60 protein-coding genes, 1 tRNA gene, 1 pseudogene and 1 riboswitch (2 of these 63 only partly in view) are annotated in these 55,422 nt (G+C 57.1%); of the genes and pseudogenes, 38 read left to right on the top strand and 24 right to left on the bottom strand.

The genetic code is table 11. The annotated features are described in order from the left end of the window. From Q1B21_RS05850 to Q1B21_RS05840, 3 genes are all read left to right on the top strand, one after another. A protein-coding gene (locus Q1B21_RS05850; protein ID WP_299076330.1) for a glutamine synthetase family protein crosses the window boundary here: on the top strand, positions 1-265 show its final stretch. It extends 1,094 nt beyond the left edge of the window; the window shows 265 of its 1,359 coding nt (coding positions 1,095-1,359); its start codon lies off the left edge, out of view; its stop codon occupies positions 263-265. Positions 266-274: 9 nt separating this feature from the next. Further along, positions 275-1,579, top strand: coding sequence for an FAD-binding oxidoreductase (locus tag Q1B21_RS05845; protein ID WP_299887052.1), 1,305 nt, complete (start codon positions 275-277; stop codon positions 1,577-1,579). A gap of 115 nt (positions 1,580-1,694) precedes the next feature. Further along, positions 1,695-2,909 (top strand): aminotransferase class I/II-fold pyridoxal phosphate-dependent enzyme, encoded by a 1,215-nt coding sequence (locus Q1B21_RS05840; RefSeq protein ID WP_299887049.1) that lies wholly within the window; start codon positions 1,695-1,697, stop codon positions 2,907-2,909. 58 nt (positions 2,910-2,967) lie between these two features. Here Q1B21_RS05840 and phaR read toward each other — a convergent pair whose 3' ends face one another. From phaR to Q1B21_RS05825, 3 genes are all read right to left on the bottom strand, one after another. Then, on the bottom strand, positions 2,968-3,522 hold the full coding sequence (gene phaR, locus Q1B21_RS05835) for a polyhydroxyalkanoate synthesis repressor PhaR (protein ID WP_299887046.1): 555 nt from the start codon (positions 3,520-3,522) through the stop codon (positions 2,968-2,970). Between the two features lie 134 nt (positions 3,523-3,656). After that, complete coding sequence (locus tag Q1B21_RS05830) at positions 3,657-4,103, bottom strand: phasin, PhaP (RefSeq protein ID WP_298936687.1); 447 nt, start codon at positions 4,101-4,103, stop codon at positions 3,657-3,659. A gap of 132 nt (positions 4,104-4,235) precedes the next feature. Further along, positions 4,236-6,038: a class I poly(R)-hydroxyalkanoic acid synthase gene (locus Q1B21_RS05825; protein ID WP_298936688.1), complete on the bottom strand. Its 1,803-nt coding sequence runs from the start codon at positions 6,036-6,038 to the stop codon at positions 4,236-4,238. Positions 6,039-6,149: 111 nt separating this feature from the next. Between Q1B21_RS05825 and phaZ the strand changes: the two genes are divergently transcribed. Together phaZ and Q1B21_RS05815 are read left to right on the top strand one after the other, a co-directional pair. Further along, positions 6,150-7,421, top strand: a complete 1,272-nt coding sequence (gene phaZ / locus Q1B21_RS05820; protein WP_298936689.1) for a polyhydroxyalkanoate depolymerase — start codon at positions 6,150-6,152, stop codon at positions 7,419-7,421. 5 nt (positions 7,422-7,426) lie between these two features. After that, positions 7,427-8,011 carry a DUF6151 family protein gene (locus Q1B21_RS05815; protein ID WP_299887041.1) on the top strand — a complete coding sequence of 195 codons (585 nt, stop codon included), beginning with the start codon at positions 7,427-7,429 and terminating at the stop codon, positions 8,009-8,011. On the opposite strand, the gene Q1B21_RS05810 is transcribed toward Q1B21_RS05815, so the two are convergent. From Q1B21_RS05810 to Q1B21_RS05790, 5 genes are all read right to left on the bottom strand, one after another. Continuing rightward, entirely contained in the window at positions 8,002-8,718 is a 717-nt protein-coding gene (locus tag Q1B21_RS05810; RefSeq protein WP_299887038.1) for an alpha/beta fold hydrolase, read from the bottom strand. The genes Q1B21_RS05815 and Q1B21_RS05810 overlap by 10 nt on opposite strands. 84 nt (positions 8,719-8,802) lie before the next feature. Beyond that, on the bottom strand, positions 8,803-9,417 hold the full coding sequence (locus tag Q1B21_RS05805; protein WP_299076656.1) for a hypothetical protein: 615 nt from the start codon (positions 9,415-9,417) through the stop codon (positions 8,803-8,805). Positions 9,418-9,437: 20 nt separating this feature from the next. Then, positions 9,438-9,863, bottom strand: coding sequence for a VOC family protein (locus Q1B21_RS05800; RefSeq protein ID WP_299887035.1), 426 nt, complete (start codon positions 9,861-9,863; stop codon positions 9,438-9,440). A 49-nt stretch (positions 9,864-9,912) separates the two neighbouring features. Further along, positions 9,913-10,914 carry an alpha/beta fold hydrolase gene (locus Q1B21_RS05795; RefSeq protein ID WP_299887032.1) on the bottom strand — a complete coding sequence of 334 codons (1,002 nt, stop codon included), beginning with the start codon at positions 10,912-10,914 and terminating at the stop codon, positions 9,913-9,915. Continuing rightward, positions 10,902-11,657 (bottom strand): alpha/beta hydrolase, encoded by a 756-nt coding sequence (locus Q1B21_RS05790; RefSeq protein ID WP_299887029.1) that lies wholly within the window; start codon positions 11,655-11,657, stop codon positions 10,902-10,904. The genes Q1B21_RS05795 and Q1B21_RS05790 overlap by 13 nt, the downstream gene beginning before the upstream one ends. A gap of 125 nt (positions 11,658-11,782) precedes the next feature. On the opposite strand from Q1B21_RS05790, the gene Q1B21_RS05785 reads away from it, so the two are divergent. From Q1B21_RS05785 to Q1B21_RS05755, 7 genes are all read left to right on the top strand, one after another. Next, the gene (locus Q1B21_RS05785) at positions 11,783-12,526 is read left to right on the top strand and encodes a metalloregulator ArsR/SmtB family transcription factor (protein WP_299887026.1); all 744 of its coding nucleotides are present in this window, start codon (positions 11,783-11,785) and stop codon (positions 12,524-12,526) included. Beyond that, positions 12,526-12,936 carry an MAPEG family protein gene (locus Q1B21_RS05780; protein WP_298936696.1) on the top strand — a complete coding sequence of 137 codons (411 nt, stop codon included), beginning with the start codon at positions 12,526-12,528 and terminating at the stop codon, positions 12,934-12,936. The genes Q1B21_RS05785 and Q1B21_RS05780 overlap by 1 nt, the downstream gene beginning before the upstream one ends. Positions 12,937-13,094: 158 nt before the next feature. Beyond that, positions 13,095-15,053, top strand: coding sequence for a threonine--tRNA ligase (gene thrS / locus Q1B21_RS05775; protein ID WP_299887023.1), 1,959 nt, complete (start codon positions 13,095-13,097; stop codon positions 15,051-15,053). 221 nt (positions 15,054-15,274) lie between these two features. After that, positions 15,275-15,577 (top strand): DUF2282 domain-containing protein, encoded by a 303-nt coding sequence (locus Q1B21_RS05770; protein ID WP_120633216.1) that lies wholly within the window; start codon positions 15,275-15,277, stop codon positions 15,575-15,577. 71 nt (positions 15,578-15,648) lie between these two features. Beyond that, positions 15,649-16,506: a DUF692 domain-containing protein gene (locus Q1B21_RS05765; RefSeq protein ID WP_299887020.1), complete on the top strand. Its 858-nt coding sequence runs from the start codon at positions 15,649-15,651 to the stop codon at positions 16,504-16,506. After that, the gene (locus tag Q1B21_RS05760; protein ID WP_299887017.1) at positions 16,503-17,264 is read left to right on the top strand and encodes a DNA-binding domain-containing protein; all 762 of its coding nucleotides are present in this window, start codon (positions 16,503-16,505) and stop codon (positions 17,262-17,264) included. The genes Q1B21_RS05765 and Q1B21_RS05760 overlap by 4 nt, the downstream gene beginning before the upstream one ends. Then, positions 17,261-17,779, top strand: a complete 519-nt coding sequence (locus tag Q1B21_RS05755; protein WP_299076372.1) for a DoxX family membrane protein — start codon at positions 17,261-17,263, stop codon at positions 17,777-17,779. The genes Q1B21_RS05760 and Q1B21_RS05755 overlap by 4 nt, the downstream gene beginning before the upstream one ends. Position 17,780: 1 nt before the next feature. On the opposite strand, the gene Q1B21_RS05750 is transcribed toward Q1B21_RS05755, so the two are convergent. After that, positions 17,781-18,149: a hypothetical protein gene (locus tag Q1B21_RS05750; RefSeq protein WP_299887014.1), complete on the bottom strand. Its 369-nt coding sequence runs from the start codon at positions 18,147-18,149 to the stop codon at positions 17,781-17,783. Positions 18,150-18,190: 41 nt separating this feature from the next. Beyond that, positions 18,191-18,508, bottom strand: a complete 318-nt coding sequence (locus Q1B21_RS05745) for an ArsC/Spx/MgsR family protein (protein WP_299887010.1) — start codon at positions 18,506-18,508, stop codon at positions 18,191-18,193. Between the two features lie 215 nt (positions 18,509-18,723). On the opposite strand from Q1B21_RS05745, the gene Q1B21_RS05740 reads away from it, so the two are divergent. After that, on the top strand, positions 18,724-18,930 hold the full coding sequence (locus tag Q1B21_RS05740; RefSeq protein ID WP_010439113.1) for a cold-shock protein: 207 nt from the start codon (positions 18,724-18,726) through the stop codon (positions 18,928-18,930). Between the two features lie 453 nt (positions 18,931-19,383). Here Q1B21_RS05740 and thyX read toward each other — a convergent pair whose 3' ends face one another. Next, positions 19,384-20,289: an FAD-dependent thymidylate synthase gene (gene thyX, locus Q1B21_RS05735; protein WP_299887007.1), complete on the bottom strand. Its 906-nt coding sequence runs from the start codon at positions 20,287-20,289 to the stop codon at positions 19,384-19,386. 175 nt (positions 20,290-20,464) lie between these two features. Here thyX and Q1B21_RS05730 point away from each other — a divergent pair, with 175 nt between their 5' ends. The 3 genes from Q1B21_RS05730 to Q1B21_RS05720 are packed head-to-tail and all read left to right on the top strand — an operon-like array spanning position 20,465 to position 22,301. After that, on the top strand, positions 20,465-20,893 hold the full coding sequence (locus Q1B21_RS05730) for a VOC family protein (protein ID WP_299887004.1): 429 nt from the start codon (positions 20,465-20,467) through the stop codon (positions 20,891-20,893). Further along, complete coding sequence (locus tag Q1B21_RS05725) at positions 20,890-21,591, top strand: DUF1194 domain-containing protein (protein ID WP_298936705.1); 702 nt, start codon at positions 20,890-20,892, stop codon at positions 21,589-21,591. Before Q1B21_RS05730 ends, Q1B21_RS05725 begins: the two co-directional genes overlap by 4 nt. Continuing rightward, on the top strand, positions 21,588-22,301 hold the full coding sequence (locus Q1B21_RS05720) for a DUF1194 domain-containing protein (protein WP_299887000.1): 714 nt from the start codon (positions 21,588-21,590) through the stop codon (positions 22,299-22,301). The genes Q1B21_RS05725 and Q1B21_RS05720 overlap by 4 nt, the downstream gene beginning before the upstream one ends. On the opposite strand, the gene Q1B21_RS05715 is transcribed toward Q1B21_RS05720, so the two are convergent. The 3 genes from Q1B21_RS05715 to Q1B21_RS05705 form a co-directional block, all read right to left on the bottom strand. Then, positions 22,302-22,799 carry a winged helix DNA-binding protein gene (locus Q1B21_RS05715; RefSeq protein ID WP_298936708.1) on the bottom strand — a complete coding sequence of 166 codons (498 nt, stop codon included), beginning with the start codon at positions 22,797-22,799 and terminating at the stop codon, positions 22,302-22,304. A gap of 78 nt (positions 22,800-22,877) precedes the next feature. Then, complete coding sequence (locus tag Q1B21_RS05710) at positions 22,878-23,135, bottom strand: succinate dehydrogenase assembly factor 2 (RefSeq protein ID WP_298936709.1); 258 nt, start codon at positions 23,133-23,135, stop codon at positions 22,878-22,880. Beyond that, positions 23,132-23,524 carry a helix-turn-helix transcriptional regulator gene (locus tag Q1B21_RS05705; RefSeq protein WP_299076396.1) on the bottom strand — a complete coding sequence of 131 codons (393 nt, stop codon included), beginning with the start codon at positions 23,522-23,524 and terminating at the stop codon, positions 23,132-23,134. The genes Q1B21_RS05710 and Q1B21_RS05705 overlap by 4 nt, the downstream gene beginning before the upstream one ends. A 92-nt stretch (positions 23,525-23,616) precedes the next feature. Between Q1B21_RS05705 and Q1B21_RS05700 the strand changes: the two genes are divergently transcribed. Both Q1B21_RS05700 and Q1B21_RS05695 read left to right on the top strand, forming a co-directional pair. Next, positions 23,617-24,822 (top strand): pyridoxal phosphate-dependent aminotransferase, encoded by a 1,206-nt coding sequence (locus Q1B21_RS05700; protein WP_299886996.1) that lies wholly within the window; start codon positions 23,617-23,619, stop codon positions 24,820-24,822. A gap of 191 nt (positions 24,823-25,013) precedes the next feature. Further along, positions 25,014-25,415 (top strand): hypothetical protein, encoded by a 402-nt coding sequence (locus tag Q1B21_RS05695; protein WP_299886993.1) that lies wholly within the window; start codon positions 25,014-25,016, stop codon positions 25,413-25,415. 1 nt (position 25,416) lies between these two features. Here the strand turns inward: Q1B21_RS05695 and Q1B21_RS05690 are convergent, their stop codons facing one another. Then, positions 25,417-26,769, bottom strand: coding sequence for an MATE family efflux transporter (locus tag Q1B21_RS05690; RefSeq protein WP_299886991.1), 1,353 nt, complete (start codon positions 26,767-26,769; stop codon positions 25,417-25,419). Positions 26,770-27,003: 234 nt separating this feature from the next. Here Q1B21_RS05690 and Q1B21_RS05685 point away from each other — a divergent pair, with 234 nt between their 5' ends. Continuing rightward, the gene (locus Q1B21_RS05685) at positions 27,004-27,882 is read left to right on the top strand and encodes an alpha/beta hydrolase (protein ID WP_299886989.1); all 879 of its coding nucleotides are present in this window, start codon (positions 27,004-27,006) and stop codon (positions 27,880-27,882) included. Positions 27,883-27,925: 43 nt separating this feature from the next. Here Q1B21_RS05685 and Q1B21_RS05680 read toward each other — a convergent pair whose 3' ends face one another. Continuing rightward, positions 27,926-28,534, bottom strand: a complete 609-nt coding sequence (locus Q1B21_RS05680; RefSeq protein WP_299886987.1) for a carboxymuconolactone decarboxylase family protein — start codon at positions 28,532-28,534, stop codon at positions 27,926-27,928. A gap of 127 nt (positions 28,535-28,661) precedes the next feature. Between Q1B21_RS05680 and Q1B21_RS05675 the strand changes: the two genes are divergently transcribed. The 3 genes from Q1B21_RS05675 to Q1B21_RS05665 all read left to right on the top strand — a co-directional run bounded on the left by Q1B21_RS05675 (position 28,662) and on the right by Q1B21_RS05665 (position 32,648). Continuing rightward, the gene (locus tag Q1B21_RS05675; protein ID WP_299886984.1) at positions 28,662-29,546 is read left to right on the top strand and encodes an isocitrate lyase/phosphoenolpyruvate mutase family protein; all 885 of its coding nucleotides are present in this window, start codon (positions 28,662-28,664) and stop codon (positions 29,544-29,546) included. A gap of 203 nt (positions 29,547-29,749) precedes the next feature. Continuing rightward, entirely contained in the window at positions 29,750-31,708 is a 1,959-nt protein-coding gene (gene parE / locus Q1B21_RS05670) for a DNA topoisomerase IV subunit B (protein WP_299886981.1), read from the top strand. Positions 31,709-31,955: 247 nt separating this feature from the next. Next, the gene (locus Q1B21_RS05665) at positions 31,956-32,648 is read left to right on the top strand and encodes an STM4504/CBY_0614 family protein (protein WP_299886978.1); all 693 of its coding nucleotides are present in this window, start codon (positions 31,956-31,958) and stop codon (positions 32,646-32,648) included. A 202-nt stretch (positions 32,649-32,850) separates the two neighbouring features. Here Q1B21_RS05665 and Q1B21_RS05660 read toward each other — a convergent pair whose 3' ends face one another. Then, positions 32,851-33,690 carry a DMT family transporter gene (locus Q1B21_RS05660; RefSeq protein WP_299886975.1) on the bottom strand — a complete coding sequence of 280 codons (840 nt, stop codon included), beginning with the start codon at positions 33,688-33,690 and terminating at the stop codon, positions 32,851-32,853. A 199-nt stretch (positions 33,691-33,889) separates the two neighbouring features. Here Q1B21_RS05660 and Q1B21_RS05655 point away from each other — a divergent pair. Continuing rightward, a pseudogene (locus Q1B21_RS05655) lies at positions 33,890-34,645 on the top strand (hypothetical protein); the annotation flags it as partial. A gap of 7 nt (positions 34,646-34,652) precedes the next feature. Here the strand turns inward: Q1B21_RS05655 and Q1B21_RS05650 are convergent. Next, positions 34,653-35,327 (bottom strand): TIGR04283 family arsenosugar biosynthesis glycosyltransferase, encoded by a 675-nt coding sequence (locus tag Q1B21_RS05650; protein WP_299886972.1) that lies wholly within the window; start codon positions 35,325-35,327, stop codon positions 34,653-34,655. Positions 35,328-35,400: 73 nt separating this feature from the next. On the opposite strand from Q1B21_RS05650, the gene Q1B21_RS05645 reads away from it, so the two are divergent. Both Q1B21_RS05645 and Q1B21_RS05640 read left to right on the top strand, forming a co-directional pair. After that, positions 35,401-36,138, top strand: coding sequence for a folate-binding protein (locus tag Q1B21_RS05645; protein ID WP_299886969.1), 738 nt, complete (start codon positions 35,401-35,403; stop codon positions 36,136-36,138). Between the two features lie 111 nt (positions 36,139-36,249). Further along, positions 36,250-37,191 (top strand): ABC transporter transmembrane domain-containing protein, encoded by a 942-nt coding sequence (locus tag Q1B21_RS05640; protein WP_299886965.1) that lies wholly within the window; start codon positions 36,250-36,252, stop codon positions 37,189-37,191. A 64-nt stretch (positions 37,192-37,255) separates the two neighbouring features. Here Q1B21_RS05640 and efp read toward each other — a convergent pair whose 3' ends face one another. Next, positions 37,256-37,819: an elongation factor P gene (efp, locus tag Q1B21_RS05635; protein WP_298936722.1), complete on the bottom strand. Its 564-nt coding sequence runs from the start codon at positions 37,817-37,819 to the stop codon at positions 37,256-37,258. A 218-nt stretch (positions 37,820-38,037) separates the two neighbouring features. Between efp and Q1B21_RS05630 the strand changes: the two genes are divergently transcribed. Beyond that, positions 38,038-38,358, top strand: coding sequence for a DUF6280 family protein (locus Q1B21_RS05630; protein ID WP_120633238.1), 321 nt, complete (start codon positions 38,038-38,040; stop codon positions 38,356-38,358). A gap of 72 nt (positions 38,359-38,430) precedes the next feature. On the opposite strand, the gene Q1B21_RS05625 is transcribed toward Q1B21_RS05630, so the two are convergent. Next, a complete protein-coding gene (locus Q1B21_RS05625; RefSeq protein ID WP_299886960.1) occupies positions 38,431-39,000 on the bottom strand; it encodes a cobalamin biosynthesis protein CobQ in 570 nt (189 codons plus the stop codon). 60 nt (positions 39,001-39,060) lie between these two features. Between Q1B21_RS05625 and Q1B21_RS05620 the strand changes: the two genes are divergently transcribed. Then, positions 39,061-40,518 carry a cobyric acid synthase gene (locus tag Q1B21_RS05620; protein WP_299886957.1) on the top strand — a complete coding sequence of 486 codons (1,458 nt, stop codon included), beginning with the start codon at positions 39,061-39,063 and terminating at the stop codon, positions 40,516-40,518. Between the two features lie 3 nt (positions 40,519-40,521). Here Q1B21_RS05620 and Q1B21_RS05615 read toward each other — a convergent pair whose 3' ends face one another. From Q1B21_RS05615 to Q1B21_RS05605, 3 genes are all read right to left on the bottom strand, one after another. Beyond that, entirely contained in the window at positions 40,522-41,307 is a 786-nt protein-coding gene (locus Q1B21_RS05615) for a hypothetical protein (RefSeq protein WP_299886954.1), read from the bottom strand. A gap of 75 nt (positions 41,308-41,382) precedes the next feature. Beyond that, a complete protein-coding gene (locus Q1B21_RS05610) occupies positions 41,383-42,801 on the bottom strand; it encodes a TolC family outer membrane protein (RefSeq protein ID WP_299886951.1) in 1,419 nt (472 codons plus the stop codon). A 95-nt stretch (positions 42,802-42,896) separates the two neighbouring features. Beyond that, on the bottom strand, positions 42,897-43,550 hold the full coding sequence (locus Q1B21_RS05605; RefSeq protein ID WP_299886948.1) for a protein-L-isoaspartate O-methyltransferase: 654 nt from the start codon (positions 43,548-43,550) through the stop codon (positions 42,897-42,899). A gap of 226 nt (positions 43,551-43,776) precedes the next feature. Between Q1B21_RS05605 and Q1B21_RS05600 the strand changes: the two genes are divergently transcribed. The 8 genes from Q1B21_RS05600 to cobJ all read left to right on the top strand — a co-directional run bounded on the left by Q1B21_RS05600 (position 43,777) and on the right by cobJ (position 52,411). Then, positions 43,777-43,850 (top strand) — tRNA-Cys (locus tag Q1B21_RS05600). A gap of 304 nt (positions 43,851-44,154) precedes the next feature. Continuing rightward, positions 44,155-44,362: riboswitch (cobalamin riboswitch) on the top strand. Between the two features lie 83 nt (positions 44,363-44,445). Then, positions 44,446-44,835 (top strand): DUF1636 domain-containing protein, encoded by a 390-nt coding sequence (locus Q1B21_RS05595; RefSeq protein ID WP_298936731.1) that lies wholly within the window; start codon positions 44,446-44,448, stop codon positions 44,833-44,835. Next, a complete protein-coding gene (cobW, locus tag Q1B21_RS05590; protein WP_299886945.1) occupies positions 44,832-45,887 on the top strand; it encodes a cobalamin biosynthesis protein CobW in 1,056 nt (351 codons plus the stop codon). Before Q1B21_RS05595 ends, cobW begins: the two co-directional genes overlap by 4 nt. Positions 45,888-45,890: 3 nt before the next feature. Continuing rightward, entirely contained in the window at positions 45,891-49,184 is a 3,294-nt protein-coding gene (gene cobN / locus Q1B21_RS05585) for a cobaltochelatase subunit CobN (protein WP_299886942.1), read from the top strand. Beyond that, positions 49,181-50,308, top strand: coding sequence for a precorrin-3B synthase (cobG, locus tag Q1B21_RS05580; RefSeq protein ID WP_299886939.1), 1,128 nt, complete (start codon positions 49,181-49,183; stop codon positions 50,306-50,308). Before cobN ends, cobG begins: the two co-directional genes overlap by 4 nt. Next, positions 50,308-50,937, top strand: a complete 630-nt coding sequence (locus tag Q1B21_RS05575; RefSeq protein ID WP_299886936.1) for a precorrin-8X methylmutase — start codon at positions 50,308-50,310, stop codon at positions 50,935-50,937. The genes cobG and Q1B21_RS05575 overlap by 1 nt, the downstream gene beginning before the upstream one ends. Then, positions 50,934-51,662: a precorrin-2 C(20)-methyltransferase gene (locus Q1B21_RS05570; RefSeq protein ID WP_299886933.1), complete on the top strand. Its 729-nt coding sequence runs from the start codon at positions 50,934-50,936 to the stop codon at positions 51,660-51,662. The genes Q1B21_RS05575 and Q1B21_RS05570 overlap by 4 nt, the downstream gene beginning before the upstream one ends. Continuing rightward, positions 51,659-52,411, top strand: a complete 753-nt coding sequence (cobJ, locus tag Q1B21_RS05565) for a precorrin-3B C(17)-methyltransferase (RefSeq protein ID WP_298936737.1) — start codon at positions 51,659-51,661, stop codon at positions 52,409-52,411. Before Q1B21_RS05570 ends, cobJ begins: the two co-directional genes overlap by 4 nt. On the opposite strand, the gene Q1B21_RS05560 is transcribed toward cobJ, so the two are convergent. Next, on the bottom strand, positions 52,384-53,133 hold the full coding sequence (locus tag Q1B21_RS05560) for a cobalt-precorrin-6A reductase (protein WP_299886930.1): 750 nt from the start codon (positions 53,131-53,133) through the stop codon (positions 52,384-52,386). The genes cobJ and Q1B21_RS05560 overlap by 28 nt on opposite strands. Between Q1B21_RS05560 and cbiE the strand changes: the two genes are divergently transcribed. The 3 genes in view from cbiE to cobM are tightly spaced (each overlapping or abutting the next) and all read left to right on the top strand, a layout consistent with a single transcriptional unit that may run on beyond the window. After that, positions 53,132-54,331 (top strand): precorrin-6y C5,15-methyltransferase (decarboxylating) subunit CbiE, encoded by a 1,200-nt coding sequence (gene cbiE, locus Q1B21_RS05555; RefSeq protein WP_299886927.1) that lies wholly within the window; start codon positions 53,132-53,134, stop codon positions 54,329-54,331. The genes Q1B21_RS05560 and cbiE overlap by 2 nt on opposite strands. After that, positions 54,328-54,696 (top strand): cobalamin biosynthesis protein, encoded by a 369-nt coding sequence (locus Q1B21_RS05550; protein WP_299887565.1) that lies wholly within the window; start codon positions 54,328-54,330, stop codon positions 54,694-54,696. The genes cbiE and Q1B21_RS05550 overlap by 4 nt, the downstream gene beginning before the upstream one ends. Continuing rightward, on the top strand, positions 54,693-55,422 hold the 5' portion of the coding sequence (cobM, locus tag Q1B21_RS05545) for a precorrin-4 C(11)-methyltransferase (RefSeq protein ID WP_299076480.1). It continues 65 nt past the right edge of the window; the window shows 730 of its 795 coding nt (coding positions 1-730); it begins with the start codon at positions 54,693-54,695; its stop codon lies off the right edge, out of view. Before Q1B21_RS05550 ends, cobM begins: the two co-directional genes overlap by 4 nt.

Raw genomic sequence — 55,422 nt, 5'->3', positions numbered from 1 at the left:
GCTGTCGCTGGCCTGCGGTTATCTGGGCCTGACCCAGCAGGAACGCCCCCGCCGCCAGTTCCACGGCGATGCCTACGAAGGTGAAGGGGACATTCCTCAGGTGATGGGCAACGCGTTGGACTTATTTGATGAAGCCACCGCCTTACACGAAATCCTTGGCCCGGAATTCGCACGGGTATACGGCATCGTGAAGCGGGCAGAGTACGAAGAGTTCCTGCAAGTGATCTCTCCATGGGAGCGTGAGCATCTGCTGATGAACGTCTGAGGCGACGCGATGAACCTGCTCTATTCAAACGACCGCAAGGCCGAGTATCCGCCAAGCTGGTATGCTGCAACGGCGCATCCGATGGACCGGTTTCCAGCGTTGGAAGGCGATACCAGCGCAGATGTCTGCGTCGTCGGCGGCGGGTATACCGGCCTTTCAGCGGCGTTACATCTGACCGAGGCAGGGCTTCGCGTGGTGGTGCTAGAGGCGCATCGCGTCGGCTTTGGCGCCTCAGGCCGCAATGGCGGTCAATTGGGCAGCGCGCAGCGGATGGCGCAGGAGGATCTGGAGCGTCTGGTGGGCGACGCAGATGCCGCCAAGCTTTGGGATTTGGCCGAAGATGCCAAGGATCTGGTTAAATCCTTGATTTCAGAACACCAGATTGACTGCGACCTCAAGCCCGGCGTGGCCGAGATGGCGCTGAGCGACTCTGACCGAGACGAATTGCATGAGCATGCCGCGCATCTTTCGGGCAAATACGGCTATGACCAGATCAAGGTTTTGGATGCTGAGGCCGGGCATGCGCTATGCCCGTCTCCGACTTACAAGGGCGGTCTTTTGGATATGGGGGCGGGTCATTTGCACCCGCTCAACTACGCCTTGGGTCTTGCCACAGCGGCTGCAAAGTCAGGCGCCCGCATTCACGAAAGCACCGAAGTGCTGAACATCAAACAAGGCCCGCACGTTTGCGTTCAGACCGTGCAGGGGCAGGTCACAGCCGATCACGTCATTTTGGCCTGCAATGGATATCTTGGCGATCTGAACCGGCAGGTGGCTTCTCGCGTTATGCCCATCAACAACTTCATCGCCGCGACTGAGCCACTCGGGGCCGACACAGCGCGGGTTCTGACGCAGGACGTGGCGATTGCCGATACAAAGTTCGTCGTGAACTACTTTCGCCTCAGCGCCGATGGTCGTCTGCTGTTTGGTGGAGGTGAAAGCTATGGGTATCAGTTTCCGTCAGATATCGCCGGCACAGTTCGCAAACCGATGGCTCAGATTTTCCCTCATCTTCAAGACGTTAAAATCGACTACGCCTGGGGCGGGACCCTAGGCATCACGATGCGTCGGATGCCCTATCTGACGCGGGTCGCCCCCAACATCCTGTCCGCATCGGGCTATTCCGGCCACGGGGTCGGAACGGCCACCCATGCCGGTCAATTGATGGCTCTGGCCATACAAGGTCAGGCCGAAGGGTTTGACACCATGTCTCGCGTGCCTGCTCTGCCCTTTCCCGGTGGTTCGGCCTTGCGCAGCCCGCTTCTGGTGCTGGCAATGACCTGGTATGCGCTGCGGGACCGATTGGGGATCTGACCCGCTTTTCATTGCGACAGTTTGGTGAAATTTCGCCGAAGAGGCGAAAGGGGTCTTGGCATTGGCAGGTCATTTAATTTAAATAAACGAAAGTTAGAATTCGGGAAAACCAAATATGACGCTGCCACCCAACGTCCATGACGCCGAAGCCATCCCCGCACCCGCACGGGACGCCATTGATGCCCTGCTGCAATCAGGGGACCTGTTCCGCTACACTGCGCCGCAAGACGCGCCAGTTGCCCTGCTTGAGGCGGAATTCGCCGAATTGTTGGGAACAAAATATGCGCTGGCGGTGTCTTCCTGCTCAGCCGCGCTGTTCCTGTCGTTAAAGGCATTGGGCCTGCCGCGCGATGCAAGGGTTCTGATCCCGGGCTTTACTTTCGCAGCGGTTCCTTCTTCGATTGTGCACGCCGACTGTATCCCGGTTTTGTGCGAAGTAGGCGAAAACTATCGCATCGACATGGTGGATTTTGCAGCCAAGCTCGACAGCGTTCAGGCCGTGATCATCAGCCACATGCGCGGCCATACCTCGGATATGGACGCCATCATGGAACTGTGCGATGCGCGCGACATTCCGGTGATCGAGGACGCAGCCCATTCGTTGGGTACTACATGGCATGGCCACAACATCGGCACCATCGGCAAAATCGGGTGCTTCTCATTCCAGTCGTACAAGATGATTAACGCGGGCGAAGGTGGCATCCTGATCACCGACGATGCCGATCTGGTGGCACGGGCTGTGATCATGTCCGGCGCGTATGAACACAACTGGAAAAAGCACAAAGCCCCACATGGCGACAATACACCTGAATTGGAACAGGCGTTTGCAAAGTGGCAGAACCAGTTGCCGCTTTATAATCTGCGGATGAGCAACCTCAGCGCAGCTGTGATCCGCCCTCAGATCCCCGAGTTGGGGCGGCGGGTGCATGATGGTTTGGAAAACCACGACTATGTGGCGGATCGCCTGAACACATCACCTTACATCGACGTCCCTGCCCCGTTGGCTCCCGAACGCCGCGCGCCGGATTCGATCCAGTTCAATCTGGTCGGGATGGACGACAGTGACATTCGCGCCTTTGCTGCAGCGTCCGAGGCGCGCGGCGTCAAGGTTCAGGTTTTCGGCCTAAGCGAGGACAATGCGCGGGCGTTCTGGAACTGGCAGTTCCTACCCGAGACATTCGATCTGCCCCAAACCCGTGATATGCTGATGAAAGCCTGCGATGTGCGCCTGCCAGTGCGTCTGACCCGAGATGAGCTGGACATTATTGCCGATATCCTGCTTGCGTCGGTCGGTGAAGTCACAGGCCCGGTCCCTGTTTACGGAACCTGAATGCCAAAACCGAAAAGGCCCGCAATATGCGGGCCTTAGTTCGCGCGATGATCTAAAATCAATTCAACTTCGAAAGCTTCTGCTGAAGATCAGCCAGTTGCTGCTTGATCTCATCAAGATCTTCCTTGGATTTCGGTTGTTCTTCTTCTTCCTTGTCTGGCCCTGACCATTTACCGGACAGACCCCCTGTCATCGCCTTTAAGAATGCTTGCTGCTGCGCCTGCATCGCTTCGAAACCCGGCATCTGCGACATCGGATTCATGGCACTCATGTTCTCCATCATCTTGCTTTGGCTTTCGCGCAGCATCTCGAACGAGCTTTGTAGAAACTGTGGCATAACGCCCCCGCCTGGCACCATGTAGCTGCGCACAAGATCATTCAGAACATTGACCGGCAGCACGTTTTCGCCGCGGCTTTCATGCTCTGCGATGATCTGAAGCAGGTATTGACGCGTCAGGTCGTCGCCGGTTTTCAGATCGATGATCTGCACTTCCCGGCCATCGCGTATGAAGCCAGCAATATCTTCGAGCGTGACGTAGTCGCTGGTCTCGGTGTTATACAGCCGACGGCTCGCGTAGCGCTTGATCAGCAGTGGTTTTTCTTGATCCGACACCGTTTACCCTCCCCAAGGATGATGCGTTGCAGCACAGGTTATGCGAGTGCAGCACAAAAAGAAAGGGCAGGTCAATCGACCTGCCCAGCGCGATAACACCAATTGGGAGGAATGGGTGCCTCTCGCGGACGTTCTTACTTGGCAGCAGTTGCTTTCTTGGCAGCAGCTGTCACGTCGTTGGTGGCTTTCTTAACTGCAGCAGTTGCATCTTCTGCAGCGTCTTTGCCCGCCGCCATCAGCAGCTCAACGGTTTCGGTCTGAACTTTTTTCGCGATTTCAGCGAAAGCAGCCAGGTTTTCAGCTGCAACTTCAGCCGACGCGCTTGCGAAATCGGTTGCTGCTTTTGCGTAATCCGCAGGCTCTGCCTTGGCTTTCGACATTTCAGTCATCTTGGCCAGAGTTTCTTTGGTCCACTTGCTGGAGATCTCAGCCGATTTACCAGCAGCTTCCAAAGCAACGCCCGACAGCTTTTCGTTCAGCGAAGCGGTCGATTTGAATGCGTCTTCCATTGCGGAGGTGTCCACAGGGAACGCGCCCATCATGTCTTTCATGATCGCGCTAAAGTCTTGAGTCTTTGCCATCGTACTAAATCCTTTTTGCTGTGCCGGGCCCACCCCGGTTTTCCTCAGCTTGCAAGCAATATGATTGCTGCAGCGCAGCATTGCAAGTTTTTTCTTGCTGCATCGCAGAATAAGAGAGGTTTCAAAATGAAATCAGCTGTTTGGATTGGCCACCACATAGGTGCCTGGCGCCGGAGCCAGTCGAGGATGGTTCGAATCACCTGTATCGCGAGCCGGGATTTGCTTGCCGGATCGCTTCTTCAGCCAGGCTTCCCACATCGGCCACCAGGACCCCTTGTGAAAGTCGGCCTGTTTCATCCAGCTGTCCGAATCCGCTTTCATATCTGTGTTGGTGTAGTGGCCATATTTCTTTTTGCTGGGTGGGTTAACGATGCCGGCGATATGGCCTGATTCCGAAACCACAAAGGTCTTGGACCGTGACCCCATTTGTTGCACGCCGCGATAGCAGTCTTTCCATGCAGCAATATGGTCGGTCTCACATGTGATGGCCATCAACGGAACATCCACGTCTTTGACATGCAGCTTGTGGCCCATCAATTCGATGCCATCCGATACGAATTCGTTGCGTTGGCACAGGCCTCGTAGATAGTCGACTGACATCTTGGCCGGCAGATTGGCCCCATCACCATTCCAGAACAGCAAATCAAATGCAGGAGGCGTTTCCCCCATCATGTAGCTGCGGATTGCGGGCCCATAGACCAGATCGCGCGAGCGCAGAAATGACATTGTGCGCCCCATGATCCAGGATCGCAGAACACCTTCTCTAGTCACTTCTTCTTCGATGCCGTCAATGAAGTCATTTTGCAGGAACGGCGTGAATTCACCTTGTTCCGAGAAATCGGTCAGGGCCGTGAAGAAAGTTGCAGATTTGATCGACTTATCGCCGCGTTGTTTCAACAGCGATAGAGTCAGGCTGAGCGTGGTGCCCGCGATGCAATAGCCAACGGCGTTGACCTGCTTGACCTTACAGATCTTCTTGACCTCATCGATCGCTGCCAGGAAACCGTCCCGAATGTAGTCCTCCATCCCGGTTTCGGCATAGCTTTCGTCTGGATTGATCCAGCTGACGACAAACAGAGTATACCCTTGTTCCGTGATCCATTTGATCAGGCTGTTCTGGGCCTTGAGGTCCAGAATGTAGAATTTGTTAATCCAGGGCGGGAACAGAACGATGGGCGTTTCGAAAACCGTTTCTGTTGCTGGCTTGTACTGAATCAGCTCCATCATCCGGTTGCGATAGACAACATCCCCTGGCGTGGTCGCCAGGTTGCCGCCAACCTCAAAAGCACTTTCATCGGCAAGTTTGACAACCAACTCGCCATCGTTGGCTTCCAGGTCTGCGACCAGATTTTCCAAACCTTGCAGCAAAGACTGCCCGTCTGTCTCGACCGCTTTTTGAAGTGCGTCCGGATTTGTCGGCAGGAAATTCGTTGGCGACATCATGTCGATGATCTGCTGCGAGAAATAGCTTAGGCGTCTTCGGTCCTTTGCATCCAAATCGTCCACCGACGCTACGGCCTGCGCGATCGCTTCTGCATTGGTCTGGTATTGTTGGCGAACCAGACGGAAGTAAGGGTTGGATTCCCACAAGGGGTTTGAAAATCGTTTGTCGGCAGGCTTAGCATCCTCGTCTTCGACCTCACCGGTGGTCAGGGCTTGCTGCGCCTCAGCGAAGTTCAGAACCGACTTTCCCCAAAATTCTATCTGCTGTTCCAACAACTTGGCGGGATTTTGCCAAGCTTCAGCCCAATAGGCCGTTGCTGCTCGTGCGAAAAGCTCTTGATTCGGGCCGTCCAACGCAGGGGTATGCGCCTTTTTTCCAGCCATAACTTCAATCAGGCGTTTGGAGAGTTGTTCGACCTTTTCCATATTTTCTTTAAGGCGTTCAATGTGTTCGTCGGTCGCTTCGGGCATGTGGCCTTCACTTGTTGTCATTTTAACAATTCTCCCCTAGCCTCGCTGCTGTGCAGAATAACGTCGTGGGTGCCGGGGGGCAAAGCGGCGAATGGTCCGAACTCTTAGGCTCACACTCCGGAGATCCGTTCGATGCGTTACATGATGACCTACGACATGATGGAAGCCACGCGCAACACCAACCAGTGGCTTGGCGCCACGGCAAGTGCGATGGCCTCTTACCCTTTGTTTTCCATGGTTCCGAACCCCGCGTTCAGCTTGATGGCGGCCTGGGGTGAAGTGACCGAGCGCACGTTTCAGCGCATGGTCGTGAAACCCGATTGGGGTATTCGGACCTTTACCTGCGAAGATGGCAAAGATCATCTGGTAGAAGTGACCACGGTGTTGGAGCGCCCATTCGGCGATCTGGTTCACTTCCGGGTTAACGGTCGCGAAGAGCAAGCCCGCAAAGTCCTTTTGGTTGCGCCTATGTCGGGGCACTATGCCACGCTGCTGCGCTCGACGGTCAAAAGCCTGTTGGTCAACTGCGAAGTTTACATCACCGATTGGCATAACGCGCGCGATATTCCTGTGTCTGCAGGTAAGTTCGATGTCGAGGACTATACCCTATATCTTGTAGATTTTATGAAAGAACTTGGACCGGACACGCATGTTGTCGCGGTGTGCCAGCCTGCACCTTTGACATTAGCCGCGACAGCCTACCTGGCCGAGGTGGAGCCCAAGGCCCAACCCAGCACATTGACCCTGATTGGTGGCCCGGTTGACCCGGACGCAACGCCGACGGATGTAACCGATTTCGGCCGACGCGTCACCATGGGGCAGTTGGAAGAAACGATGATTCAGCGCGTCGGTTTTAAATACAAAGGCGTCGGGCGTATGGTGTATCCCGGCTTACTGCAACTGGCGTCGTTCATGTCCATGAATGCTGATCGCCACTCCAAGGCATTCACAGATCAGATCCAGCGGGTTGCGCGGGACGAAGCATCAGACCAGGACGCACACAACCGGTTCTATGACGAATACCTGGCGGTCATGGACATGACGGCTGAGTTTTATCTGTCGACGGTCGAACGTGTCTTCAAAAACCGCGAGATCGCCCGCAACGAATTTGTCGTCGCTGGGCACAAAGTGGACATCGGAAAGATCACTGATGTTGCTGTGAAGTCCGTTGAAGGCGCGAATGACGACATCTCGGCACCTGGCCAGTGTATTGCCGCGCTGGATCTGTGCACCGGCTTGCCAGACAGCAAAAAAGCCAGCCATGTTGAACCCGGTGCGGGCCACTATGGTATCTTTGCGGGGCGCAGTTGGCGTGACAACATTCGACCTCTGGTGATTGATTTCATGAACCAGAACAGCCGCAAACCACGCCGGCGCGCTGCGAACCGCAATAAGGTGGCCTAAAACCAATGGGTAAAAGCGAAAACTCCGATCTCGCCTTTGCCTGTAGCTGTGGTTCTGTACAAGGCCATATCAAGCCAGGCGGGATAAAATCGGGCACACATGCTGAGTGCTTTTGTACCGATTGCCGTGCCGCCCAACTGTATTTTGACCAACCAGACCCCTCACCGGGACCCGTCGAGATACTGCAGACTTCACCCGAAGCAATCGAATTCCATCAGGGCGCCGAAAACCTGGCTGTGATGCAGTTAAGCCCAAAGGGAATGTACCGCTGGTACGCAACATGCTGCAACACGCCGGTAGCGAACACGTTCAAAACGCCCAAGTTCCCGTTTGTCGGTGTGATTGTGGACCGCATTGCAAAGCCATCGGCGCTTGGCCCAGTGATATCACGGGGTTCTGTGCCTCAGCCGGATGGAACGCAAAAGCACGAGAATATTGGGGCCGCTATTTATCGGCTTTTCAAACGCGCTGCCAAATCACGGTTGACAGGAGCATGGAAAAACACACCGTTCTTCAATGCCGAGACCGGTGAACCAGTTGCAACGCCTGCGGTCATCAGCAAAAGCGAACGCGACGCGCTTTACCCGTAATCCGGCCGGCAGGGAACACTGAGCCAATTCCGTAATGCGTCGATCACAACATTCGGTGTTTCAAGCGTTGGTAAATGCCCTGCATTTTCGATGGTTTGCAAGACAGCACCCGGAATCAGATCAGCCATAAAGGCGTGTTTGCGAACCGGTGTCAGCGTATCATGTGAACCGCATAATATCAGCGTGGGAACTTTGATCCGCCTCAGGGTTCCCTGCTGATCCGGACGCCGTTGTAAGGCCTGCATCTGGCGAACGAACAATTCCGGCCCCAGGTCCATCGCCATTGAAAGCAGATTGTTCAGGATCGGAATCCTCCGCGGCCCCGGTGCCAGAGTATCCGACCCCACAACGCGCCGCATAGCTTCCTCAAGCCGACCGGACCGTGCGGCGACGATCAGATCCTCGCGACCGGCGGCGATTTGCGGTGTATCGGCCTGCGCATCGGTCGCCATAAGACACAGTCGAGAGACGCGTTCGGGCGCACGACGGATGAGCTCCAGCGCCACAACTCCACCCATGCTTAAGCCAGCCAACGCGAACCGATGCGGCAATTGATCCAGCAAGCCCGAGGCTATTTCTTCGATACGCTCACCCGAAGATATCGGCGCCACCGTGACGGCACGGTCCCGCGACATCACATCGATCTGAGGCCGAAACAATCGCGCGTCACACATTAAACCAGGCAAAAACACCAGCGGCTCGATCACGCGGGGCCTCCATCAGCTCGGTTATCCGGGTCTTTCCGTTTCCCCCAAGGATGAAAGTTTTGCCGTGGGCGGGCAAGGGAAACTTCACGGATAAGCGATGGACCGCAAGGTCGGAAAATCGCTATATCGTGCTTGCCGGGTCGGCAGGTTTTCATTCGGTTCTGCGCCCGGTCGCAACAGGCATCCCCGAGGCGCGATATAGCTGTCGATCCTACGGATCGGATTGGGTCGCCACACCAGATTGAATGCACAAAGCTTGGGAAAAAACCAAATCTCGGAATAGTCGAGATGGTCGTGCATCCACCACGCCAGATCCCGCCAATCCCGTCCGTTTGCATATTGATCCGCAAACCACGGGATCACCACGGACGCGCCAGCAATCTGTGCATCCCCTTCCCCACGGTCCCAGATATGGCATTCCAGCGGGTTGTCGTTGCGGGCGCAGTTCAGCTTGTTCTCATTGCCGAACTGGTTCAACGAAGGAGAGCGATATCCCGAGCGCACCGCAACACGACCAAATGTTTCCTCAAGCGGATCAAGAAGGGTCTCGCAAAAGGCACGGCCCGTTGCGATGGCCAGATCGGGGTTGTCAGGGATGTTCTGTTTCTCATGAAAACTTCCGATCTCGGAGTACAGAAAATCGCGCATGAAGAAGTGCCGGGACAGCCGCACACGACCTAAGGTCTCAAGGCTCCACATGCTGCCCGGCTTGCGCATGATCAGTACCCGTTCCAGCGAAACGCGCCATCCGGTCCCAGGGCCGAGAATGGGTTATAGGCCACCTCCCAGATCGTGCCGCACGGGGCGCGAAAATACCCATGATGCCCACCCCAAAACACGTCGGAGGCCTGTTTCAGAACCTCGGCCCCAGCCGCCTGGGCGCGGGTCAACAGCTGTGCAACGTCTTCTTTGGATCGACAATTGTAGCTGAGCGTCAATGCCCCCTGGCCCAGCGTACCAACATCAACACCAATCTCATCTGCCAAGGCCGAAATCGGGTACAGCCCCAAGGTTTGTCCGATCAGGTCATAGGCAATGACCCCATCCGGGCTATCAACCCGTTTCCAGCCCATTGCTTCATAGAATCGGGCCGCAGTTTCGGGGTCTTCTACGCCGACAGTAATAAGGCTGACACGTTGTTCCACGGGTTGGTTCCTCTATTTTTTGTCCACGTCTCGATAGTGTTGTGTCCTGCTATTGAGACGGTTCAACACCCAGCGCTTGAAGCCAGTCCAGAATGCCAGCAACTGTGATGTCGGTTTGGTTTGGTGACATCAGGCGTCCGGCGATCACATGCGCATGCGGATCATCCCCTGGCCCCATTGTCACCAGTTTGACCGTTGCGGAGGCGCCCCAGTTTTCGGCGATCTGATGGGTCCGTTCGGGCCGCACGACCTGATCATCGTCCGAGAACCAGAACAGCGCCGGGACCGAAACATCCGAGAAATCCAATGCATAGACCGTCTGCACCAGTGCGGTCATGGGGACAACCGAAACCCACGGGTAGACGGACGACCAATACTTGTTTTTCTCGGGGTTGGGTCCAGACACATCCCGTGTTTGCCCCATGAGGATAGGCAACCAGTTTCTGGCCCAGGGCAGACCAGGCATCCAAGACCCCGGTGCATTGACCCCGAAATTCGGCGACACAAAGACCATTCCAACGACATCCTTGCTCAGGTCTGGATCAAGCACTGCTGCTGCCGCCAATGTGCCGCCAGTCGAAGTCGACATGACGATGACTTTCTCGCCTACAGCCCGTGCGGCGGCCAGACCTTCGGCGGTGTCCTGCATCCAGCCCGAGGCCGTCGCCTGCCCCATCGCGTCGCCGCTGCGCCCGTGACCCTGAAGGCGGGTGTAGACCAGATTTGCGCCCAACGCATCGGCGACCAAGTCTGGAACCGGGCGAATTTCTTCCGAGCTTGCAGAGAATCCGTGAATATACAGCACGGAATATGGCGTGCGCTGCTCTTTGAACCCGTCCTGCCAGATGACCCGCTTTTCAACGCCCGGCACGATATCGTCATGGGCAGATTCCGAACTTTCGAAATAGACCTGAACGCCTTCGCCAAACTTGCCCGTGTCAAAGCGCGGGTGCAGGTTGACGTCTTCACGAGGGCCAAACCAGTAGACCAGCCCACCGACAACAAACAGCGCCAGCAGAAAACGCCCCAGAAACCAACCTACGCGCTGCATTCGTGTTCTCCTATTACGTCGAGTATCGCGTCTTCAATCAGACCCAAGCAGGGTCCGTCCGAGAATCGGTGGTCCGCGTCTTTAACCAATAGCAATCGCATATCCGGACCGCTCGCGTGCTCCAAAAGACGCACCGCAGTTTCTGTGGACACGGCCGTATCCGCTGTGCCCTGCAGAAAGCGAACCGGAAATTGCAGGGCAAGCGGCGATCGAAGGACAAGGTTCTGTCGCCCATCTTCAATCATCCGCTTGGTGATCACGTAAGGCTCCATATAGTCCGACGGCAATTCCACATGGCCGACCACGTCCAATGCGGCCTTTTGGTCTGCGTTGAAGGACGCCCAATATCCATCTTCGGTGAAATCTGGCGCGGCGGCGATTGTGACCATCCCAGCAATCCGTTCGGGCATGGCGCGCGCCAGCAACAGCGCCTGCCATCCTCCCATGGAAGATCCCACAACGATCAGGGGGCCTTGTGTCAGGGAAGAAATTGCAGCGGCGGTGTCCTGATGCCAGTCGCCGATGCAGCCATCTGTGAATTCGCCGGAACTTTCGCCGTGACCCGAATAGTCGAACCGCAGGTATCCTTGTCCACGCGCTTTCGCCCAAGCCTCAAGATGCACGGCCTTTGTACCTTCTTTGTCGGACTTGAGCCCGGACAGGAACACGATTGTCGGCCCCCGCCCCTCGGTCATGTCATAGGCGATCTGTCGCCCTTGATCGGTTGTCAGAAGTCGGCTCATCATTTCGGCCTTTGTTGTTGATTTTCGCCAGCCTAGCCCGCCCAACGGATGAGTGGAAACCGGAATTCAATAATTTTTAGGTGACCATATTGTCACGTGACTATAGAATCACGTATAAGCCTTTCATGGACATTTTATTCAAAGCCCTCAATGATCCGGCGCGCCGCGAAATCCTTGACCGGTTGCGGCAGAAGGACGGACAATCCCTGTCTCAGCTCGAAGAGCATTTCGACATGACCCGTTTTGGCGTCATGAAGCACCTTAAACTGCTGGAGGAAGCGGGTCTTGTCCTGACCCGCAGGCAGGGCCGGTTCAAGCATCACTACCTTAACCCCCTGCCCCTGCAGGAGATGGTGGATCGCTGGGTTGCACCCTTTCTGCAACCTCAAGCCCGCGCGGTCAGCGCGATGAAACTCAAATTGGAAATGGAGACACGAATGGGAAAACCGGATTTCATGATGCAGACCTTTATTCGCTGCACGCAGGATGCCTTGTGGGACGCTCTGACCACGCCGGAACAAATGGCTGCCTACCACTTTTTGTGTAACGAAGTACGAGGCCAGGTGTCGCCCGGTGAAACCGTGCATTTCATCACGCCGGACGGAAATGAAATGCTGCGGCAGGTGACCCAAAAGCTGGATCCAAAATCCCGAATAGAAATGGGATTTGAACCGATGTTCATGGGCCCAGACGCCCCGTCTTCGCAAATGGTCTATCTAATCGAACCACAAGGCGATGTCTGCAAACTGACCATCGAGCACTATAACCTTGCCGAAGGCCAGGAAGGTTTTGCTGAAGGCTGGGCGCGACTGGCTGCGTCTCTCAAAACCTGGCTGGAAACGGGCTCGGCCCTGAAGGAGGCTGTGTGATGACCGATTTTCCCACTGAATTAGGCGTTCTTACCTGTCTCATGCTGTTGGCGGTCTCGATGTGGATACCCTACGTTGTTGGCATTTCTTCCGACCCCTCGGAAGAAGAGGCTTTTGCCCGACCCGCGCAGATCTCGAACCTGCGCCCCTGGGTGCAGCGCGCGCATCGGGCCCAGCTGAACCTCCTGGAACAAGCCATGCCGTTCGCTGTTTTGGTGTTGATCGTTAACGCATTGGACGGGTTTTCCACGCTGACCTACTGGACTGCGATCCTGTTTTTCTGGATTCGCGTCCTGCACGCGGCCGGCATGATTAGCGGGATCGCCCGCATGCCGATCCGGCCGATATTGTTCACGGTTGGCTGGGTCTGCTGCCTGATCATGGGCTACGCCGTTTTTGCTGCGGCCTGACAACTTTTGGAAAACGCCACGCGATCACGAATTGAGCGGCGTTTTCTGACCGACCTCCCTTACCAGTTGACATCATGCCCATCGGGCGGCAAATAGCCCAGACACATATACCCGCAACCGGGCGTTCAGTGGGCGCCAAACCGACGAGGAGAGCCGATATGGCCCTGGACTCACAGTCAGTCTCCCTTACTTTTCCCGATGGCAATTCCCGATCCTATGACGCAGGCGTCACGCCCGCGCAGGTCGCTGCCGATATCTCGACCTCATTGGCTAAAAAGGCCATCTCGGCCACGGTCAATGGCCAGCACTGGGACCTGCAATGGCCCATCAAGTCTGATGCGCAGATCGCCCTTCACACCATGAAAGACGAAGAGCAGGCGAACGAGCTGGTGCGCCACGATCTAGCGCACATCATGGCCCGCGCCGTGCAGGAAATCTGGCCCGATACCAAGGTCACCATCGGCCCCGTTATCGAAAACGGCTGGTACTATGACTTTGACCGTGCTGAACCGTTTACGCCCGAAGATCTCGGCCTCATCGAGAAAAAGATGAAGGAGATCATCAATAAGCGGGACGCTGTGCGGACCGAGGTCTGGGACCGCGATCGAGCGATCCAGTTCTACACGGACAATAACGAGCCCTATAAGGTCGAATTGATCGAGGCCATCCCCGGCGATGAGCCGCTGCGCATGTATTGGCACGGCGACTGGCAGGACCTGTGCCGCGGCCCGCATTTGCAGCACACTGGGCAGGTCCCGGGTGACGCGTTCAAACTGATGTCCATCGCCGGAGCCTATTGGCGCGGCGACAGCGACCGCGCGATGCTGCAGCGTATCTATGGTGTGGCCTTTACCGGCAAAGAAAAACTCAAGGCCCACCTGCATATGCTGGAAGAGGCTGCCAAGCGCGATCACCGCAAGTTGGGCAAGGAAATGGACCTGTTCCACATGCAGGAAGAGGCCCCCGGTCAGGTGTTCTGGCACCCCAATGGCTGGACCGTCTACACCGAGTTACAGGACTACATGCGCCGCAAACAGCGCGCCGGTGGCTATCGTGAGATCAACACACCTCAGGTCGTGGACCGCAAGCTGTGGGAAGCCTCTGGCCACTGGGATAAATATCAAGAGCACATGTTCATCGTCGAAGTCGAAGAGGAACATGCCAAGGAAAAGGCGGTAAACGCGCTTAAGCCGATGAACTGCCCGTGCCACGTTCAGATATTCAATCAGGGCCTGAAGTCTTATCGCGACCTGCCCCTGCGTTTGGCCGAGTTCGGATCATGCTCGCGCTATGAACCATCTGGCGCGTTGCACGGCATCATGCGCGTACGCGGCTTCACGCAGGATGACGGACACATCTTCTGTACCGAAGACCAGATTGAGGACGAATGCGCCAAGTTCATCAACTACCTTGCGGAAGTCTATTCGGATCTGGGCTTTGACAATTTCGAGATCAAATTCGCCACCCGTCCGGAAAAACGCGTTGGCAGCGACGAAAGCTGGGATCATGTCGAGGGCGCACTTGAATCTGCCATCAAGGCAACCGGACGCGAATTCACGCTGGAACCCGGGGATGGAGCGTTCTACGGGCCCAAACTGGACTTCTACCTGACCGACGCCATTGGTCGGGTTTGGCAGTGCGGCACTTTCCAGGTCGACCCAAACCTGCCCGAGCGGTTGGGTGCGACCTATATCGCCGCCGATGGCAGCAAACAGCGTCCTTACATGTTGCACCGCGCCTGCCTGGGCTCATTCGAGCGCTTCGTTGGTATCATGATCGAAGAACATGCGGGTAAGTTGCCGTTTTGGCTGGCGCCGCGTCAGGTCGTGGTGGCTTCGATCACGTCTGACTCAGACGACTACGTGAACGAAGTCGTTGCCCAGCTGCAAGCCGCAGGCGTGCGGGCCGAAGCGGATATTCGCAACGAAAAGATCAACTACAAGGTCCGGGAACATTCCGTGGGCAAAGTTCCCGTCATACTGGCCATTGGTCACCGCGAAGTCGACGAGCGTACGGTCAGCGTACGCCGCCTGGGCGAAAAACAAACGCAGGTTCAACCGCTTGAGGCTGTAACAAAAGAGCTGGCACAAGCGGCAACCCCGCCGGATCGGCTGTAACATTCGGCAGCAAATCGCCAAAAATCCGGCCCCGCCTTAGGGGCCGGATTGAAACAATTAACAATTTTCAATTCAAAAACAATTTGTTAACCTGCAAGAGCGCATGACGTTCTTTGACGGGGTTGTGAGACACGGGCTCGTGAATTTAACTGTGCCGTACATGCCATTACCTTTGTCACTGTCACAAGCAGACATACGCAGTCATTAAGAGGATTACCGAGATGTCGAACACCGCAAAAACCCTGGTCATCGCAAGCGCCGTCGCCGCAGCCGTTTCGGGCGCCGCCACCACAGCATCTGCACAAGCCAAAGAGAAATGCTACGGCGTTTCGCTGGCCGGTCAGAACGACTGTGCAGCAGGCCCCGGCACCACCTGCGCCGGCACCTCGACCGTTGATTACCAGGGCAACGCATGGACTCTGGTTGATGCTGGCACCTGTGCGGATATCGAACTGCCTGCCGAAGCAAACGGCACCGCACGCAAGGGTTCGCTGGAAGCACTGGACCGCGATCTGCCGGCATAAGTTTCGGCCAGACAAGTTTTGGGGGCGGGCCGTTTCGCCCGCCCCTTTATTTGTGATCAAGGAACTGAAAAATGCTGGACAATGCACTCAGGTCAAACCGTCTGCCCGCAGCACCGGGCGTTGGATACAAGCCGCAGCACTTTGCTCAGATTCTTGAACACGCTAAGCCTGTCGAGTGGCTTGAGATTCACGCAGAAAACTACATGGGTGATGGCGGTCGGCCTTTGGCACAACTGCGCCATCTGTCAGAGCAATTCCCAATCTCGGTTCACGGCGTTGGTCTATCCATTGGCAGCGAAGGACCGCTGGATGCCGATCATCTGGCCCGGCTGAAGCATCTGGTAAGTTGGCTGAACCCCGCCAGCTTTTCCGAACATCTGGCTTGGTCCACGCATGACAGCCATTTCCTGAACGACCTTCTGCCCCTGCCATACACGGACGCAACGTTGGCCAGTATCTGCGACCACATTGATCAGGTGCAGGAAACGGTCGGACGGCAGATGCTGCTTGAAAACCCCTCAAGCTATCTGGCCTTTGAGGAAAGCACCTGGTCCGAGCCCGATTTCTTGCGGGAGATTGCGCGGCGCACCGGATGCGGTCTGTTGCTAGATGTGAACAACGTATTTGTATCGGCCACCAATCTGGACTTCTCGCCGCAAGGCTATATCGACGCCTACCCGTTGGATAAGGTCGGCGAAATCCACCTTGGCGGGCATGACGAGGATGAAGACGACCACGGACACCCTCTGCTGATTGACAGCCATGGGCGCGAAGTTGTGAACCCGGTCTGGGCTCTTCTGGACTACGTCCTTGACCGCTCAGGCCCAAAACCGGTTCTGGTCGAATGGGATACGGATGTCCCCGATTGGCCAGTGCTCCGAGAAGAAGCCGTGCGTGCGCAAACGGCGTTGGAGCGGATACCGGCATGAGCGTGTCACAAACGGAATTTCAAGCGGCCTTGCTGGACGCACAGGTCCCTGTTCCAAGTGGTCTGACGGACGCTGTGGAACAACCTGCCGGTCGACGTTTCAGCGTGTACCGTAACAACGTGGCCGTGTCCCTGACCGAAGCGATGCATCAGGCGTTTCCTGTCATCACCAAGCTGCTCGGCACGCAGAACATGGATGGTCTTGCAGGGATCTTCCTGCGTCAGCACCCGCCGTCATCTCCGCTGATGATGTTTTACGGTGAAGAATTTCCAAATTTTCTGGCCGATATGCCCCAGCTGTCACATCTGGGGTACCTGCCGGATATCGCCCGGTTAGAACTGGCGTTGCGGCGGTCCTACCATGCAGCCGACAGCCAAGCTGCACCAGAGGATGCACTTGCCGTGTCGCCCGATGCGGTCATGCAAGCACGGCTGACCTTTGCCCCATCGATGCGGATTGTTCGCTCGGACTGGCCGATTTTCGCGATCTGGCGGTTCAACACCGAAGCAGGCGCGCCAAAACCCGGTGCCCAGGCCGAAGATGTTCTAATCACACGGCCCGAATACGACCCGGTCCCGCAAACCCTGCCATCCGGTGGTGCGGCCTGGATTGAGCGTCTTCAAAATGGCGAGACAATAGGCGGCGCGTTTGAACAAACCGCTGCAGAAACACCCGATTTTGACCTTGGCACCACTTTGGCACTGCTTTTGCAGGGCGGTGCAATAACTTCTGTGACTATCGAAAGGCTGGAGACATGACTGCCCTGATCTCACTTCACAATAACGTTCTGGGAAAGGTGGACCACGCGTCCAACTGGCTTATCCCAACACTTGCACGGCTGGTGTTTGTCGCCGTTTTGCTGGTCTACTACTGGAATTCGGCAATGCTGAAGATCGACGGTTCGATCTTTTCCCCTTCTGCCGGTGCATTTGGTCAGATTTTTCCAAAAGCTGCCGAGGCAGTGCTGTACGATGTTTCGCAGATGACCTTGTTCCAGCGTATTGTCATCTTCTTTGGCACCGTTGCGGAATTCGTCCTGCCCGCCCTATTGCTGGTTGGGTTGCTGACCCGCTTGGCCGCATTGGGTATGATCGGGTTTATTTGGGTGCAGACCTTGGTTGATGTGAATGGTCACAATGTTGCGCTTGGTGGCCTTTTCGACAATGCAATTACGCTTATGGATCAGCGCGTGATGTGGACGTTTCTGATGTTGGTCATCGTCATCAATGGCGCGGGCCCATTGTCGTTGGACAAAATCCTGCGCCTGAAATGACTTAGAAATGCGCCTTGGGCTCGTCCGGTTTTCCCGCGGCCAGCCCAAGGACACCGGCGACGCCGGCAAAGGCGATTGGGAACATGGTAAAAACGCCAAATCCAAACGCATAATACATCCCGGCTGCCGACAACAACAACAAGATACCAGCGATCAAAGCCCGGGCATGAGCCATGGCGCCGCCTACAATAGCCAAAAGCGGTGCAATGATCGAAGCGGCCTGGATCAAATCCGGATTTTCGACCTGCTCCGCGACCCCTTCGATATCGCCGAAATGGTTGATCACTTCGACATACCCATATCCAAAGAATCCCACAATCATTCCGATCAAACCGGCAATGACGCCCAAAGTCATGGCAGCGTTACGCATAAACTATCCTCGCAGTTGCGCTTGAGCAGATAAGTACTGGATCAAGAAACACCAAGCTTTGATCTTGCCTCGGGGCTCCAGCCAAGCAATAGCGCCCCATCCTTTTCGATCAGGGGGCGCTTCATCAGCGTGGGATGGGCTTTCAACAACTCCATCGGTGCGCGGGCGCGCTGTTCTTCATCCAGCCCGCGCCAGGTAGTTGACCTTGTATTGAGCAAAGCATCGCCGAAATCGGCAAAAGCCTGCGACAGTACAATGTCTGGCACGCCCTCGCTTCTAACGTCAACGAATTCAGCATCAGATAATAATTTCAGCGCCTTACGGCATGTGTCGCACGTCTTCAAACCATAAAGGCGCATATATTTCCTACTCCAGCGATTGACTCAGTTTTGGGCAAACCCGCCCATTTATGGCGGTAATTCTTGATTTTTTACTTCACCATGCAATGTTGAAAAAGGTGAAACATGCAATTCGGACTGTATCTTGTTCTGGAAGCAGTAAAGATTTGCCGTTTCTCCGACCACGGCCCCCACCAATTTGTGGGACAATGCGTAAGTAGAAGGAGACACGGGACATGCCAACCGGCACCGTGAAATGGTTCAATACCACGAAAGGCTATGGGTTTATTGCCCCTGATGAAGGGGGCAAAGATGTGTTTGTTCACATCTCAGCCGTAGAACGGTCCGGCCTGACCGGACTAGCAGACAATCAGAAAGTCTCATACGAGTTGGAGGACGGACGTGACGGCCGCCAAATGGCTTCTGATTTAAAACCCCTGTAACGCCCCCCCTGCCCCGCGCCGGGAGTATCAATTAAGGTTGGCGGCCAATTTCCGGCCGTTAACCGCCCCTTGTCGGCATCTGCCTTATCCCCGTGCTGGCGTCTCTGCAGCATGCGTTAGCTAGTTTTGGCCCAAAGCAACGATGCAAGACGGCCCGGTGCGTAGGTCACGAGCAAGGTCCAGTCGCCCGTTCACCGCTCCAGATTTCCCTAACCTGTTCTGGTCCGCAAGCCCCTGTTGCCACGCGCTCTGACCTCAATTGGCGCTTCAGTTTATCATGAAGCCGTCCGCTCGGTTTGCAAATGACCTCGGCGATCGGAGATTTGGCCAGGGCCGGTGCAGCCAACCCAAAGGACAGGCATACAGCAAGAATAAGTGAGACATTCGTCACGAAACCAAAGTGGCAGTTCCATGACGTTATGTATAGACAAACGCTATCTGCTAGAGCCGAGTTTAGCGAATGATGGCTTCAAACTCACGCCATTCCCGCGCGGTCATCCCCGAGTTTTCCTGGGTAACGACCTCTCCTGCCAGCATACGACGAAGGCTATCGACCATCTGGGCGGACAGATTGGCGGCACCAAGCCGGTAGTCCTCAAAGGCTTTGTATGCGAACGGAACCCAATCAGCCACGATCTTGCACATCATGTCGGCGTAAATCCGAATCTCGTATTGCGCATGCGGATCTGCCCGCAAACGAAGGAAATGGAACAGGTTGTGTAAATCCACCTTCCAGTACCACTGCGTATAGATGTTTGCCGGAAGGTTCATACGCGCCAGTTCTCGTGCCAGACCCTGCTGCCCGTCCTGATTGATCATTGCCTCATAGTTGTCGTAACAGCGCGCACTGTCCGCCTTTAGCATTTCTAACACACGGGCAGCTTCTTCACCTTCCAGAGCAGCTCCGCGACCCTGATTGTTGACCTCGGATTGCGCAGCAACGTGTTCAGGCGCCGGGATGTAAAATTCACGATCCAAGATCGAATAGCGTGCCGAATATTCATTGACGTTTGCCGTCCGGTGACGAATCCACTGGCGAGCCACGAAAACCGGCAGTTTAACATGCAGCTTGACCTCGCACATTTCGAACGGAGTCGAATGCCAATGCCGCATCAGATACCGGATCAGCCCTTCGTCATTTTGAACGGACTTTGTGCCCGTGCCGTAAGACACCCGTGCAGCCTGACAAATGGCAGAATCGTCACCCATATAGTCGATCACGCGAACAAACCCGTGATCCAGAACCTGGTGGGCGGTATACAGGTGGTCTTCCATTCCCGCTGAAACGACGCGGCGTGTTGGATGCGACTGCGCGCGTTGCGCTTCGATCTCGGCCAATTGGTCGGCAGACAGCGGCATGAAACTTCCTTTCTGGTAATGAGTCGCCAACCACTATATCTCGTCATCCCCGTCGCCGAAACCGCGAGATGTGCCGGTTGGTGCGCATTTTTTAATTTGTGTTTCCCTGCCCCCTCGACTCGTCCCCTTAGCGCGCTAAGCTGACCCCAAGTTCAATCGAAAAAGGAAAGCCACAATGGGGCTGACATATCTTCACACCATGGTCCGCGTGAAAGACCTGGAGAAATCCATGGCGTTTTATGGGTTGCTCGGATTGAAGGAGATACGCAGGTATGACAGCGAAGCAGGGCGCTTTTCGCTGATCTTCCTCGCACCTCCGGGTCAGGAAGAGGCACCGATCGAACTGACCTTCAACTGGGATGGGGACGACGAATTGCCAAGCGACAGCCGCCATTTTGGTCACCTCGCGTATGGTGTCGACAACATCTATGAGATGTGTCAGCACCTTCGGGACAACGGCATTGTGATCAATCGTCCTCCGCGTGATGGACGGATGGCTTTCGTGCGATCGCCCGATAACATCTCGATCGAGTTGTTGCAAAATGGTGAGGCGTTGGCCCAAGCTGAGCCCTGGAGCAGCATGGAAAACACCGGTCACTGGTGATCCGTCAACTGATAGCACTGGGGTTGGCCGTGGTGGCCAACCCGGTTCAGGCAGAACCCTGTCGACTGGCGCTGGCGCTCGCCTTGGATATATCCGTTTCGGTCGACGAGTTCGAAGATACCCTGCAAAGACAAGGGCTTGCCGCGGCGCTGATTGCACCCGAAGTACAGGAGGCGTTTTTTGCCTCGCCCATGCCCGTTGCCCTGGCGGTTTACGAATGGGGCGGGCGATCGAGCCAGCAGGTCATTCTGGACTGGTTGTTGATTGATGATCTAGGCGATCTGCTGACCGCCTCGTCCCAGATAAGTCAGTCCGCGCGATCCGATATAGGCTCGGCCACTGCTATGGGGTATGCCTTGGCATTTGGCGCGACACTGATGCAGAAAGCGCCGAAATGTCTGTTTCAGACAATCGACCTTTCAGGTGACGGCTCAAACAATGATGGGTATGGACCTCAGATCGCTTATCGGCACTTTCCTTTTGACAATACTGTCGTCAACGGTCTTGTGATCAACGCGGCAGACTTCGAAGGTGAGCTGTTTTTGATCCCGTTCTTTGAAAACAACGTGCTGCATGGCCCCGGCGCGTTTCTGGAAGTGGCGCAAGGGTTCGAAGACTTCGAGCGCGCCATGCGCCGGAAGCTGGAGCGAGAACTGCGCGGGTTGCAAATAGGCGCTTTGCAAGACGCAGACCCATGACACTCCGTGTTCTGGTCGTGTTGCTAAGCCTTCTGGCCGGGGCGGCGTCGGCGCAGTGCCGTCAGGCTTTGGCATTGGGTTTGGATGTGTCCGGATCCGTAGACAGCAGAGAATACAGGTTACAACTAGGTGGCTTGGCCGCAGCGCTGCGTCGGCCCGAAGTTGCTCAGTTGATCCTTTCGAACAACTCAGCGTCGATACGGCTCGCCATTTTTGAATGGAGCGAACCCGGCCATCACAGAGTTCTGCTGAATTGGACAGACATTCGCTCGCTCTCAGATCTTGAGCAAATCAGAACCAAGCTCGATGCGGTTGCCCGAAGTTCTGCGCCACAAGGGACAGCCGTTGGATCAGCCATGCAGTTCGGCGCTGGATTGTTGGCGCAACAAAAAGACTGTTGGAAACGCACGCTGGATTTGTCGGGGGACGGCAAACACAATCTGGGGCCGCATCCTCGTGACGTGAAATCTGCTTTGCTTGCGTCTGGCATTACCATCAATGGTCTGGTGATCGGTGCAGATGATCCCAGTCACGGTGACAAGCGCTATGTTCAGATCGGCGAGCTGTCCGCTTACTACAACAGCTGGGTCATTCTGGGGCCGAATGCGTTTGTCGAAGTCGCGTTGGGCTTTGAGGCCTATGAGGACGCCGTGACCCGTAAGCTCATCCGGGAACTGGAAGGGCTGGTGTTGTCAGATGCGCGCCGCTGATCAATAGATATAGCGTATCTGATCCGTCCAATACCGTTCGACCCGGCGCAAGGAACCCGTGATATCCTCGATCCCTTCCAGACCCAGTACGCCCCGGCTTTGCAGCCCTTCGGCATGACGAGCAAACAGGTCTGACACGACGTCCCTAATTTCCCGCCCGCGAGGGGTCAGGCGAACTCGGACCGAGCGCCTGTCAATCTCGCATCTTTGATGGTGCATATACCCCATCTCGACCAGTTTCTTGAGATTGTAGCTGACATTGCTGCCCTGATAGTAACCACGGCTTTTCAGTTCACCGGCGGTGACCTCGTGATCGCCGATGTTAAACAACAGCAAGGCCTGAACCGCATTGATCTCAAGCTCGCCGACACGCTCGAATTCATCCTTGATGACGTCCAGAAGCAACCGATGGAGCCGCTCTACCAGTGCCAACGCCTCAAGATAGCTGGTCATAAACCCTTTGGCTCCCAACGCGGAGACCTGCAATTCCATACTCATCCGACCCTCCGATTCAGTCGTGGTGTTTCCGCCACGATGAACCGAAATCCCGAAAAATCGGTTAAGCCGGGTTTTCTGTTATTTTTGAAAGGTCTGCGCGATGTCCGCGATCAGGTCTGCATAGGTGGTCGGCGGCTGGATCTGACCAGTGACCCATTGATACAGATCCTGATCGTTTTCGTGCAGCAACGCATCATAATTATCCAAGCTGGAGGCATCCATCGCAGCCAGATTGCGATCTGCATAGGCAGACAGGATCAAGTCCATTTCCTTGATACCCCGTCGCATCGACCGCATTTTCATGCGCTTGATCCTGACGTCGCGTGCCTCAGTCACTTCGCAGGCTCCAGCATCAGGCGCAGCTTTTTCTCAAGGCGTGCCGCACGCTCTGAACTCGCGCGCATTTCGCCTCGGATTGCCCGCAATTCGGCTACAGCACCGGCAAGATCCAGGTTGGTATCGTCAGCGTCCAGCGGGGCGTCCATGCCTTCGCCTTCGCCGGTCAACAGCCACACGATAGACACGTTCACCATGCCTGCCATCATCGACAAACGGTTCGCACGGGGTTCGGACAAATCGTTCTCCCAAGCGGCGATTGTTGCCTTCTTGACACCCAGCCGTCGCGCAATCTGAGACTGGCTCATACCAGCAGCTTCACGCGCACCTGCCAGGCGATCCCCAAATGTTGCTGCGTCCGGTCCGTACCAGTCGGTCTCGTCATTCATTTGGGGCTCCAATTCTATTTTTGTATACTGCTTGATCGTCATTCGGGCGCACCCTATGACAGACAGGTTGAACATACAAACCGAGGCCGAATATGAGTTTCCTGTCTGCGACATTGTCACGCGTAAAACCTTCGCCCACCATCGCGATGACAGCCAAAGCGGCCGAGTTGAAGGCTGCCGGACGTAATGTGATTGGTCTGAGCGCGGGTGAACCGGATTTCGACACCCCTCAGAACATCAAGGACGCAGCCGTAGCGGCAATTGCAGCAGGTAAGACCAAATACACGGCGCCTGACGGCATTCCTGAACTGAAGCAGGCGGCCTGCGCCAAGATGAAACGCGATCACGGGCTCGACTACACGCCTGCGCAAATCTCGGTCGGAACGGGCGGTAAACAGACGCTTTACAATGCTCTGATGGCGACAATGAACGATGGTGATGAAGTCATTATCCCAGCGCCCTATTGGGTGAGCTATCCGGACATGGTATTACTGGCCGGAGGCACCCCAGTTGTGGTCGAAACGAAGCTGGAAAACAGTTTCAAGCTGACGCCTGACCAGCTTGAGGCCGCGATCACACCAAAGACCAAGTGGTTCATCTTCAACTCACCCTCGAACCCGACTGGCGCTGGTTATAGCCGGGACGAGTTGAAAGCCCTGACGGATGTTTTGATGCGCCACCCGCAGGTTTGGATCATGTCCGACGACATGTATGAACATCTGGCCTATGACGGGTTCGAATTCTGCACCCCGGCCGAGGTCGAACCCGGGCTGTATGATCGCACGCTGACCTGTAACGGTGTGTCCAAAGCCTATGCCATGACGGGCTGGCGTATCGGATATGCAGCGGGTCCCGCCGAACTCATCGCTGCGATGCGCAAGATCCAATCGCAATCGACCTCGAACCCCTGTTCAATAAGCCAGTGGGCTGCTGTCGAAGCGTTGAACGGAACCCAGTCGTTCCTGGCCCCGAACAACGAAACGTTCAAACGCCGCCGCAATCTGGTGGTGGATATGTTGAATGCCATTGAAGGGATCACATGCCCGACGCCTGAAGGCGCGTTCTATGTCTACCCGTCGATCGCCGGTCTCATCGGTAAGACCACGCCCGCCGGGACTGTCATAAAAAACGACGAGGCTTTTGCGACCGCATTGCTTGAAGAGGTGGACGTGGCCGTAGTGTTTGGTGCTGCCTTCGGCCTGTCACCCAACTTTCGTGTCAGCTATGCAACTTCGGATGAAGCTCTGACCGAGGCCTGCACGCGCATTCAGCATTTCTGCGAGAGTTTGAAATCGTAACCCGGGCAACAACGGGCGAAGTCATGAACAACCTGCCCCGCCAGTTTGGGCCGGGCTTATTATAACGATTTGTCCAGTGAATTTCCGCGATTTTGGAAATTCATACCACAAACGACCAGGTTCCCGTTATGGTTCCGAGAAGTAACCCCGATGGAGGCGTGTTGCGTGTCACAAGACTTAAGTGAGATGGAATGAGTACCCAGTTACCCGAATACTATTTTCGAGTCCGCGAGAACGGAGCGGTTGTTTTCAAGATCGACACAGAAAACCGGCAGCGCCGGATCGAAATGGATCAGATCGCTGTCATCAATATCCGCAATGGCGAGGTGAAACCGCACGGTCAACGCACCCTGTCTGACGCAGATAAGGTCGAGATCGCGCGTTGGATGGAACATCGCAAAACGCTGTTGGCGCAACGGGATATCGACGATATTCACCGTGCGGTTGACTACCTGAATCTGACCACGCAATGGGCCCAATCCAAGGCCTCGGACGACCAGCTTGAAGATGTGACTGATCGGCTTTTAATGGCGATGCACGATCTGCGGTCGGTCCTGGTACGCAAAAAGGCAGACCGGCTGAGCAAAGAGTGATCTATTCGGCCGGAACGCCGACTTCTCGCACGGACCGCATCCAGAACCGGGCCATCAACAAGACAGCTGCGCAGGCGAGGCCAAGAACAAGGCCCAACCAGACGCCGATCCCGTCCATTCCGCGGATGAAACCAAAATAGTAGGACGCGGGAATACCCACGACCCAGTAGCTGAGCGCGGCCATCACCATGGGTATCTTGGCGTCCTGCAAGCCACGCAACAGCCCCAATGCAATCACCTGCGCTCCGTCCACCAACTGGAACAGAGCAGCCATAGCCAGCAAACCGGTGCCGATCATGAGGATCTGGGTGCGTTGCGGGTCATCGGCTTCCATGAACAATGAAATCAACGGCTCGGCGCAGGTCAAGAATAGTATGATCGTCAGAACGGACATCACCAGCGACATACCTGTCACGGCAATTGCACCTTTCTCCAGATGTGCGCGGTCTCTTCGGCCCAGCGCATTGCCTGCCCGGATGGTGGCTGCGTTCGACAAACCGAGATGCACCATGAACGTGGCCGACGCCAGGTTCAGCGCGATCCCATGCGCGGCCAGCGGCACCTGACCCAGCCAGCCCATCATAATGGCAGAGGTTGCAAACAGGGTAACCTCGGCAAGTGTGGTCAGCCCGATGGGCACCCCCAGTCGCAGTACGCTAAAGAACATCTCCCAATCCGGTCGCCAGAACCGTTGGAACAGGCTGTGCTCGGGCAGAACACGTACGGCGTAGATAATAACCGCGATCAAAGAGACAACCTGCGTCACGATCGACGCGATGGCGGCCCCCATCACGCCAAGCTCGGGCGCACCCCAATTGCCGAAGATCAACGCATAATTGGTCACCCCATTGACCAGGGCAGCCACAACAGTGATCCACAAAACGATCTGCGTTCTCTCCAACGCGGCGAGGTAGGATTTCACCACCATCACTAGCAACGCAGGGAACAACCCCCATCCGGCAATGCGCAGATATTTTGACGCGGTTTCAGCAACTTGCGGGTCCTGCTTAAGGGCAATCAAAACCGGATAAGACCACCAGAGCAACGGCATAACCAGGGTCGCATAAAGCAATGAAAGCCAAAGCCCCATGCGCGTCGAGCGCCGAATGCTGGTTTCATCCGCTTCCGCAGCGGCGGTCGCGACCATCGGCATGACCGCCCAGCCAAACCCAGCACCAAACAAGAACAACACAAAGTAGTAGCTGCCGGCCAGCGTCACTGCAGCCAACGCCTCGACCCCGTACCAACCCAGCATGATCGTATCCGTCAGGCCGATCGCAAACTGCGCCAGATGCCCACCAACCAGCGGCAGACCCAGAACGGCAATGGCTCGGAAATGGCCAGGATATGTCATCACCTTGATCATCATTCCAGCCATATGCGCGGCCCGAGTTCGGGACAAGAGCGGATCGTTGAAATTTCAATTTGAGATCAAAATTCCGCGGGTTAAGCTACCCGCGAGACGTGATGATTTCTGTACCAGGTTACACGCTACAAGACAGGAAACACGGTTTACAATTCTGGCAATCACGCAGCGGCTAGCGTCTCGTGTGTTTCGCATGCAAACTGAACACAAAAGGCGGGTACATTGGAAACCAAGCTTATCGACCTGAACAGCCGACCTTTCTTTGTCAGAAGCTGGGGCCAACCCCAAAACCCACCTTTGCTGATGCTGCATGGGTTCCCCGAGTTCGGCGGTGCGTGGGGTGATCTCGCCCCCCACCTGACCGACCGATTTTACTGTATCGCGCCAGATCAACGCGGCTATGGGCAAAGCTGGGCACCGTCGGGTGTTGAAAACTATGCGCTGTCCCAACTGGTCTCGGATATGGCTGCGATGATCGAGCAAGATTATTCCCGTGTCACGGTTCTGGGCCACGACTGGGGTGCCTCGGTTGCCTATGGCCTGGCGATGTTTCGACCGGATTTGGTGGATCGTTTGATCATTGCAAACGGTGTTCACCCGGTCACGTTTCAACGGGCAATGGCCTCGGGTGGGGCACAGTCAAAGGCCTCGCAATATATAAACAAACTCCGTGCGCCGGATGCGGCCAATCGGCTGTCTGCCAACAACTATGCCCAGCTTGAGCAGTTCTTTCGCCACGGGATGGGGCTGGACTGGTTGTCGGATGCCAAAATGGACGCCTATCGGGCCGAATGGGCACGCCCCGGACGGTTGGAGGCTATGTTGAACTGGTATCGCGCCTCACCTCTGGTCGTGGCGGCCCCGGACCAGCCCTGCACAGATGCGCCCGACTTGCCTGTCCAACGGCTTAGAGTTCCCTGCCCGCATCTTTTGCTGTGGGGACCCGAAGATAAGGCGCTGCTTCCCGTGTCCACAGAAGGGCTTGAAGAATTCGCGCCAAACTTGACCCGTATCTCAATCCAAGGAACCGACCACTGGCTGCATCATCAAAAACCCGACGCGATGGCGCAGGCAATTCTTGATTGGATCCCAACAGATTGAGGCATGTTCGCATTGAATCGACACTTCAACACGCAGATCCATCTCATCGATGACCCCAGTCTTCGGGGTTGTCCGAATTGTTCGGCGACAGACCCAAAACGTCCCCGTCGGTTGAGCACCCCAGGCCCAGAACAGTCCGGTTCGCATAAGAAAAATACGCGCAAACCTGATTGATCTCGAGGATTTCGCCGTCATCCCATCCGGCGTCCCGCAGTTTAACGACATCCCCTTCCACCAGATCGGCCGGAGCTTGGGTCAGTTGCCGAGCATACTCCATCGCCGCAACCTGCCGTGCGTCCAACAGCGCGTCTTCTGGTCTGCCTGCTTCTATCGCTGCGCGAATGGCTTCACCTCGCGCTGCATCGCCCAGAAGGCGCTGCAACCCATTGAAGTGATGCTCGACACAATAACCGCAGCGATTCAGTGAGCTGACCCAGACGCCCAAAACCTCAAGAAACCACTTGGGGATCTGATTGCCCGAATGGTGCAGCACATTCTTGTAGATCGCCATGTGGCCTTCCATCGAATGCGGTCGCAAGGAATGCACCATCATGATATTGTCTACATTGTTGTCAGGGCCGGTGACCCGGTCATAGAGTTTCCTCAGCCTGCCGGTTGCCTCATCAAACGGCACAGTCTTGATCCAGCTCATCTCGCCTGTTCTCCTTGATTTTGATTGGTGTCCGGAGACTAGGAGGTGTTTTCGTCGGTTACGAGGTGAATTCGTAGATCAATCTTCCTGATCTCGGAAGGTGTCTCGAACAAATGGGATGTACCCCGTGTTGACCTCGCCATTTGTTGCGATGAATGTCGTCTATAGCGAGCTTTTTTGTTATCAATCGAAAGAGGATCATGTCTTGCGCCGCGATGAATTGACCGACCGTTTCCGCGAACTTCACGTTCTAAGCAAGCCGGTGGTGATGCCGAACCCTTGGGACATCGGGTCAGCGAAGGTAATGGCGAACATGGGTGCAAAGGCGTTGGCGACGACCTCATCAGGCTATGGGTTCACGCAAGGGCTGACCGATGGCGGTCAGATGACACGTGACTTGGCCCTGCAGCATGCAACCGAGATATGCGCTGCAGTCGATGTACCGGTGAACGGCGATTTTGAAAACGGATTTGGCGACAGCCCCGAGACAGTTGCCGAAACAGTGCAACTGGCGGCAAAGGCAGGTCTATCAGGCGTTTCGATTGAAGATACTGCCTTTCCTGGGACAGACTCCTATCCATTTGAGCTTGCTCTGGCCCGTATAGAAGCGGCGGTGATCGCTGCTGGCGCGGCGGGAATTGTGCTGACGGCCCGGGCGGACGGTTGGCAATTGCGGAACTATGATCAGGCTGAGGCATTGAGACGCTGCCAAGCGTTCGCCCAAGCCGGCGCTGATGTGATCTATGCCCCGCTGGTCGATGCGGACCCCACTCGCGCTCTGGCCGCCACTGGAACACCGGTCAACATTCTGGCCGCAGGCGATATGCGTGATCTGACCACAAAACAAATGGGGGCACTTGGTGCATCCCGCATTTCAATTGGCGGCGGACTTGCCAGGGTTACTCAACAGGTGGTCATAGAGGGTACTCAAGCGATGCTGGAACGGGGCGACTTCACGATCCTGAAAGGTGCGGCAAGCGAGGCAGAAATCGAAGCGCTGTTGAACAGATGAGCCGCAAGGCCGAGAGCCCTTCTGGACGGTAACGTAAATTCGGCAGTGGTTGCCAACCGGGCAGCAGGCATTTTGCCCACGTTGCCAGTTTTGGTTTGTTTTCGACAATCAAAGCCAAACCGTCCACAACACCTCGCGTCCCTCTTCCCCCGGACCACATCACCTGCCATAATGGAGGAAACTGAAAAACAAGAGCAGCACACATGCCTGACGATCTGTTGACGCCCAGCGCGACCTCCACCTATGACGCCTCGTCCATCGAGGTGCTCGAAGGGCTGGAACCGGTTCGCAAACGCCCCGGCATGTATATCGGCGGCACGGATGAGCGTGCGCTGCACCATATGGTGGCAGAAATCCTCGATAACTCGATGGACGAGGCCGTGGCGGGCCACGCCAACCGGATCGAGGTCGAGCTTCACGAAGACTACGCCCTGACCGTCCGCGACAACGGGCGAGGCATTCCTATCGACCCACACCCCAAATTCCCTGACAAATCCGCACTTGAGGTGATCCTTTGCACCCTGCACGCGGGCGGCAAATTCTCGGGCAAGGCTTATCAGACCTCGGGCGGTCTGCACGGTGTGGGTGCTTCGGTTGTGAACGCCCTGTCGGATTCGATGGTTGTGCAGGTGGCGCGCGACAAACAACTGTTTGAACAACGATTCTCACGCGGGGTCCCTTTAGGGCCCGTGGAAAAGGTTGGCGCGGCGCCAAACCGGCGCGGCACCACGGTGACCTTCCACGCCGATCCCGACATCTTTGGCCATCACAAGTTCAAACCTGCGCGGCTGTTCAAATCCATCCGCTCCAAGGCTTACCTGTTCTCGGGCGTCGAGATTCGCTGGAAGACCGCCATCGACGACGGCGAAACCCCGACCGAGGCCACGTTCCACTTCCCCGGTGGCCTGTCGGATTATCTGAAAGAGACGATGAACGGATCGTCCACCTATGCCGATCAGCCATTTGCGGGCACCGTGGACTTTACCGAGAAATTCAACGCCCCCGGCAAGGTCGAATGGGCGATCAACTGGACGCCGTCGCGCGATGGGTTCATCCAATCCTATTGTAACACCGTCCCCACCCCCGAAGGCGGCACCCACGTAGCGGGTTTCTGGGCTGCGATCCTCAAGGGGATCAAGGCCTATGGCGAGTTGATCAACAACAAGAAAGCCGCGCAGATCACCCGCGAAGACCTGATCGCCGGTGGCTGCGCACTGGTGTCGTGCTTTATCAGCGAACCGGAATTCGTGGGCCAAACCAAAGACCGTCTGGCCACGGTCGAGGCGCAGCGGCTGGTCGAAAACTCTGTCCGGGATCATTTCGACAACTGGCTCGCCGCGGACACAAAGTCCGCGGGAGCCATTCTTGATTTCCTGATCCTGCGCTCGGAAGAGCGCCTGCGCAGGCGGGCCGAGAAAGAAACACAACGCAAGTCCGCCACTAAAAAACTTCGTCTTCCCGGCAAGTTGGTGGACTGCTCTAGTTCAACACGGGACGGCACGGAATTATTCATCGTCGAGGGCGATTCTGCGGGCGGGTCCGCCAAGATGGGCCGCAACCGCAAAACACAGGCCCTGCTGCCCCTGCGCGGCAAAATCCTGAACGTGCTGGGCGCGGCCAGTTCCAAACTTGGCACCAATGCCGAGATCAGTGACCTGACCCAAGCGCTGGGGGTTGGCCTTGGCACAAGGTTCAATGTCGACGACCTGCGCTATGACAAGATCATCATCATGACCGACGCAGATGTGGACGGCGCGCATATCGCAGCACTACTGATGACGTTTTTCTTCACCCAGATGCGCCCGATGATTGACGCGGGCCACTTGTATCTGGCCTGCCCACCCCTTTACCGCCTGACCCAAGGCGCCAAGCGCGTCTATTGTCTGGACGAGGCCGAGCGCGACGAGTGGTTAGAGAAAGGCTTGGGTGGCAAGGGCAAGATCGACGTGTCCCGCTTCAAGGGTCTGGGCGAAATGGACGCCAAGGACCTGAAAGAGACCACGATGGACCCGGCCTCCCGGAAATTGATCCGGGTCACCATAGACGAGGACGAACCCGGCGAGACCGGCGATCTGGTCGAGCGCCTGATGGGTAAAAAGCCCGAACTGCGTTTTCAGTATATTCAGGAGAACGCGCGGTTTGTGGAGGAGTTGGATGTTTGAGAAGTAAATTTGATGGCAGTTGTTGACCTTTACTCTAAACGGAAAAGACGGGCGCTTGGCGAAACTCCTGACGTATTCACTTATGATGAGATACCCAAACACCTACGTGTTCAGGTTTTGCACATTTGGGACAGCGCAATCGGAACCCAAGCAGACTACGTCGACAGATATCGGTCCAGTACAACTAAACGTGTTTATCGCCTGATCGTGGAGACATTCCGAAAGGAATATGGAAAGCTAGCACTCGTTGGGCTGTATCGGGAGAATTTCAGAGAAGAATTGCGCGAATTTTTTTTTGAATTCTGCGGATACCGATCAAGCAATTGACATAATCGAGGTGAGTTTTCGCGCGATTGACAAAATTTGCCGTAAGTGGAGCAGCGATCATAGCTCAATTGCCGCCGATGCGATCGACGAATTGAATCAGCGGTTTTCTGAGCACGGCATTGGATACAGCTTCGAAGACGGGAAAATCATTCGCAAAGATACGGAGCTTACTCACAAAGAAATAGTAAAGCCAGTTTTGCACTTCTTGTCGGGACCACACTACACTGGAGCACAGCAAGAATTTCTCAGCGCATTTGACCACCAAAGGCAGGGTAAGAACAAAGAAGCCTTGAATGATTGCCTTAAATCGTTTGAAAGCACGATGAAAGCCATCTGCGTCAAGCGCGGCTGGACTTTTGACAAAAATGATGCCGCCAAAGCTTTGATCAAAACTATGTTTAACGAAGGCCTTATTCCAAGTTTTTGGCAAAACCAATTCAATACACTGCGTTCTCTCTTAGAGAGCAGCGTTCCCACTGGACGGAACAAGCAAAGTGGCCATGGACAGGGAAGTACGCCGACGGTCGTAGCAGATGAAGTGGTTCGATTTATGCTGAACATGACCGCATCTTGCATTCTGTTCTTGGCTTCGGCAGAAAAAGCTTTGCCATAACTGCCGCGTTTTCCCCACTTTACCCATATCCTATTGCCCAGCCCGAGGGCGGGTACTGAACGCGCCCGTCGTTAAATCGTAGGTTTGCCTCCAGCAAACCGGGGCGGGTCGGGCGCGTGCTTAATGCTCCGCATCAAGTATTGGGTGGATAAGACGGAGCATCTCCGCACCCCGTAGGCCGGGCTTCAGCCGGGCGCTGACCTCAAACAGCCATCCCGATCAACGCGACTCCAACCGCCATCAACACAGCCGCGCCCAGCCGCCGCATCCAATTGCCCTCATGCAAAAAAACAAACCCAATCAGCGCCGCGAAGATCACCGAAGTTTCGCGCAACGCCGACACGGCCCCCAGCGGGGCAAAGTTCTTGGCATAGAGCACCAGCCCGTAGGCCGTCATCGACACCAGCCCGCCCAGAATGCCGATCATCCAGACCTTGGCGGGCAGCGCCGCCAGTGTGTCCCGCTTCCGCACCCCCACAAACCCGGCGATGAACAGGTGCAAAAACGCGCCCCAGGCCCAGTAGCTGAGCGTATTGCCCGACAGCCGCACGCCGATCCCATCGACAACCGAGTAGATCGAAATGCAGAACCCGGTGCCCAGTGCAAAGCCCAGCGCCCAGCGCCCGACGCCGGATCGCAATGCGCTCCAACTGCTGAGCTGAATGCCCAGCGCGATCAGGGCAATCCCCACCCAGGCTTGGGGGGGCAGAACCTCCCCCACCAAAAGCATCGCCCAGAGCGACACCAGCGCGGGCACGATGCCACGGGCAATGGGGTAGACGACACTCAGATCGCCATGCTGGTAGGCTTTGCCGAGCATGAAGTAATAGCCGAAATGCACCACGGTTGAGATCAGGATGTACGAAAAACTCTCGGCACTGGGCAGCGGCAAAAGCAGCACCATCACCGCCGCAGGGATAACGTGGCCGAAAGCCACAAGGCCCAAAGTGGTTGTCTGGTCGGCGGCCGTTTTAACGATCGCGTTCCAAACGGCATGCAACAAGGCCGCAGTCAGAACAATGGTGATGACAAACAGGGACACACTGGGACCTTCAAGCAAGTGTCGGCCGATGATAAGCCAATGTCGTCAATTGCATACCGCAGTGCCAAACTCAACGCAGAACCGTGTCCTAAGGGAGCATGCAATCGCGCCCTGAACGATCTAACCGGTGGCTAACAAGTGGCTACAACTGCACGTGAACACTGTTGCGCAACACGGCTGAGCACTTAATGTTGCCAGCATGAGTTTTGTGACCGACAACCAGTTGCCCTTGCTGATCATGTTCTTTGTAATCGGGTCCATTGGCACGGGCTTTCTGTTCCGCAAACCGGCGGGCCACCGGGCGTGGAAGCTCGCCGATCTGGTTTGGGTCGTATTGGGTGGCATCGGTGCACTGGTGGCGGTGCTGGCCGGGCTTTATACGGCCGACAGCTCTCGGCTGGATCGGCAGATCGACGTGGCCTATGCGGCGACACTGGCCTTTGATCGCGACGCCGCGCGGTTCCGGTTGCGGTTCTGCGATCCGGCTTTTGACCCAGATACCGCCGTTTTATGTGACAAGGTCGAGTTCCTGTCGGCCTCAACCGCGAGCAACGCCGATCTGCCGCTGTTCATTGCCGTCACGAACGAGGTCGCGCCGCTGCAAGGGCTGCAATTTCTGTTCGGCGGTCAGTCCAAGGACGACATGGACGAGATTCGAGGTATGGCCGCCAAGGCCGACGCCTTTGATATCGACCAGTTCCTTGTTTTCACTTCACTAGACGAGCCGACACAGGCCGCCATCGACAACATGCGCCGCAAGGTTCCGGCCATTGCCGGAGACTATCTGATACTGGCGCAGAGCTATGACGATCTTATCGATCAGGTCGGCAAGTTGAAGGATGAGTGGGAGTATTTGCAATCCAACGCACACATACTGGTTTTGCAGATTGTCGCCCTGTGTCTTGTCAGTTTCGCCGCGCCGTTCCGATTGGGTAAATCCATAGTGGAACTGCGGACGACGCTTATCGCCGATACGCCCGCGCCAACCGCTCGGGATCTGTCCCAAGAAAATACCGAGCCAGAGTCCACAGATTCCGCGCGCCCCGCCGAACCCAGCCCGACCGCTGGTAGCGTTCCGCACTCGTAGTCGCCTGCGCTTTGAGCAATGTCATCTGCGGCAGCGCACGCACCAGCGCCACGTCCTCCATCAGCGGTTGATCCTTATAGCCACCGGCCGACAGGTAGGTATCACGCGGCACTAGCAGCCCCTGATCGCCATACGGCAACCCAAATACACGACTGCGCAGATTGGCCCAGCCGGCCACCCATTTCGGTGCGATCCCCTTAGCTCGAAATGCCAACCGGAAAGCTGCGGGTGTATCTGTTTTCAGGTGCTGTTCTACCGTTTCGCTCCACCCCCGTTGCAAAACCGTATCGGCATGCAAAACCAGCAACCAATCCCCCTTGGCCTGCGCGCAGCCGTTACGCAGCTGTCCGCCGCGCGACGCCGCTCCGCTGATCACAGTTGCTCCGGCCTCTTTGGCGATATCGAGTGTCAGATCGCCGGAGCCACCATCGGAAATCACAAGTTCACGGATCAGACCGCCGTGCAGCCCCTCCATCAACGCCTGCAGACACGCAGGCAACGCTTCTTGAGCGTTCAGGGTTGGAATCACGATGCTTATTGGGGCGGGCACGTCCGATAACCTCTGGTCTTGGCAGCGAGAGTTCCTATATCACGGTGCCCAAGCAAATGACGAGGACCAAGCCATGCCGACCCGCCGCATTCTGCGCCTGACAGGCTCGGACACCGAGAGCTTTTTGCAAGATATGGTCACCAATGATTTGGGCGGCTTGGACAGCGGCCTGGTGTACGCCGCGCTTCTGACGCCGCAGGGGAAGTATCTGGCAGATTTCTTTCTGAAACGCGACGGTGATGCGATTCTGCTGGATGTTGCCGAGGGTTTGGCCGACGGCCTGTTCAAGCGCCTGAACATGTACAAACTGCGCGCGGACGTTGCAATTGAAATCACCGACCTGAACTTGCAGCGCGGCACCGGGCCGGCACCCGATAGCGCCCTGCCCGACCCGCGCCATCCGGATCTGGGCTGGCGCGCCTACACGGCAGGCCCTGAAAGCGATGATGAAACAGATTGGGACGCCATCCGAGTGCGCCACTGCATTCCCGAGACTGAAATTGAACTGACCCCGGACAGCTATATTCTGGAGTCTGGCTTTGAGGTTCTGAACGGCGTGGATTTTAAAAAAGGTTGCTATGTCGGGCAGGAAGTCACTGCACGCATGAAACACAAAACCGAATTGCGCAAAGGTCTAAAGCGCGTGCAGATCGACGGCACTGCCCCAGTTGGCACGCCAATTGAGTCGAACGGAAAGCCCGCCGGGACGTTATTCACGCAATCTGGTGGGCAAGCGATTGCTTATCTGCGATTTGATCGTGCGGGCGATGATATGCGCGCCGGGGATGCGGTGGTGCGGCTGGGCGACTAGCCCGCGCCTGTTGCCATTCCGTTACGCTTGTTGTGCCACTCGGTTGCATAACATTTGAACTCTGGAACCGCCCTGTCACACTGGCAGAGGTGAAGTGACAGGGATACCGAAATGCTGCAGCTGTATTCGGCCATTTGGCGTGCCAGCGCCGGGCGGCAGATCATCCTTATTCTTCTGTCGATCGCGGTGGCTGGGCTAGCAGCCGTTCCGCTTGAGTTTCAACGTGACATCATCAATCACCTGACCTCGGACCATATCGAAACAAAGCGTTTGATCCTGCTCGGCGTGGGCATGATGGCGGTGATCTTGCTGAGCCTGAGCCTGAAATGGATCCTGGGCTATCGCGCAGGGACATTGGGTGAAGATATGATCCGGCTAATCCGTCAGCGCCTTTTGTTACGTGCCGCAGATGTGGATGAGACCGGAGAATCCGTCCGCAAAGGCACGATGACAACGGCTATCTCTGCCGAGGCCGAAGATCTGGGGAAATTCGCTGGTGGCGCCTTTTCCGACCCAGTGGTTCAGATCGGGACCTTGGTCAGTGTTATCGGCTATATCTCGTCCACGCAGCCCGGTCTGGGCCTGATCGCATTTTCGATGATTGTGCCTCAGATTCTGATCGTCTTGATGTCGCAGCGCGAGGTGAATGTGTTTGTTGCGGAACGGGTTCGGATATTGCGCAGCGCAACAGATCGTTTGACGGCTGATGACATCGAAGCGGCGGAACGGGACATCAATGCCCAATTCGATGAAATCTACGAAACACGACGCAGAATGTTCATTTGGAAGCTGTCCGCCAAATTCCTGCTGAGCGTGATCAACGGCGCCGGGACGGTGGGCGTCCTCATGCTGGGCGGGTGGCTGGTGATGCAGGGAAAAACCGATGTTGGCACAGTCGTCGCAGCAATCAGTGGATTAAGCCGTATTCAGGGGCCCACGGCTTTTCTGATTACGTTTTATCGTCAGGTCAGCGCCAACCGCATCAAGTACGAGTTGATGCTAGAGCTCTTTGGCCCCGACCCGGCCCGCTATCGACGTCCGTCCAAGACCTGACAAAAAGACCGCGCGGCGATTGCCGGCGCGGTCTTTTTCAATCCAGTTTCGAAAAGCGCAAACCTTACGCACGTTCCGAGTATTCCATGGTCTCGGTGTTCACGATGATCATCTCATCTTGGCCTACAAAAGGTGGAACCATGACTTTGACGCCGTTGTCCAAAACCGCAGGTTTGAACGAGTTTGCGGCTGTCTGACCCTTCACCACCGGCTCGGTCTCGACGATTTTGCACGTAACTTTCTGTGGCAGCGTGGCGTTCAACGCTTCGCTCTCATAGAACTCGACAACAATAGTCATGCCATCCTGCAAGAACGGGCGGCGCTCGCCCAGCAAATCTGCAGGCAATTCAATCTGTTCGTAGGTCTCGGAATCCATGAACACTAGCATGCCGTCGGATTCATAAAGGAACTGCTGGTCTTTCTGCTCTAGCCGGACCCGTTCAACCTTATCCGCCGACCGGAAACGTTCGTTCAGCTTCGAGCCATTGCGCAGGTTGCGTAATTCGACCTGGGCAAATGCCCCGCCCTTACCCGGTTTCACATGGTCTACTTTGACGGCCGCCCACAGCCCGCCATTATGCTCAAGCACGTTGCCGGGGCGAATTTCGTTCCCATTTATCTTGGGCATGACTTAAATCCTTCACAAACGGTTGATGCGTCGTTTGCCGCCCCTATATCTGGCGGGACCACACCTGACAAGACAACGAGACCTAGTGCTGCACATGCAGCAAGCCATGCAACTGACGCAACGCAACTATGCATTTTAGGTGTATCCGAATCGCACCTAATAGGTCATAAGAGCCGTCATGCCGAAAATGCAAGAGCAAGAACAACAAGGATAACGAGATGAGAGATTTCGTTGACGGCACTGCCTTTAACAACGAACAAGGCAATCGTGCAAAGAAACTTTTCGCGGCCGTTGTACTGGCTGCGCTTGATGACGCCATCGCTGACGACAAGAAGTATGGCAATGGCCCGGAACAGATCGCCCGCTGGGCGCGTTCGCGCGATGGGCGCGAAGTGCTGTCTTGCGCGGGTATTGACCCGAACGAGCGTGTTGTCGGTGGCCTGATGGAGTTCGTCGGTCGTGGCGTGCGGACATCCGTGGCCCTGTCGCGTGAAGAAAGCGAACGTCGCAACGCTGCACAACAAGCCGAAGCCGCCTAGATCAAGTCGACTTTTTGAAGAAAAGCGCGCTCCTTTCAATCGGAGCGCGTTTTTCTTTTGCGCATTGCCTGCTCAGAAGAACATCAGCCATTGGCGGGCCACCCAGATTTCTGCACCCACCAACGCGGCAAAAAACAGTTTGGCCCATACCGGCATGCCTTGTTGCCACAAAACGACATAGGATGTCAGGCAGGCCAACGCTGAGACCGGAGCGACCCAAAACGCATGATGGGTACTGTCCCAATAGCTGACAGGGCTGTGAAACACCCAGGAGTTGATTGGCCAGAATTGCGCACGACCATCGCCAGCATGCAGCAGAAAATCCATTGCCAGATGGATCAATCCTGCCGCTGCCCCAACGATTAACACACGCCAGCCTCGCCATATTCCGATCGTTAAGGCCAATCCCCAAAGGATAAAGGAATTGTCGATCGCAAAAACCGTCTGCCACGCGGATGAATAGTAGAGTTGGCCAAACACCACCTGCTCGGGGATGCCCAGTACAAACAAAGAAACACCAGCCAACACATAAAGTGACAAATCGGGCAGTAGCGACCCCAGCAAAGCTGCCCACAGGATGCGCCCGTTGGCAGGCCGGGCAAAAGCCGCAGCGCCGATCAATAGATGTGCAGGTGTGTTCATCCGGGCTTCCCCTTCGGTCTCAAATCAGGTCATCTGCGCGTCAAACATAGGAGACTCACCATGGTTCGCGCCATCATGATTCAGGGCACAGGCAGCAATGTCGGAAAATCGGTTCTGGTGGCCGGATTGGCGCGGGCCTTCACACGACGGGGGCTGAGGGTTGCTCCGTTCAAGCCACAAAACATGTCGAACAATGCCGCCGTGACCGAAAATGGCGGTGAGATTGGCCGTGCGCAGGCGCTGCAGGCCCGTGCCGCCAAGCTTTCGACACATACGGATATGAACCCCATTCTATTGAAACCCGAAACGGACACTGGCGCCCAGATTATCGTTCACGGACAGCGTGCAGGCACAATGAAGGCGGGTGACTATCGCAAGGACAAGTCCAAGCTGCTGGGCGCCGCATTGGAGAGCTTTGGCCGGTTGTGCCGTGACGCGGATCTTGTGCTAATCGAGGGTGCAGGTAGCCCAGCTGAAACCAACCTGCGCGCAGGAGACATTGCGAATATGGGGTTTGCCTGTGCAGCCCAGGTGCCGGTGGTGCTTGTAGGTGATATTCACAGGGGTGGAGTGATTGCCCAGATCGTTGGCACACAAGCCGTTCTGGACAAGGCCGATCTGAAGATGATCCGGGGATTTGCCGTCAATCGCTTTAAAGGGGATGTGTCCCTGTTTGACGAGGGGCGCGATGACATAGCCGCGCGCACCGGATGGCCTTGTCTGGGCGTTGTCCCCTGGTTTAACGATGCCTGGAAACTGCCTGCCGAAGATATGATGGATATCCGGTCTCACACCGGCGGCGCTTGTAAAGTTGTTGTGCCACAGCTGGAAAGGATGGCGAATTTCGACGACCTGGACCCGTTGTCGGCGGAACCCGGTGTAAGTGTCGAGATCGTCCCTGCAGGTCGCCCTCTGCCCGGCGATGCGGACCTTGTGTTGTTGCCCGGCAGCAAATCAACAATCGGCGATTTGACCTATTTCAGGGGGCAAGGATGGGACGTTGACCTCTATGCCCATGTGCGCCGAGGCGGGCATGTTCTGGGCTTGTGCGGCGGCTATCAGATGCTGGGTAAGACCATATCGGATCCCGACGGCGTCGACGGCCGACCGGGTAAGGTGGACGGGTTGGGATTATTGGATGTCGACACGGTTATGGGTGGAAAAAAGCAGGTCATACTGCGCAAGGCCAACGCGCTGCCGAACCGTGAACCTGTCGACGGGTATGAAATCCATATGGGCCATACCGAAGGACCGGATTGCACCCGCGCCTGGCTGGAAATCGAAGGCCGTCCAGAAGGCGCAGCAAGCCCGAACGGGCGCATCATGGGCAGTTACCTGCACGGCATCTTCTCATCCGATGCATTCCGCGCCAGCTTTCTGCCCCGGTTAGGCGTAGATTCAGAGACCGCCTATGAGGATGGGGTCGAACAGACATTGGATGCTCTGGCCGATCATCTGGAACAGCATATGGATCTGGATTTTCTATTGGATCTGGCGCAACCGCCATCTATCAGCTGAAGACTATTCCACGTCCAGCGCCGCCAATGCCCGGGCGATCTCTCGCCGAACCATTTTGCGGACGTTTCGTGTAATCCGTTCACCCAATGCGCCTTGCAGCTCTTGCCGAACAACTTCGGCGATCAAGTGGCGCAGTTCATCCTCATCCATGGTTGCCATGACCTGATCGAGGGTATCTGCTGGGTCTTCCTCAGAGATCGACGGTTCAAAAACCTCAGGGTCACGAATAAACTTCGCCGCCTGAGCGTCGGCTTCATGACCATCCAGTTCAACCTGATCTTCCTGCTCCGTCTCGGCGGTCGTCTCTTGAACATTCCACCGCAGCGCCCGTGTCGGGGTGCCGGAATAGGCATCATCGCTGTCCCCGTCAGGTTCCCATTGATCCTCGGTCCGTGCAATCGCAGCCTCCAGCGCTTCGATCTTGGAGCTTAAACTGGTTGCCGGATCATTTGGGGAAACAGCCTCCTGCAGGGCGTCTGCCGTATCGCCCTGCGTTTTGTCATCCTGATTTGCCGCAGCTTCCGTACGAACGATATCGCAGGCGCGCAACAACATCGGTTTGGCCGAATCCTCGGCGCTATACTCTGGGTCAAGCTTGAGAGGGGCAGCGCCCTCCTCAACCTTAGCGGGTTTGCTAATACGCAAGGCGTCCGTCAGAACCAGCCGCCCGGGCTTACGCCCCCCAGACCCTTGATCCGAAACTGAATTTTTGCGGCCGTCGTCACTGACCAACCGTTTTACCGAAGACAAGACATCTTCGATACCTGCTTTTACGACACCATCAGACATTGTTTTTCTACCGCTCTATCCTTGGGGTCGAGTCTAGCCAAACAATCGTAGCCTCACAACAACTAGTATTGTTTATCAGTCCCGCCGCAACGCTTTGAGGACACGATCAAGATCCTTGCTTTGCTTGCTGACCTTGGCCGGCGCCGTTTTGACCAGATTATAATAAAGCGTTGGGTCATAGATCTGAACTGCAAGACCCATGCGTTCGGCAGTCAGCAGCCCCTGCGCCTGCAACAGCTGATAAGCAGCCAGTGAACGTTCGGTCCGCGAGGCAATTTCGGCCAGTTGCGCATCAAGCAGATCTTGCTGAGCTGTCAGCACGTCCAGCGTTGTTCGTGCGCCCAGCGTCGCTTCTTCCCGAATCCCGTCAAAGGCGACCTGCGATGCGCGGACACGCTCGGTCGATGCGGTGAGGCTGGCCGTGGCGGTTTCGAAGCGGACATAAGCATCCGTTACGCCCTGCGTAATGTCTTTTTGCACATTTAGCAGGTTCGCGCGCGACGCATCCCGGGTGGCCATTGCACGTCGCACAGCGGCGGCCAGACGGCCACCGGCGTAGATCGGCTGTGTCAGGCTCAGCGAAACAGTCGCGTCGTTTGTATAATTGTCGTCGTCGTAGCTTTCAGTGATTCCGGCATCCGCATTCAGGCTGACATTTGGGCCAAGGTTGGCGCGCTGTTGCTGAACGACCAAATCCAGCGCCCGCACCTGATGCTGCGCAGACAAGATAGACGGGTGATTCCGTTGGGCCAAGTTAACCGCGTCGGATTGCGAACGCGGCAGGTTCGGAAGCCCGGGCTGACCAGCAGTGCGCCCTGGCAGTTTCCCAACCGCATTCACGTACTCCGCCTGTGCGGTGCTGAGATCGCCGCGTGCATCGGCAAGATCAGCGCGCGCGCTGGCCAATTGAGCTTCGGACAGGGCGACGTCAGTTCTGGTAACTTCACCCACTTCGAACCGATCATTTGAGGCGCGCAGTTCTTCGCTGGACAAATCAACGTTGTTTTGGCGGATTTGAACGGTTTCTTCCTGGAGAAGAACGCTCAGATATGCGGTCGCGGCGCGAAACAGGATCTGCTGCTCGATATCGATAAGTGATTGCCGGGTCGACAATACCGTTTCCTGCGCCGACTGCTTCCCCAGTGCCGAGGCACCGCCATCGTACAACAGCTGGCTGAGCGTTAGGCCCGAGAAAAAGTCGGTCGGATTGGTTGTCGCGACGGTCGTACCGCGGCGTGTTTTCGTATAGTCTTGGCTGACCCGGACCGTCCAGTTGATGATGGGTCGCAGCGCCGCCAGAGCAATGGCAACATCTTCATCTGCGGCGCGCAGCAAGGCTCGGTTTTGCTCCAGCAAACCGCTGGTGTTGTAAGCCCCGATAAACGCATCGGTCAGATTGTCAGCCCATGCCGGGCGCAATGGCATGACGCTTAGCGTAAGACCTGCGGTCACTGCCAACGCCTTGACCAGCTTGCCTGTTGCTGTACCACGCATAACCAAATCCTCTCAAATAGAAATTACGCCGCCCTGAAAGCAGTTTGCGTCTTTGATTTCAACTAATCAAGGCGACAGAATTATCCAACGCCAGACTATAGCGAAAATGCACACTCGGCGGAAAAATGCTCTAGAACCGGTGCGCTAGCATTGAACGCATCGCGCCAACTGACCCGGCCACCTGTTTTGTGCCCGATCCGTACCGTTCCCAAGCCTTTTTCGACAAACAGGCAAGCGATGCGACCGTGATCCTTGAGCTGATCCAGCAATTCGTCCGGCACTTGCTCGACACCGCCTTGAATCATGATCACGTCATATGGGCCATGCTCGACCGCGCCCTGTTCAAGCGCTCCGACATGAATGATTGCGTTGTCCGCATCAGCCTCGGACAATAAAGTCTGCGCCTCGGCAGCCAGCGTTTCGTCGCTTTCGACGCCTACGACCAACTGCGCCATCCGGGCGGCAACCGCTGTAGAATACCCCATGGCCGGCGCGATATCGAGAACCATCTCGTCATTCGAGATGTTCAGCGCATCCAACATCTTAGCCAGAGTTCGCGGTTCAAGCATATAGCGCCCGTTTCCGAAATCGATCAGCCCTTCGACATAGGCCGTTTCGCGCTGCGCGTCGGGCACAAAGCTCTCGCGCGGAACTGTCAGCATGGCATCAATGATCGGGAACTTCGTCACGTCAGAAGGCCGAACTTGCGTATCAACCATCGTACGGCGCCGGGCTACGAAATCAGTCATAGGATCTCTCGTCTTATTCCCAAGGTTATCTGGCTTGTGCCATATCCAACACAGCGCGGCAACGGCCCAGATGCCACAATCTACGCCTGCCGATCAGGCTGCGGCCGGCACGTTTCCGCAATTTGCAATCGCGCCGCTAAATTTGCGCCCTATCCACTGGACGCCTCCAGAGAAAGCTGCTAAAACGCCACCCACACCACGGCAAGTATTTGATTTTACTTGAAAAGGCGAGTTGGCGGAGTGGTGACGCAGCGGATTGCAAATCCGTGTACACCGGTTCGATTCCGGTACTCGCCTCCATCCGCTTGATCCAGATCGTTTTTGCACAAGCCAATGGCAAATCGTTTTACTCAAGCCCGTGACAAAGTTAATCTGCATCTCGACCTTGTGGAACGACCGATCAGCCGGCTCTTTCTCTTCGCCATCTTGCATTTCAAACTGGGATCTCGGGGTGGTGGCCTCCAAACCGGTCGCTGACTACATCTCGACGCCCGCGCTTTGGCGGGCCTCGAGCGATCATGACGCCCAGCGACGCTGGCAGGTCGCTTTTTATCCTCGGTTCCTCACCATACGCGTAACGCGCTTGACAAGCGGCCCACGCGTGCCGCATGTCCCTTTCGTTGGTGTCTGCGACAGCAGATGAAAAGGGAATGCGTCAACGGGTCTACCGCCAAACGCAGCCGCCCCCGCGACCGTGACCGGAGAGGGTGCCCAATGCCACTGGCCAATTGGCCGGGAAGGCGGGACATCCGGCAGAGCCTAGGCTCTGACATCCGCAAGCCGGGAGACCTGCCAGCACCCGAAGACCAGACCGGACGGGGTGTTCCGGTGTCGGGACCATAGCGAACAGCGTGGCCCGCATGAAACCCCGTCCCCCAGTGAACCGATAAGGGGGATGAGAGACGTGACCGAGACCACACCAGTCGAACTGCTGGTTTGCACAACTTGCCGACGTGGATTGCCCATCGAAGACGATGCGCAGCGCCCCGGCACCTTACTGCACAAAGCGCTAGAACAGGCAGAATTGCCCGACGGCGTGAAACTGAAGCCCGTGGAGTGCCTGTCGAACTGCAATCAGGGCTGTTCGATCGTCCTGCGCGGCGGGCCAACCCGCTGGACTTTCGTCTATGAGAACCTGAACGAAGATGACGATGTCGACATCATCGTCGAAGGTGCCACTAGATACCTGGCGGCCGAAGATGGCCTGGTAAAATGGCGCGAGCGTCCTGAACACTTCCGCAAGAACTGTGCGGCCCGTATTCCCCCGATTGGAGCCCTGGAATGAGCAATCTCGAAAAACTCCCCGTCACTGTGATCACCGGCTTCCTGGGTTCGGGCAAAACGACGCTGGTCCGCCACCTGATGCAGAACCCGCAGGGTAAGCGTCTGGCGATTGTGGTCAACGAGTTTGGCGATGTGGGCGTAGACGGCGACATCCTGAAATCCTGTGCGATCCCGGATTGCCCGGCCGAGAACATCATGGAACTGGCCAATGGGTGCATCTGTTGCACTGTGGCCGATGATTTTATCCCGACCATCGAGGCGCTGATGGCGCTGGAACCGCGCCCGGATCATATTCTGATCGAAACCTCGGGTCTCGCGCTGCCGAAACCGTTGCTTAAGGCTTTCGACTGGCCAGATATCCGCTCGAAGATCACCGTGGATGGCGTAATTGCTCTGGCGGATGCAGAGGCTGTCGCCGCCGGTCGGTTTGCGCCGAACGTCGAGGCAGTCGACGCCCAGCGCATGGCCGATGAGTCCATTGACCATGAGACGCCGCTGTCCGAAGTGTTCGAAGACCAGATCTCCTGTGCTGACATCATCTTGCTGACCAAACCTGATCTGGCAGGTCCTGAAGGTGTGGCGAAAGCCAAAGAGGTCATCGCGGCCGAGGCCCCACGGCCCCTGCCCGTTGTCGAGGTTGCGGAAGGTGCGGTGGATGTGCGCGTTGTGCTTGGGCTTGGGGCAGCTGCCGAGGATGACATGGACGCCCGCCCGTCACATCATGACGGCCACGATGATCACGAACATGATGATTTCGAAAGCGTCATCGTCGATCTTCCGGAGCAGGCCGATCCTGCCGAACTAGTCGCCAACATCGAACGTCTTGCCAATGAGCTGAATATCCTGCGGGTCAAAGGCTATGCGGCCGTTCAGGGCAAACCCATGCGTCTGCTGGTGCAGGCCGTCGGTTCCCGTGTGCGTCACCAGTACGACCGTCCGTGGGGGTCGGGTGAAGAGCGCCGCTCGCGTCTGGTGGTGATCGCCGAGCATGACGACATCAAAGAGGCTGAAATTCGCCATATCCTCGTGGGTGTGACCGAGGCTGCCGAATAAGCCATGCACGTCGTCTTCCGCGAAAGCCACGGGTTAGAGGAAACCGAGACCCCAACCGATCTGGGCCAAAGCCCGGCGGATCTGGTTGTGCTGTCCTTTTCCGACAGTGACCTTGGCGCTTTTGCGGCAGGCTGGCATCGCGGTGGCGGATCCGAGGGTCGGATGCCGACGCTGCGGCTTGCGAATCTGACGGCGCTAAAACACCCACTTTCTGTTGACACATATGTGGAACAAACATTGGAAGGCGCCAAAGGCATTTTGATCCGCCTGATTGGCGGCGTGCCTTACTGGTCCTATGGCCTACAACAGGTTCTGTCTCTGGCCCAAACCAAAGACATCGCACTGGCTGTGCTGCCAGCGGATGGGCGTGAAGATACGCGGCTTGACGACTATTCGACCCTGCCCGTCTCGACCTTACGGCGGTTGGCGCATCTGTGTGACAACGGGGGCGAAGTCGCGGCGCAGGCGGCACTGGCGCAGATGGCGCTGGCAGCAGGACTTTATGCCGGGCCGGTTATGGGGTCCAAGGCAATTCCCGAATGCGGCGCATGGTGCCCGGATCGTGGTGTGATTCCAGCCGAAGCCGCGTTTGCTGGCGATGCCCGGCGCGTGCTTGTCACGTTTTACCGCGCTTACCTGACCTCGGCGGACACCGCGCCGGTTGCTGCGCTGATCCGCAGCCTGCGTGGCCGGGGGTTGGAGGCCGTAGGGATGTTTGCCCCCTCCCTGAAGGCACCAGCTGCGGCAGATTGGTTGCGGGATCAGGTCGTCGCGCTGAACCCGTCAGCCATCATTAACGCCACCTCGTTCTCGGGCAAGGGCGCGTCGGGTATGTCACCGCTGGACGCTGCGGGCGTGCCAGTGTTTCAGGTCGCCCTGTCAACCGCGCGCCGCAAGGCGTGGGCCGAGGCAGAACGCGGCCTCTCTCCTGCCGATCTCGCCATGCATGTGGTTCTGCCCGAAGTGGACGGGCGGGTGTCAGCAGGCATCGCCTCGTTCAAGGAACCGGGAAAACGCGACCCACATCTGGAGTATTCTCGTTTTGCCCACCGCGCCGATGCAGAACGGATCGAGGCGATTGTCGACCGGGTAACAGGTTGGCTGAACCTCAGCGAAAAACCTGCAGCCAAGCAAACCCCTACTTTGGTTCTTTCAACCTATCCTGGCAAGGACTGGCAGATGGCCCATGCTGTCGGGCTGGACGCACTGGCCTCTGCCGAGGCTATGTTGAGTGATTTGCAGGCGGAAGGCTACGACACTGGCCCGGCTGAGCCGATAGCCGAAACCTTGCTGGACGCCCGGATATCTTGGCCGTTGGAGGACTACCTGTCGGCGCTTGCGGACCTGCCCGAGCAGTTGCGATCAGACCTCGAAGCCGTCTGGGGCCAACCTGAGGACGACCCTGCCCTAACTGACGGCGCGTTTCGCTTTACCGCGCTTCGACGTGGAAAGGCTTTCGTAGCATTGCAACCGGAGCGCGGCACACCCGAGCTGCGAGACGATGAATATCATGATCTGTCCCGGACTCCGCGCCACGGATACGTCGCCTTTTACCTGTGGCTGCGAAAGTGTCTTGGCACCGATGCTCTGATCCATATTGGCGCACATGGGACGCTGGAATGGCTGCCCGGCAAATCTGTGGCCCTGTCCGCGACGTGTTGGCCCGAGGCACTGATCCGCGATCTGCCGGTGATCTACCCCTTTATCGTGAACGACCCCGGCGAGGCCGCACAGGCCAAACGCCGGATCGGAGCGGTCACGCTGGGGCACATCCCGCCACCGATGAAGGAAAGCGGCACGCCGGACCGGATGGTTCGTCTGGAATCGCTGTTGGATGAATTTTCGAACGCCGATGGGCTGGATCCAAAGCGCCGCGACAGATTGCAGGAAGACATCCGCGACGAAGCGAAAGCCATCGGGTTGGAGAACGATCTCAGCCTCAACCAAGCCAGTTGCACCGCCGAGGCGATCACCCGCATCGATCGATTTGTCTGCGATATCAAAGAAAGCCAGTTCGGAGACGGGTTACATATCTATGGCCGCAAACCTGCCGTGACAGCCAGCTTCGATACCGAACCGTCAGCCGACGCAGAACGCTCTGCGTTGCTGGATGCGCTGGCTGGAAAACGGATCGAGGCAGGCCCTTCCGGTTCACCTTATAGGGGACGGTCCGACGTGCTACCGACCGGGCGGAACCTATATACCACCGATCCGAGGTCGGTGCCGACCCGCGCGGCCTATACCCAAGGTGTGAAACTGGCCGAAGAACTGGTCCGCCGGCATCTGCAAGAAGAAGGCGACTACCCTAAGGGCCTGATCGTTGACCTGTGGGGGTCCGCCACCATGCGCACGGCTGGCGAAGAATTCGCCATGGCGCTGCACCTGCTGGGTGTAAAACCGGTCTGGGACGCAGGATCTGAGCGCGTTTCGGGCATCGAAGTCTTGCCGATCACCGATTTGGACCGCCCGAGGCTGGACGTAACGCTGCGCGTCTCTGGCCTGTTTCGCGACGTATTTCCGACCCTGTCGGCCTTATACGGTCAGGCCGTGCGCGCCTTGTCGGACCGCGACGAATCCGCAGACTGGAACCCGTATGCCGGTCTCGCGCCCGCTGCGCGGGTCTATGGCCCGGCACCGGGCAGCTATGGCCTGAACATGACGCAGCTGTCCGAAACCTACACGGATGAGGCACGCATCCAAGCGGGCGAAGCGTGGCTGAACGCCAGCTCATACGCGTTGGAAGGCGAGCACATTGCGCAGGATCTTGACGGCATCACCCAACGCGTCACACAAGCAGACAGCTTTGTGCACCTGCAGGACCTGACCGAGACCGATCTGCTGTTGGCCAATGATTATGCCACGCATGAGGCTGGTTTTGCCGCCGCCAAGAAAGTCATCGGCGGCACCGCGCAGCTGTACCATCTGGACAATACCAACCCCGACACCCCCCGCGCCCGCACCTTGCCCGAAGAAATCAGCCGCGTCGTCTACGCCCGCGCGGCCAATCCCGGCTGGATCGCAGGCATGCAGCGGCATGGTTTCCGCGGGGCCGCCGAGATCGCGGCGACGCTGGATCACATGGCCTCGTTCGCGCATCTGTCCGGCACCGTCGCACCGCATCTATTCGACCTTTATCACGACGCGACCCTCGGCGACGCTGAGGTGGACGCCTTCCTGCATGACGCCAACCCGCAGGCGCATCAAGCCATGCAGGACAGATTTCGCGCATTGCTGGATGCCGGGTTGTGGGACACGCGCCGAAACTCGATCCGCGCCGACCTGGAGGGGATGCGATGAGCGCCCCCATCGTTCAGGGCTGGTGCCCCGGCGCCCATCGGCCAATGATGTCGGGCGACGGGCTGGTGGTGCGGGTCCGACCGCGACTGGCACGGTTGGACACACGTCAGGTGTTGGGCCTGTGCGACCTTGCAGAGCGATTTGGGAACGGGACAATCGACCTGACCAACCGCGCGAACCTGCAACTGCGTGGCGTTGCGATCGATGATCATCAACTGTTGCTGATAGAGTTGGCACAACTGGATCTGCTGGACGCCGAACCGGGTATAGAAGTGCGGCGCAATATTCTGGTCTCACCGCTTTACCGGTCAGGTGATCTGACCATGCGGTTGACGCAAGGCCTGATCGACCGGTTGGGAGAATTACCGTCCCTTCCCGCCAAGTTTGGTTTTGCCATAGATACCGGGCCCGAGCGTTTGCTGGCAGGTGATTCCGCGGACATTCGGTTGGAGTTAAACTCGGGTGACCTGATCTTGCGCGCCGATGGTGCCGAAACAGGTCGCCGTGTCGCCGAGGAAGAAGCCATCGACAAACTGATTGCATTGGCGGGTTGGTTTTCAAAGAACTCATCGACGGACGCACGGCGCATGGCGCGTTTGGTCGCCTCTCAAAACCTGCCGCAGGATTGGCAAGGCGACGAGACCGGACCTGTTGGAGCTGCACTATGCCCCGGCGCCTGTGATCAAGGCGTGGTGTACGGTGCGGCGTTCGGCCAGTTGCACGCCCCCAGCCTGCGCAGTCTGTTTGACAACACAGGCGCATCTGCCCTGCGTGTCACCCCGTGGCGGTTGATACTGTTGGAAGGCGGGGCGGCGATATCCGCCCCGGACTTTGTAACAGACGGCACCGACCCGCTGATGACCACCGACGCCTGCCCCGGGACACCGTTCTGCCCGCAGGCTCAGGTGGAAACGCGCGATATCGCCCGTGCCCTGGCACCGCGCGTGGGTGGCAGCCTGCACGTTTCAGGTTGCGCAAAGGGCTGCGCCCGCATGGGGCCCGCGGATGTCACTTTGGTAGGCAAGGCAGGGCGATTTAATCTTGTCAAACGGGGTCGCGCAGGGGACGAGCCCTGCCAAAGCGGGCTTGACGCAAACACACTTATGACCATGGACCTGACCTGATGCCTTATGAATATGAAACCAATGGCGCGGCGATCTACAAACAAAGCTTTGCAACGATCCGGTCCGAGGCCAATCTTGCCCGGTTTACCGCTGATGAAGAACAGGTCGCCGTGCGCATGATCCACGCTGCCGGGATGGTCGGGCTGGAGGAGTTTGTGCATTTCTCGCCTGATTTTGTGCACGCAGCCCGTGCCGCTTTGGAAAAAGGAGCGCCTATCCTGTGCGACGCACGCATGGTCAGCGAAGGTGTGACCCGGTTCCGCCTGCCCGCAGATAATGAGGTGATCTGCACCTTGCATGACGAACGCGTACGCCCGCTAGCCGCTGAGATGAACAACACCCGCTCAGCCGCCGCGCTGGAGCTATGGCGTCCAGACTTGGACGGCGCTGTGGTGGCGATCGGAAACGCACCCACCGCGTTGTTCCACCTGCTGAACATGCTGGAAGATCCCGACTGCCCCCGCCCTGCAGCCATTATCGGTTGCCCGGTCGGGTTTGTCGGCGCGGTGGAATCGAAAGATGCGCTGTGGGAGGCACAGCCTGCTCCGTCCTGCATCGTCAAAGGTCGCTTGGGCGGCAGCGCCATCACTGTCGCCGCGATCAACGCCATAGCGAGCCGCAAAGAATGAGTGCTGGTAAGATATACGGTGTGGGCCTCGGCCCCGGTGACCCGGACCTGATGAGTGTGCGGGCAGACCGGCTGTTGCGAAACGCCCGTCACGTCGCCTTCTTCCGCAAACCCGGCCGCAGTGGTCAGGCGCGCAAAATCGTAAACGGCATGATCCCTGAGGACGCCATCGAATTCCCGATGGAATACCCTGTGACAACCGAAATCCCGCTCAGCGATCCACGCTACAACGAGTTGCTGTCCGCATTCTATAAAGATTGCGCGGCACGTCTCAAAGCTTTGTCGGATCAGGGCGAAGATGTGATTGTTCTTTGTGAGGGTGATCCATTTTTCTACGGATCTTTTATGCATATTTATAATCGATTGCGCGGTGAAGTTAACGTAGATGTTGTGCCCGCCATCACCGGTATGTCAGGCGCCTGGACCGCTACGGGTGATCCGATCACCTGGGGGGATGATGTCCTGACCATTCTGATGGGCACCCTTCCCGAGGAAGATCTGGCGCAACGGATGGCGCAAACAGATGCTTTGGTGGTCATGAAAATTGGGCGCAATATCAACAAAGTAAAACGGGCGCTGCAGAAGGCTGGTGTTTATGAGCGTGCGTGGATCGTAGAGTATGCGCAGATGCCGAACCAGACAGTGACGAAGCTGTCTGAGGCTTGCGATAAGGTAACCCCATATTTTTCGATCATAATTGTGCACGGCCAGGGACGGCGACCATGACGGGATGGATCAAGATTGCAGGCCTTGGCCCTGGCAATGACGATCTGGTGACACCCGAAGTCACCGCCGCGCTGGCCGACGCGACGGATATCGTTGGTTACATCCCCTATGTTGCACGGGTCGCCGAGCGCGAGGGGCTTACCCTGCATGCCAGTGATAACCGGGTTGAAATCGACCGGTCCCAGCACGCCCTGCAAATGGCCGCAGACGGAAGGCGCGTTGTCGTCGTAAGCTCAGGCGATCCCGGCGTGTTTGCCATGGCGGCGGCTGTGTTTGAAGCGCTGGAAAACGGCCCGGACACGTGGCGCAACATTCCAATCGATGTATTGCCCGGGATCACCGCAATGCTCGCTGCCTCGGCCCGCGCCGGTGCGCCCTTGGGGCACGATTTTTGCACCATCAACCTCAGTGACAATCTCAAACCCTGGCCCTTGATCGAGAAGCGGTTGCGTCTGGCCGCTCAGGCGGATTTCGCAATGGCGTTTTATAATCCTCGCTCGAAGTCTCGCCCGGAAGGCTTTGTTAAAACGCTAGAAATCCTGCACGAGGAATGCGAGCCCGAACGGCTGATCCTGTTTGCACGGGCAGTTTCACGCCCGGACGAGGCGATCCGCATTTCAACTCTGGCCGAGGCGACGCCGGACATGGCAGATATGCAGACAGTGGTGATTGTAGGATCGTCGCTGACACGAGTAATTGAGCGGTCCGGGACTCCAATTGTCTACACCCCGAGGTTCACACCGGAATGATCCAGCCAGTCCAACACCTGCGCGACGCTCGACAGTTCTGTCCGCAGTGGCAATGCTGGGCGATCAATCATGACGACAGTTATACCCAACGCGCGCGCGGCATCCAATTTGGCGCGCGCGCCCTTGCCACCCGCATTCTTGGACACCACCACTTGGGTGCCGTGGCGCTCCATCAATGCGCGATCACCTTCAACCGTGAACGGCCCACGCGCCACCACCACGTCCGCGTTCGGCAATGGCAATGCTTCGGGCTCATCCACCAATCGCAACAAATAGCGGTGCTGAGGTTGGGCTACGAAATCATCAAGGTGCATTCGTCCAATGGCCAGAAAGACCCGCTGCGTCGGACCAGCCAATGCGTCGACAGCGGCCGTGACATCGGGAACTCGTTGCCAGCGATCCCCGTCCTGATGTGCCCACGCTGGTCGGGTCAGCGCAGCCAAGTGAACACCCGTAGAAACACATGCGTCAATCGCATTTCGGCTCATTTGTGCCGCGAAGGGATGTGTCGCATCAATCACATGGGTGATCCCGAGATCCTGAATGTAACGCGCCAGTCCTTCGGCCCCACCAAACCCACCAACCCGTACCGGCAAAGGTTGCGACCGCGGCGTGTCGACGCGTCCGGCATAAGAATAGGTCGCGGAAACGCCAAGGTCAGATATGCTGCGGGCCAACGCATTGGCCTCGGTCGTGCCGCCAAGGATCAGGAGGTTGGACATGCATAAAGCTCCGTGGCTGACCATTCTGGGGTTGGGCGAAGATGGACTGGATGGCCTGTCACCGGCAAGCCGTCAAGTGCTGGACCGGGCCGAAATCATCATGGGACCACCGCGGCATCTGTCGCTGATTCCTGAAACCGGCGCAAAACGTGTTGAATGGCCGGTTCCATTTGCTGATGGTTTGCCAATCCTGAGCAAATTGCGGGGGCGGCCGACAGTCGTTCTGGCCTCGGGTGATCCGTTCTGGTTTGGCGCAGGATCGGTTATCGCGCGAAGTTTCGATGCCGGAGAGTGGGTCTCGATCCCCGGGCAATCCACATTTTCACTGGCCGCAGCGCGGTTGGGTTGGCCGCTGGAAACCACGCTGACCTTTGGCCTGCACGCCGCCCCGCTGACGCGGCTGCGCCCTCACTTGTCATCAGGGCTGCGAACAATCCTGCTGCTGCGCAACGGGCAAGCGGTGGCGGAACTGGCGACCTATCTGACAGAAACCGGATTTGCCGACACAACGCTGCACGTCATGGAGGCGCTTGGCGGACCGCGCGAACGGGCGCGCAGCATGTCGCTGACCCAAGCACTGCTTGAGACGTTTGAGCATCCGGTCTGCGTCGGTCTTGATGTTGCGGGGGATGGCCGGGCTCTACCAAAAGTTGCAGGTAAACCGGACGACATATTCGAAACGGATGGGCAGATTACCAAACGTCCTATTCGCGCGCTGACGCTGTCAGCGTTGGCCCCGCGACGGGGTGAACATCTTTGGGATATCGGAGGCGGCACCGGGTCGATCAGCATCGAATGGTTGATGTGCGATCCGACGCTGACCGCCACCTCGATTGAACCGTTGGAAGATCGGGCCAGCCGTATTCGCCGCAATGCCGACAGCTTGGGGCAGGATCGATTGGACGTTGTTCATGGAACCGCCCCTGACGCCCTGAACGGTTTGACCCTGCCAGATGTTGTCTTTGTCGGTGGCGGGCTCAGTACTGAGTTGCTGGACTGGCTTCGGGCGAACCTGCGCACGGGCACCCGTCTGGTCGCAAACGCTGTTACTTTGGAAAGCGAAGCGCTACTGGCGGCGTGGCAGGAAAAACTGGGTGGGGACCTGCTGCGCATCGAACTGGCGCAAGCTGGTGCGTTGGGCCCGCGGCGCGGTTGGAAATCGGCCTACCCGGTGGTGCAGTGGAGCGTAACTCTATGATCGTTGCAGGGCTTGGGTTTTCTTCGACCGCCACGGCGGACAGCCTAAGGGCAGCCTTTGACAAGGCATGTTGTGGACATACCGTGGACGCGCTGGCCACGGTTTTGGACAAGACAGGCCATGCCGCTTTGGTGGAGTTTGTTGCGACAACCGCCCTGCCTCTGCATTTCGTCGCGCCTGAAGATTTGGCTGCGCAACACACTCTTACTTGTTCGCCTCGCAGCCGTGCCGCATACGGCACCGGCAGCGTCGCCGAAGCATCCGCGATTGCCACCGCCGGATCTGGCGCGCGGCTGCTCTCACCCAGACAGATTTCAGACGACCGGCTTGCGACCTGCGCCGTCGCCATCGGAGGACAAACATGACCGTTCATTTCATCGGTGCCGGACCCGGCGCCGCCGACCTGCTGACCCTGCGCGGGCGCGACCTTATCGCGTCCTGTCCGGTGTGCCTGTATGCCGGGTCGCTGGTGCCAGAGGAAATTCTGGGCCACTGCCCAGAAGGCGCAAGGGTCGTGAACACGGCACCAATGGATCTGGATCAGATCATGGCAGAAATCCAGACCGCCCATACGGCGGGACAGGACGTGGCCCGGTTGCATTCAGGCGACCTGTCAGTCTGGTCCGCAATGGGCGAACAAATCCGGCGTTTGAAAGAGATGGGTATTCCGGTCAGCGTCACGCCTGGCGTGCCCTCCTTTGCCGCAGCAGCGGCGACATTGGGGACTGAGCTCACGCTGCCGGGACTGGCGCAATCGGTGGTTTTGACCCGCACGCCTGGACGGGCCTCTTCGATGCCCCAAGGCGAAACGCTGGTGAACTTTGCCAAAACGGGTGCGACCCTGGCCATTCACCTGTCGATTGGGAATCTGGACAAGGTCATTGACGACCTGTCCCCAGCCTATGGCTCGGACTGCCCAGTGGCGGTTGTCTACCGCGCAAGCTGGCCGGATGAGCGTGTCATTCGCGCGACCTTGGGCACAGCGAAAGAAGCCTTGGACGACAGCATCTCGCGCACGGCATTGATTTTGGTTGGCCCTGCACTGGCTGGTGAGGGGTTCGACGAAAGCTGTTTGTATTCGCGAACCTATG

The organism is uncultured Ruegeria sp. (genome assembly GCF_947504215.1).
Lineage (GTDB): Bacteria > Pseudomonadota > Alphaproteobacteria > Rhodobacterales > Rhodobacteraceae > Ruegeria.
Note: the sequence above shows the minus strand (reverse complement) of the source record. Positions and strands in the feature narration are given on the sequence as shown.

Excerpts from the sequence above, each read along its gene's own strand:
- Q1B21_RS05605 (WP_299886948.1), bottom strand. The coding sequence starts at position 43,550 with ATGACTGATTTCGTAGCCCGGCGCCGTACGATGGTTGATACGCAAGTT.
- Q1B21_RS05625 (WP_299886960.1), bottom strand. The coding sequence starts at position 39,000 with ATGAACACACCTGCACATCTATTGATCGGCGCTGCGGCTTTTGCCCGG.
- Q1B21_RS05705 (WP_299076396.1), bottom strand. The coding sequence starts at position 23,524 with ATGAATGACGAGACCGACTGGTACGGACCGGACGCAGCAACATTTGGG.
- Q1B21_RS05760 (WP_299887017.1), top strand. The coding sequence starts at position 16,503 with ATGAGCGTGTCACAAACGGAATTTCAAGCGGCCTTGCTGGACGCACAG.
- Q1B21_RS05550 (WP_299887565.1), top strand. The coding sequence starts at position 54,328 with ATGATCGTTGCAGGGCTTGGGTTTTCTTCGACCGCCACGGCGGACAGC.
- Q1B21_RS05755 (WP_299076372.1), top strand. The coding sequence starts at position 17,261 with ATGACTGCCCTGATCTCACTTCACAATAACGTTCTGGGAAAGGTGGAC.
- Q1B21_RS05805 (WP_299076656.1), bottom strand. The coding sequence starts at position 9,417 with ATGTGGAGCCTTGAGACCTTAGGTCGTGTGCGGCTGTCCCGGCACTTC.
- Q1B21_RS05700 (WP_299886996.1), top strand. The coding sequence starts at position 23,617 with ATGAGTTTCCTGTCTGCGACATTGTCACGCGTAAAACCTTCGCCCACC.
- Q1B21_RS05595 (WP_298936731.1), top strand. The coding sequence starts at position 44,446 with ATGAGAGACGTGACCGAGACCACACCAGTCGAACTGCTGGTTTGCACA.
- Q1B21_RS05790 (WP_299887029.1), bottom strand. The coding sequence starts at position 11,657 with ATGAGCCGACTTCTGACAACCGATCAAGGGCGACAGATCGCCTATGAC.
- Q1B21_RS05715 (WP_298936708.1), bottom strand. The coding sequence starts at position 22,799 with ATGAGTATGGAATTGCAGGTCTCCGCGTTGGGAGCCAAAGGGTTTATG.
- Q1B21_RS05780 (WP_298936696.1), top strand. The coding sequence starts at position 12,526 with ATGACCGATTTTCCCACTGAATTAGGCGTTCTTACCTGTCTCATGCTG.
- Q1B21_RS05840 (WP_299887049.1), top strand. The coding sequence starts at position 1,695 with ATGACGCTGCCACCCAACGTCCATGACGCCGAAGCCATCCCCGCACCC.
- Q1B21_RS05750 (WP_299887014.1), bottom strand. The coding sequence starts at position 18,149 with ATGCGTAACGCTGCCATGACTTTGGGCGTCATTGCCGGTTTGATCGGA.
- Q1B21_RS05690 (WP_299886991.1), bottom strand. The coding sequence starts at position 26,769 with ATGACATATCCTGGCCATTTCCGAGCCATTGCCGTTCTGGGTCTGCCG.
- cobN (WP_299886942.1), top strand. The coding sequence starts at position 45,891 with ATGCACGTCGTCTTCCGCGAAAGCCACGGGTTAGAGGAAACCGAGACC.
- cobG (WP_299886939.1), top strand. The coding sequence starts at position 49,181 with ATGAGCGCCCCCATCGTTCAGGGCTGGTGCCCCGGCGCCCATCGGCCA.
- cobJ (WP_298936737.1), top strand. The coding sequence starts at position 51,659 with ATGACGGGATGGATCAAGATTGCAGGCCTTGGCCCTGGCAATGACGAT.
- Q1B21_RS05730 (WP_299887004.1), top strand. The coding sequence starts at position 20,465 with ATGGGGCTGACATATCTTCACACCATGGTCCGCGTGAAAGACCTGGAG.
- phaZ (WP_298936689.1), top strand. The coding sequence starts at position 6,150 with ATGCGTTACATGATGACCTACGACATGATGGAAGCCACGCGCAACACC.
- cbiE (WP_299886927.1), top strand. The coding sequence starts at position 53,132 with ATGCATAAAGCTCCGTGGCTGACCATTCTGGGGTTGGGCGAAGATGGA.
- Q1B21_RS05830 (WP_298936687.1), bottom strand. The coding sequence starts at position 4,103 with ATGGCAAAGACTCAAGACTTTAGCGCGATCATGAAAGACATGATGGGC.
- Q1B21_RS05815 (WP_299887041.1), top strand. The coding sequence starts at position 7,427 with ATGGGTAAAAGCGAAAACTCCGATCTCGCCTTTGCCTGTAGCTGTGGT.
- Q1B21_RS05825 (WP_298936688.1), bottom strand. The coding sequence starts at position 6,038 with ATGACAACAAGTGAAGGCCACATGCCCGAAGCGACCGACGAACACATT.
- Q1B21_RS05720 (WP_299887000.1), top strand. The coding sequence starts at position 21,588 with ATGACACTCCGTGTTCTGGTCGTGTTGCTAAGCCTTCTGGCCGGGGCG.
- thrS (WP_299887023.1), top strand. The coding sequence starts at position 13,095 with ATGGCCCTGGACTCACAGTCAGTCTCCCTTACTTTTCCCGATGGCAAT.
- efp (WP_298936722.1), bottom strand. The coding sequence starts at position 37,819 with ATGCCCAAGATAAATGGGAACGAAATTCGCCCCGGCAACGTGCTTGAG.
- Q1B21_RS05845 (WP_299887052.1), top strand. The coding sequence starts at position 275 with ATGAACCTGCTCTATTCAAACGACCGCAAGGCCGAGTATCCGCCAAGC.
- Q1B21_RS05615 (WP_299886954.1), bottom strand. The coding sequence starts at position 41,307 with ATGTCTGATGGTGTCGTAAAAGCAGGTATCGAAGATGTCTTGTCTTCG.
- Q1B21_RS05630 (WP_120633238.1), top strand. The coding sequence starts at position 38,038 with ATGAGAGATTTCGTTGACGGCACTGCCTTTAACAACGAACAAGGCAAT.
- Q1B21_RS05745 (WP_299887010.1), bottom strand. The coding sequence starts at position 18,508 with ATGCGCCTTTATGGTTTGAAGACGTGCGACACATGCCGTAAGGCGCTG.
- thyX (WP_299887007.1), bottom strand. The coding sequence starts at position 20,289 with ATGCCGCTGTCTGCCGACCAATTGGCCGAGATCGAAGCGCAACGCGCG.
- Q1B21_RS05645 (WP_299886969.1), top strand. The coding sequence starts at position 35,401 with ATGCCGACCCGCCGCATTCTGCGCCTGACAGGCTCGGACACCGAGAGC.
- parE (WP_299886981.1), top strand. The coding sequence starts at position 29,750 with ATGCCTGACGATCTGTTGACGCCCAGCGCGACCTCCACCTATGACGCC.
- Q1B21_RS05740 (WP_010439113.1), top strand. The coding sequence starts at position 18,724 with ATGCCAACCGGCACCGTGAAATGGTTCAATACCACGAAAGGCTATGGG.
- Q1B21_RS05795 (WP_299887032.1), bottom strand. The coding sequence starts at position 10,914 with ATGCAGCGCGTAGGTTGGTTTCTGGGGCGTTTTCTGCTGGCGCTGTTT.
- Q1B21_RS05560 (WP_299886930.1), bottom strand. The coding sequence starts at position 53,133 with ATGTCCAACCTCCTGATCCTTGGCGGCACGACCGAGGCCAATGCGTTG.
- Q1B21_RS05570 (WP_299886933.1), top strand. The coding sequence starts at position 50,934 with ATGAGTGCTGGTAAGATATACGGTGTGGGCCTCGGCCCCGGTGACCCG.
- Q1B21_RS05620 (WP_299886957.1), top strand. The coding sequence starts at position 39,061 with ATGGTTCGCGCCATCATGATTCAGGGCACAGGCAGCAATGTCGGAAAA.
- Q1B21_RS05765 (WP_299887020.1), top strand. The coding sequence starts at position 15,649 with ATGCTGGACAATGCACTCAGGTCAAACCGTCTGCCCGCAGCACCGGGC.
- Q1B21_RS05610 (WP_299886951.1), bottom strand. The coding sequence starts at position 42,801 with ATGCGTGGTACAGCAACAGGCAAGCTGGTCAAGGCGTTGGCAGTGACC.
- Q1B21_RS05695 (WP_299886993.1), top strand. The coding sequence starts at position 25,014 with ATGAGTACCCAGTTACCCGAATACTATTTTCGAGTCCGCGAGAACGGA.
- cobW (WP_299886945.1), top strand. The coding sequence starts at position 44,832 with ATGAGCAATCTCGAAAAACTCCCCGTCACTGTGATCACCGGCTTCCTG.
- Q1B21_RS05640 (WP_299886965.1), top strand. The coding sequence starts at position 36,250 with ATGCTGCAGCTGTATTCGGCCATTTGGCGTGCCAGCGCCGGGCGGCAG.
- Q1B21_RS05575 (WP_299886936.1), top strand. The coding sequence starts at position 50,308 with ATGCCTTATGAATATGAAACCAATGGCGCGGCGATCTACAAACAAAGC.
- Q1B21_RS05680 (WP_299886987.1), bottom strand. The coding sequence starts at position 28,534 with ATGAGCTGGATCAAGACTGTGCCGTTTGATGAGGCAACCGGCAGGCTG.
- Q1B21_RS05785 (WP_299887026.1), top strand. The coding sequence starts at position 11,783 with ATGGACATTTTATTCAAAGCCCTCAATGATCCGGCGCGCCGCGAAATC.
- Q1B21_RS05770 (WP_120633216.1), top strand. The coding sequence starts at position 15,275 with ATGTCGAACACCGCAAAAACCCTGGTCATCGCAAGCGCCGTCGCCGCA.